51 protein-coding genes and 1 pseudogene (1 of these 52 running past the window's edge) are annotated in these 56,823 nt (G+C 69.4%); 14 read left to right on the plus strand and 38 right to left on the minus strand.

Annotation, left to right across the window (positions count from 1 at the left end):
• The 12 genes from ACFWBQ_RS04020 to ACFWBQ_RS04075 form a co-directional block, all read right to left on the minus strand.
• On the minus strand, positions 1-1,296 hold the start of the coding sequence (locus tag ACFWBQ_RS04020; protein WP_385483614.1) for a DEAD/DEAH box helicase. The gene continues 1,533 nt to the left of window position 1, outside the view; the window shows 1,296 of its 2,829 coding nt (coding positions 1-1,296); the start codon lies at positions 1,294-1,296; its stop codon lies off the left edge, out of view.
• Positions 1,297-1,340: 44 nt separating this feature from the next.
• Positions 1,341-2,237, minus strand: a complete 897-nt coding sequence (locus ACFWBQ_RS04025; RefSeq protein ID WP_385483616.1) for a diacylglycerol kinase — start codon at positions 2,235-2,237, stop codon at positions 1,341-1,343.
• A 42-nt stretch (positions 2,238-2,279) separates the two neighbouring features.
• Positions 2,280-3,245: a twin-arginine translocase subunit TatC gene (gene tatC, locus ACFWBQ_RS04030; RefSeq protein ID WP_385483618.1), complete on the minus strand. Its 966-nt coding sequence runs from the start codon at positions 3,243-3,245 to the stop codon at positions 2,280-2,282.
• Positions 3,246-3,294: 49 nt separating this feature from the next.
• Entirely contained in the window at positions 3,295-3,591 is a 297-nt protein-coding gene (gene tatA / locus ACFWBQ_RS04035) for a Sec-independent protein translocase subunit TatA (RefSeq protein ID WP_385483620.1), read from the minus strand.
• A gap of 216 nt (positions 3,592-3,807) precedes the next feature.
• Positions 3,808-4,005, minus strand: coding sequence for a hypothetical protein (locus ACFWBQ_RS04040; RefSeq protein WP_385483622.1), 198 nt, complete (start codon positions 4,003-4,005; stop codon positions 3,808-3,810).
• A 37-nt stretch (positions 4,006-4,042) separates the two neighbouring features.
• On the minus strand, positions 4,043-4,318 hold the full coding sequence (locus ACFWBQ_RS04045) for a hypothetical protein (RefSeq protein WP_385483623.1): 276 nt from the start codon (positions 4,316-4,318) through the stop codon (positions 4,043-4,045).
• 37 nt (positions 4,319-4,355) lie between these two features.
• Positions 4,356-5,312, minus strand: a complete 957-nt coding sequence (locus tag ACFWBQ_RS04050) for a helix-turn-helix transcriptional regulator (RefSeq protein ID WP_385483625.1) — start codon at positions 5,310-5,312, stop codon at positions 4,356-4,358.
• A gap of 14 nt (positions 5,313-5,326) precedes the next feature.
• The gene (locus ACFWBQ_RS04055; RefSeq protein WP_385483627.1) at positions 5,327-6,280 is read right to left on the minus strand and encodes a helix-turn-helix transcriptional regulator; all 954 of its coding nucleotides are present in this window, start codon (positions 6,278-6,280) and stop codon (positions 5,327-5,329) included.
• A gap of 113 nt (positions 6,281-6,393) precedes the next feature.
• Positions 6,394-6,768, minus strand: coding sequence for an FKBP-type peptidyl-prolyl cis-trans isomerase (locus tag ACFWBQ_RS04060; protein ID WP_329212789.1), 375 nt, complete (start codon positions 6,766-6,768; stop codon positions 6,394-6,396).
• Positions 6,769-6,811: 43 nt separating this feature from the next.
• Positions 6,812-7,744 (minus strand): FKBP-type peptidyl-prolyl cis-trans isomerase, encoded by a 933-nt coding sequence (locus tag ACFWBQ_RS04065; RefSeq protein ID WP_385483629.1) that lies wholly within the window; start codon positions 7,742-7,744, stop codon positions 6,812-6,814.
• A 121-nt stretch (positions 7,745-7,865) separates the two neighbouring features.
• Complete coding sequence (gene pafA / locus ACFWBQ_RS04070) at positions 7,866-9,227, minus strand: Pup--protein ligase (protein WP_356415872.1); 1,362 nt, start codon at positions 9,225-9,227, stop codon at positions 7,866-7,868.
• 9 nt (positions 9,228-9,236) lie between these two features.
• On the minus strand, positions 9,237-10,496 hold the full coding sequence (locus tag ACFWBQ_RS04075; protein ID WP_385483994.1) for an MFS transporter: 1,260 nt from the start codon (positions 10,494-10,496) through the stop codon (positions 9,237-9,239).
• A gap of 132 nt (positions 10,497-10,628) precedes the next feature.
• On the opposite strand from ACFWBQ_RS04075, the gene ACFWBQ_RS04080 reads away from it, so the two are divergent.
• Entirely contained in the window at positions 10,629-11,669 is a 1,041-nt protein-coding gene (locus tag ACFWBQ_RS04080; protein WP_385483631.1) for a LacI family DNA-binding transcriptional regulator, read from the plus strand.
• A gap of 63 nt (positions 11,670-11,732) precedes the next feature.
• On the opposite strand, the gene prcA is transcribed toward ACFWBQ_RS04080, so the two are convergent.
• The 6 genes from prcA to arc all read right to left on the minus strand — a co-directional run bounded on the left by prcA (position 11,733) and on the right by arc (position 17,709).
• On the minus strand, positions 11,733-12,524 hold the full coding sequence (gene prcA / locus ACFWBQ_RS04085; RefSeq protein WP_385483633.1) for a proteasome subunit alpha: 792 nt from the start codon (positions 12,522-12,524) through the stop codon (positions 11,733-11,735).
• Between the two features lie 57 nt (positions 12,525-12,581).
• Entirely contained in the window at positions 12,582-13,427 is an 846-nt protein-coding gene (prcB, locus tag ACFWBQ_RS04090) for a proteasome subunit beta (protein ID WP_385483635.1), read from the minus strand.
• Positions 13,379-13,636: an endonuclease VII domain-containing protein gene (locus ACFWBQ_RS04095; RefSeq protein ID WP_385483636.1), complete on the minus strand. Its 258-nt coding sequence runs from the start codon at positions 13,634-13,636 to the stop codon at positions 13,379-13,381. The genes prcB and ACFWBQ_RS04095 overlap by 49 nt, the downstream gene beginning before the upstream one ends.
• A 219-nt stretch (positions 13,637-13,855) precedes the next feature.
• On the minus strand, positions 13,856-14,074 hold the full coding sequence (locus tag ACFWBQ_RS04100) for a ubiquitin-like protein Pup (RefSeq protein ID WP_385483638.1): 219 nt from the start codon (positions 14,072-14,074) through the stop codon (positions 13,856-13,858).
• Between the two features lie 120 nt (positions 14,075-14,194).
• Complete coding sequence (gene dop, locus ACFWBQ_RS04105; RefSeq protein ID WP_385483640.1) at positions 14,195-15,706, minus strand: depupylase/deamidase Dop; 1,512 nt, start codon at positions 15,704-15,706, stop codon at positions 14,195-14,197.
• Between the two features lie 236 nt (positions 15,707-15,942).
• Positions 15,943-17,709 carry a proteasome ATPase gene (arc, locus tag ACFWBQ_RS04110; RefSeq protein ID WP_385483643.1) on the minus strand — a complete coding sequence of 589 codons (1,767 nt, stop codon included), beginning with the start codon at positions 17,707-17,709 and terminating at the stop codon, positions 15,943-15,945.
• A 241-nt stretch (positions 17,710-17,950) separates the two neighbouring features.
• On the opposite strand from arc, the gene ACFWBQ_RS04115 reads away from it, so the two are divergent.
• Positions 17,951-18,262 (plus strand): ferredoxin, encoded by a 312-nt coding sequence (locus tag ACFWBQ_RS04115; RefSeq protein WP_385483645.1) that lies wholly within the window; start codon positions 17,951-17,953, stop codon positions 18,260-18,262.
• A gap of 4 nt (positions 18,263-18,266) precedes the next feature.
• Here ACFWBQ_RS04115 and ACFWBQ_RS04120 read toward each other — a convergent pair whose 3' ends face one another.
• The 3 genes from ACFWBQ_RS04120 to ACFWBQ_RS04130 form a co-directional block, all read right to left on the minus strand.
• Positions 18,267-18,860 carry a hypothetical protein gene (locus tag ACFWBQ_RS04120; protein WP_385483647.1) on the minus strand — a complete coding sequence of 198 codons (594 nt, stop codon included), beginning with the start codon at positions 18,858-18,860 and terminating at the stop codon, positions 18,267-18,269.
• A gap of 226 nt (positions 18,861-19,086) precedes the next feature.
• Positions 19,087-19,995, minus strand: a complete 909-nt coding sequence (locus ACFWBQ_RS04125) for a tRNA (adenine-N1)-methyltransferase (protein WP_329212777.1) — start codon at positions 19,993-19,995, stop codon at positions 19,087-19,089.
• Positions 19,996-20,082: 87 nt separating this feature from the next.
• A complete protein-coding gene (locus ACFWBQ_RS04130) occupies positions 20,083-21,333 on the minus strand; it encodes a site-2 protease family protein (RefSeq protein WP_385483649.1) in 1,251 nt (416 codons plus the stop codon).
• Between the two features lie 171 nt (positions 21,334-21,504).
• On the opposite strand from ACFWBQ_RS04130, the gene ACFWBQ_RS04135 reads away from it, so the two are divergent.
• Both ACFWBQ_RS04135 and ACFWBQ_RS04140 read left to right on the plus strand, forming a co-directional pair.
• Positions 21,505-22,350: a RecB family exonuclease gene (locus ACFWBQ_RS04135; RefSeq protein ID WP_385483996.1), complete on the plus strand. Its 846-nt coding sequence runs from the start codon at positions 21,505-21,507 to the stop codon at positions 22,348-22,350.
• Between the two features lie 9 nt (positions 22,351-22,359).
• Positions 22,360-23,031, plus strand: a complete 672-nt coding sequence (locus tag ACFWBQ_RS04140) for a response regulator transcription factor (RefSeq protein WP_329212774.1) — start codon at positions 22,360-22,362, stop codon at positions 23,029-23,031.
• Between the two features lie 75 nt (positions 23,032-23,106).
• On the opposite strand, the gene ACFWBQ_RS04145 is transcribed toward ACFWBQ_RS04140, so the two are convergent.
• From ACFWBQ_RS04145 to metH, 3 genes are all read right to left on the minus strand, one after another.
• A complete protein-coding gene (locus tag ACFWBQ_RS04145; protein WP_385483998.1) occupies positions 23,107-24,693 on the minus strand; it encodes an ABC transporter substrate-binding protein in 1,587 nt (528 codons plus the stop codon).
• Positions 24,694-25,101: 408 nt separating this feature from the next.
• Positions 25,102-25,803: an HAD family hydrolase gene (locus ACFWBQ_RS04150; protein ID WP_385483652.1), complete on the minus strand. Its 702-nt coding sequence runs from the start codon at positions 25,801-25,803 to the stop codon at positions 25,102-25,104.
• A 140-nt stretch (positions 25,804-25,943) separates the two neighbouring features.
• A complete protein-coding gene (gene metH / locus ACFWBQ_RS04155) occupies positions 25,944-29,456 on the minus strand; it encodes a methionine synthase (RefSeq protein WP_385483654.1) in 3,513 nt (1,170 codons plus the stop codon).
• A gap of 239 nt (positions 29,457-29,695) precedes the next feature.
• On the opposite strand from metH, the gene ACFWBQ_RS04160 reads away from it, so the two are divergent.
• The 6 genes from ACFWBQ_RS04160 to ACFWBQ_RS04185 all read left to right on the plus strand — a co-directional run bounded on the left by ACFWBQ_RS04160 (position 29,696) and on the right by ACFWBQ_RS04185 (position 36,897).
• Positions 29,696-30,460 (plus strand): IclR family transcriptional regulator, encoded by a 765-nt coding sequence (locus ACFWBQ_RS04160; protein ID WP_385483655.1) that lies wholly within the window; start codon positions 29,696-29,698, stop codon positions 30,458-30,460.
• A 274-nt stretch (positions 30,461-30,734) separates the two neighbouring features.
• Positions 30,735-31,526 (plus strand): MIP/aquaporin family protein, encoded by a 792-nt coding sequence (locus ACFWBQ_RS04165; protein WP_385483657.1) that lies wholly within the window; start codon positions 30,735-30,737, stop codon positions 31,524-31,526.
• Between the two features lie 39 nt (positions 31,527-31,565).
• A complete protein-coding gene (gene glpK, locus ACFWBQ_RS04170; protein WP_385483659.1) occupies positions 31,566-33,101 on the plus strand; it encodes a glycerol kinase GlpK in 1,536 nt (511 codons plus the stop codon).
• 6 nt (positions 33,102-33,107) lie between these two features.
• Complete coding sequence (locus tag ACFWBQ_RS04175; protein ID WP_385483661.1) at positions 33,108-34,718, plus strand: FAD-dependent oxidoreductase; 1,611 nt, start codon at positions 33,108-33,110, stop codon at positions 34,716-34,718.
• Positions 34,719-34,834: 116 nt separating this feature from the next.
• Positions 34,835-35,842 (plus strand): LLM class flavin-dependent oxidoreductase, encoded by a 1,008-nt coding sequence (locus ACFWBQ_RS04180; protein ID WP_385483662.1) that lies wholly within the window; start codon positions 34,835-34,837, stop codon positions 35,840-35,842.
• A complete protein-coding gene (locus ACFWBQ_RS04185; RefSeq protein ID WP_385483664.1) occupies positions 35,839-36,897 on the plus strand; it encodes an LLM class flavin-dependent oxidoreductase in 1,059 nt (352 codons plus the stop codon). The genes ACFWBQ_RS04180 and ACFWBQ_RS04185 overlap by 4 nt, the downstream gene beginning before the upstream one ends.
• A 44-nt stretch (positions 36,898-36,941) precedes the next feature.
• Here ACFWBQ_RS04185 and ACFWBQ_RS04190 read toward each other — a convergent pair whose 3' ends face one another.
• The 5 genes from ACFWBQ_RS04190 to ACFWBQ_RS04210 all read right to left on the minus strand — a co-directional run bounded on the left by ACFWBQ_RS04190 (position 36,942) and on the right by ACFWBQ_RS04210 (position 41,374).
• Entirely contained in the window at positions 36,942-38,099 is a 1,158-nt protein-coding gene (locus ACFWBQ_RS04190) for an LLM class flavin-dependent oxidoreductase (RefSeq protein ID WP_385483666.1), read from the minus strand.
• A 22-nt stretch (positions 38,100-38,121) separates the two neighbouring features.
• Positions 38,122-39,303 carry an SfnB family sulfur acquisition oxidoreductase gene (locus ACFWBQ_RS04195; protein ID WP_385483668.1) on the minus strand — a complete coding sequence of 394 codons (1,182 nt, stop codon included), beginning with the start codon at positions 39,301-39,303 and terminating at the stop codon, positions 38,122-38,124.
• Positions 39,296-39,850 carry an NADPH-dependent FMN reductase gene (gene ssuE / locus ACFWBQ_RS04200; RefSeq protein ID WP_385483670.1) on the minus strand — a complete coding sequence of 185 codons (555 nt, stop codon included), beginning with the start codon at positions 39,848-39,850 and terminating at the stop codon, positions 39,296-39,298. Before ssuE ends, ACFWBQ_RS04195 begins: the two co-directional genes overlap by 8 nt.
• Before the next feature lie 41 nt (positions 39,851-39,891).
• A complete protein-coding gene (gene sfnG, locus ACFWBQ_RS04205) occupies positions 39,892-41,016 on the minus strand; it encodes a dimethylsulfone monooxygenase SfnG (RefSeq protein WP_385483672.1) in 1,125 nt (374 codons plus the stop codon).
• Between the two features lie 229 nt (positions 41,017-41,245).
• Entirely contained in the window at positions 41,246-41,374 is a 129-nt protein-coding gene (locus tag ACFWBQ_RS04210; protein ID WP_385483673.1) for a putative leader peptide, read from the minus strand.
• A gap of 75 nt (positions 41,375-41,449) precedes the next feature.
• Between ACFWBQ_RS04210 and ACFWBQ_RS04215 the strand changes: the two are divergent.
• Positions 41,450-42,344, plus strand: a pseudogene (locus ACFWBQ_RS04215) (LysR family transcriptional regulator).
• A gap of 83 nt (positions 42,345-42,427) precedes the next feature.
• Entirely contained in the window at positions 42,428-43,099 is a 672-nt protein-coding gene (locus ACFWBQ_RS04220; protein ID WP_385483675.1) for a FadR/GntR family transcriptional regulator, read from the plus strand.
• 86 nt (positions 43,100-43,185) lie between these two features.
• Here ACFWBQ_RS04220 and ACFWBQ_RS04225 read toward each other — a convergent pair whose 3' ends face one another.
• Both ACFWBQ_RS04225 and ACFWBQ_RS04230 read right to left on the minus strand, forming a co-directional pair.
• Positions 43,186-43,965, minus strand: coding sequence for an SDR family NAD(P)-dependent oxidoreductase (locus ACFWBQ_RS04225; protein ID WP_385483677.1), 780 nt, complete (start codon positions 43,963-43,965; stop codon positions 43,186-43,188).
• The gene (locus tag ACFWBQ_RS04230; RefSeq protein ID WP_385483679.1) at positions 43,965-45,284 is read right to left on the minus strand and encodes an L-fuconate dehydratase; all 1,320 of its coding nucleotides are present in this window, start codon (positions 45,282-45,284) and stop codon (positions 43,965-43,967) included. Before ACFWBQ_RS04230 ends, ACFWBQ_RS04225 begins: the two co-directional genes overlap by 1 nt.
• 232 nt (positions 45,285-45,516) lie before the next feature.
• Here ACFWBQ_RS04230 and ACFWBQ_RS04235 point away from each other — a divergent pair, with 232 nt between their 5' ends.
• Positions 45,517-46,623 (plus strand): PAC2 family protein, encoded by a 1,107-nt coding sequence (locus ACFWBQ_RS04235; RefSeq protein WP_385483680.1) that lies wholly within the window; start codon positions 45,517-45,519, stop codon positions 46,621-46,623.
• Between the two features lie 108 nt (positions 46,624-46,731).
• On the opposite strand, the gene ACFWBQ_RS04240 is transcribed toward ACFWBQ_RS04235, so the two are convergent.
• From ACFWBQ_RS04240 to ACFWBQ_RS04260, 5 genes are all read right to left on the minus strand, one after another.
• Positions 46,732-49,773, minus strand: coding sequence for an NPCBM/NEW2 domain-containing protein (locus tag ACFWBQ_RS04240; protein ID WP_385483682.1), 3,042 nt, complete (start codon positions 49,771-49,773; stop codon positions 46,732-46,734).
• 128 nt (positions 49,774-49,901) lie between these two features.
• Positions 49,902-51,131 (minus strand): cysteine--1-D-myo-inosityl 2-amino-2-deoxy-alpha-D-glucopyranoside ligase, encoded by a 1,230-nt coding sequence (mshC, locus tag ACFWBQ_RS04245; protein ID WP_385483684.1) that lies wholly within the window; start codon positions 51,129-51,131, stop codon positions 49,902-49,904.
• A gap of 275 nt (positions 51,132-51,406) precedes the next feature.
• Positions 51,407-52,276 carry an SCO1664 family protein gene (locus tag ACFWBQ_RS04250; RefSeq protein WP_385483686.1) on the minus strand — a complete coding sequence of 290 codons (870 nt, stop codon included), beginning with the start codon at positions 52,274-52,276 and terminating at the stop codon, positions 51,407-51,409.
• Complete coding sequence (locus ACFWBQ_RS04255) at positions 52,240-52,830, minus strand: DUF3090 domain-containing protein (protein WP_329212756.1); 591 nt, start codon at positions 52,828-52,830, stop codon at positions 52,240-52,242. The genes ACFWBQ_RS04250 and ACFWBQ_RS04255 overlap by 37 nt, the downstream gene beginning before the upstream one ends.
• Before the next feature lie 106 nt (positions 52,831-52,936).
• Positions 52,937-53,647, minus strand: coding sequence for a histidine phosphatase family protein (locus ACFWBQ_RS04260; RefSeq protein ID WP_385483688.1), 711 nt, complete (start codon positions 53,645-53,647; stop codon positions 52,937-52,939).
• A 63-nt stretch (positions 53,648-53,710) separates the two neighbouring features.
• On the opposite strand from ACFWBQ_RS04260, the gene corA reads away from it, so the two are divergent.
• A complete protein-coding gene (corA, locus tag ACFWBQ_RS04265) occupies positions 53,711-54,697 on the plus strand; it encodes a magnesium/cobalt transporter CorA (RefSeq protein WP_385483690.1) in 987 nt (328 codons plus the stop codon).
• A 15-nt stretch (positions 54,698-54,712) separates the two neighbouring features.
• Here corA and ACFWBQ_RS04270 read toward each other — a convergent pair whose 3' ends face one another.
• Entirely contained in the window at positions 54,713-55,501 is a 789-nt protein-coding gene (locus tag ACFWBQ_RS04270; protein WP_385483692.1) for a ferritin-like domain-containing protein, read from the minus strand.
• Positions 55,502-55,749: 248 nt separating this feature from the next.
• A complete protein-coding gene (locus ACFWBQ_RS04275; RefSeq protein ID WP_385483694.1) occupies positions 55,750-56,802 on the minus strand; it encodes an LLM class F420-dependent oxidoreductase in 1,053 nt (350 codons plus the stop codon).
• Positions 56,803-56,823 lie beyond the last annotated feature (21 nt).

Consider the following 56,823-nt stretch of genomic DNA (forward strand, 5'->3'; position numbering starts at 1 on the left):
GGGCGTGATGTCGGCGTGCTGCTCGCCGTTCCACTTGACGAGCTTCTCCAGCACCACGGAGCGTGCCGGCATGTTGATGCCGAGCGCCAGAGTCTCCGTCGCGAAGACCGCCTTGACCAGGCCACGGACGAAGAGCTCCTCGACGACCTCCTTGAAGGTCGGCAGCATGCCGGCGTGGTGCGCGGCGATGCCCCGCTCCAGGCCCTCGAGCCACTCGTAGTACCCGAGGACATGGAGGTCCTCGGGTGGAATGGACGCGGTCCGCTCCTCGACGATCTCCCGCACCAGACGGCGCTTGTCCTCGTCGTTGAGCCGCAGCCCCGCCTGCAGGCACTGCTGGACGGCCGCCTCGCAGCCGGCCCTGCTGAAGATGAAGGTGATGGCGGGCAGCAGCCCCTCGGCGTCGAGCCGGTCGATGACCTCCGGCCTGGCCGGGGTCCAGATCCGGCTGCGCTGACGCCGCTCGCGCTCGCGGTCCGCCTCGCGCACCATCTTTCCGCGGCGGCGCTCGCGCGGGTTGTAACCGCGCTGGTTCTCCATGCGGGCGAGCCTGACGAGGTCGGGGTTGACCTCGCGCCGGCCGGTGCCCCGGCCGCCGTGGTCGGTCTCCTCCTCGAAGAGGTCGTACATCCGCCGTCCGGCCATGACGTGCTGCCACAGCGGCACCGGCCGGTGCTCGGAGACGATCACCTGGGTGTCGCCCCGGACGGTGTCCAGCCAGTCGCCGAACTCCTCAGCATTGGACACGGTCGCCGACAGCGACACCAGAGTCACCGACTCCGGCAGGTGGATGATCACTTCCTCCCACACGGCACCGCGGAAGCGGTCGGAGAGGTAGTGCACCTCGTCCATCACCACGTAGCCGAGGCCGATGAGCGACTGGGAGCCCGCGTACAGCATGTTGCGCAGCACCTCGGTGGTCATGACGACCACGGGTGCGCCCGCGTTGACGCTGTTGTCCCCGGTGAGCAGTCCGACCTTGTCCGCACCGTAGCGCCTGACCAGGTCGGTGAACTTCTGGTTGGACAGGGCCTTGATCGGCGTGGTGTAGAAGCACTTGCGGCCCTGCTCGAGGGCCAGGTGTACGGCGAACTCGCCGACGATCGTCTTGCCCGACCCCGTGGGGGCCGCGACCAGCACTCCCTTGCCCTCCTCCAGGGCCTGGCAGGCCTCGATCTGGAACGGGTCCAGTCCGAACCCGTACATCTCGCGGAAGGGCCCGAGGGCGGTGGCCTGCTCGGCCGCACGGACCCGAGAAGCCTGGTATCGCTCAGCTGGTGAGAGGTCCTCTGTCATCTTGATACGAGCCTACCCGCCACCTGTGGCAGTCAGCCCGATCTTTAAATTCCCTGTGCAAGGACCCGGACGGCACCGGATACACAGGTGGCCGTGAGGGGAAGCGCCCCCAGCGGCTCGCCGTCGACGTACGCGGTGACTCCGGCCGCGGCCAGCTCGATCGAGGCGACCTTGTGCACGGTGACCTTGGGGTGGTCGAGATGTGTCCCCTTGTACACCTTCGGGAACACCTTGAGCAGGGTGGACCGGCTGCAGTCCCCGACCACGGTGACGTCGAAGAGCCCGTCGTCCATGACCGCCTCCGCACAGATCCGCATGCCACCGCCGTACGTGGACCCGTTGCCCACGGCGATCAGTGTCGCCTCGATCTCGCGCACGGGGCCTCCGTCCAGCCGGATCCGGTACGGGATCGGCCGGAAGGCCGCCAGTTCGGCGAGGATCGCCAGGTCGTACTTGAACCGTCCGCCGACCCAGCGCATCCGGTTGCCGCGGTCGTTGACCCTGGAGTCGAACCCGGAGGCGAGCACGGAGCCGAACCAGCGCTCGCCGACCCGGCCGAGGTCGATCTCGCGCACCGTCCCCGCCTTGAGCGCTTCGGCTGCCAGCCGTCCCGCCGCGGCCGGATCACGGATCGGCAGCCCGAGCGCGCGGGCGAAGTCGTTGCCGGTGCCGACGGCGACGACGCCCAGCGGCGTCCCGGTCCCGGCAACGGCCTGCAGGGCGAGGGACATCAACCCGTCCCCGCCCACGGCTATCAGTGCACCGGTTCCGCCGGCCACGGCCTCGCGGGCCCGCCTCAGGGCGTCGTCGGCGTCCTCGCCGAGCACGGTCCGCACGGAGAATCCGGCGTTCCGCAACGCGGAAGCGGCCGGCTGCGCGGCACGCGCGCCCCGGCCGCGTCCTGCGGTGGGATTGACGAAGAGGGTGATCTCGCTGGTCACTGGGGTCCCTTTGGACGGAGTCTGGGGGAGGACCCTACAAGATCAGGTGATGTCGTCGTAACCGTTGAGGCGGTGAGATCGGGCACCGTCCGAATCGCCACTGGCCTGCTCGGGCAGGGCTGCCCTCGAGGCGGAGACACTTTCGACCGCGCCGACGTCCTCGGGCGTGAGGTCCAGTTGCGAGGCCTCGTCGTCGTCGAGCTCGGCATCGGGGTTGCGGCGCCGCCTGCGCTTGTCGTTGAGGAGGGAGAAACCGACCGCGATGAAGTAGAGCACCGCGAGCGGGCCCGCCAGCAGAAGCATCGAGATGGGCTCGCCGCCCGGCGTCGCGATGGCCGCGAACGCCGTGAGTCCGACGAGCATCCCACGCCACCAGCGCAGCATGCGGGCCCCGGAAAGGACCCCGGTCATGTTGAGCAGGACGAGCAGCAGCGGCAGCTCGAAGGCCAGCCCGAAGACGAGCACCATCCGCGTGATCAGGTCGAGGAAGTCGTCGAGGGGCAGCAGGTTCTTCACGTTGTCCGGCGTGAAGCCGAGCATGATCTGCGCGGTCTGCGGCAGGATCATGTACGCCAGGTAGGCGCCGGCGAGGAAGAGCGGAACCCCGGCCGCCACGAAGGCCATCGAGTAGCGCTTCTCCTGCTTGTGCAGGCCCGGGGCGACGAACGCCCACAGCTGGTAGAGCCAGACAGGCGTGGCCACCAGCACGCCCGCCATCAGGGACACCTTCAGCGCGATGGTGAAGGGCGACAGCAGACCGTTGGTGGTCATCTCTGCACAGGGCCGACCATTGATCATGGTCACGGCGCCGTTCCTGCAGCCGACCGAGTCCAGGATCGGCTTCATCAGGAACTCGAAGATTTCCTTCTGGAAGAACGCTGCCGCGATCACGGCGATCACGATGGCCAGTACCGACTTCAGCAGTCGGTTGCGCAGCTCACGCAGGTGATCGAGGAGGGGCATCCGCCCCTCGTCGTCCTTCTCCTGCTTGCGGGCAGACTTGAGCAACCCACTTCCCTCGTCTCGTGCGGCAGCTGTCGGTGGAGCGTGTCAGCTGTCAGCTCTGGGTGGTGGGCTTGGCCTCGCTGACCGGGCGGGAGCTGGTGACATCTCCCGGGGCGGCCTGGATCGTCTTGGCGGGGGCCGGCTGCGGGGTGGTGTCCGCGACGGTCTCCGTGGTGGGCGCCGCGGTGTCCGCGTCGTCCTTCTTCATGGCCTTGGCCTCGCTCTTGAGGATGCGGGCCGACTTGCCGAGCGAACGCGCCATGTCAGGAAGCTTCTTGGCACCGAAGAGCAGCAGGATGACAGCGATGATCAGAATGATCTCGAGGGGCTTCAGATTGCCGAGCGGCATGTGCGCTTCCTTCTCACTGAGGCGACTGGAGGGTGGGCTGGCTACCCGTTCGACCGGACGTACGTCCGACCTTCGCGCTGGCAGCGATCGTAACCCGCAGGGGTAAACGTGAGGCAATGCCCGCGCATACTCCCGCTTGCGGCCCGCACCTCCCTGCCTGGGCCGACTCCAGCAGCGTACCCCCCGAACCAGTGAATCCTTAAGGCCGATCCCCTGCTATCGCAGGGCCTCACCGGTATCGGCGAGACCGGTGGCCGCTCGTTCGAGATCCTCCGCCGCTCGATTGATCCGCTGCGCGGTGGCCGAAACCTGTCGGCCGAGCCGTTGTGCCTCGATAAAGACCTTGATGGCCAGGATTCCGAGCACGGCCAGGCCGATGAATCCCAGAGCGATGGCGAGCATGGGCCAGAACATGGACGGATCCTCGATGTTTCTCATTGCTGCGGGGCGGTCACCGCAGAGCGGTGTGGAGGCGAAGGGTCCGCACTCCGCCGCCGGTGAGGAGTTCGATGATGCGCTCCCCGGCGGGCTTGCGCACCGCCGAACCGCACTCGGGGCAGGCGAAGGAGTAGAAGGTCGTGCGTCGGCTCGCGCCTATGGCGAGACGCAGGGCACCCGCCGCGAGCTCGAACCTCTCGCCGCAGTCCGGGCAGGCGGCCCTGAACCGTACGGTGGCGGGCACCGGCACCGGCACCGGCCCGGTCTGCCCACTCGGTATCGCAGTCATACGGCCTCTGTCTCCTCCGTGTTCCGGTAGCCGCCGCTCAGAGGGCGCCGTCATAGGCGGCGAGTGCCTCCCGGGCCGCCAGCCGCGCACTCTGCGCCAGGTCCTCGGGTGAGGTGATGCGCCCTTCTCCGCCCAGCCGCAGGGCGAGCCTGCGCAGCGAGGCAGGGTCGGGGGTACGCAGCGTGATCCGCATGCCTCCGTCAGGCAGTTCCTCCGCACTGTCGTGCGGGTAGTACTCGGCGACCCACCGGCCCCCGGGCCCCACCTCGACGACGACCTCCGGATCCTCGGCCGCCGGCTGCACCAGGCCCTCCGACAGATCACGCAGCTCGAGCTCCGGCGGTGCGGCCGGGGCGTCGAGCAGCCGGATCTCGGCAACCCTGTCGAGCCGGAACGTACGCCTCGCCTCGGAGAGCCGGCACCAGCCCTCCATGTAGGTGTGGCCGACGGCGAACAGGCGGATCGGGTCCACCTCGCGCTCGGTGAGTTCGTCGCGCGCGGGAGAGTAGTACCGCAGCCAGAGGCGGCGGCGCTCGGAGATCGCCCGGTCGACTTCGGCGAAGACCCCGCCCTCGGACTCGAAGGTGACCGAGAGCCGCGAACTCGCGGCCCCCACCTCTCCGGCCGCCGTCTCCAGCTTGGCGGTCGCGCGCACCAGCGCCTGCCGGTCGCTCTCGCGCAGCCCCGGCAGCGTGGCCACCGCACGGGCCGCGACGAGCAGCGCCGTGGCCTCGTCCGCGGCCAGCCGGAGCGGCTCCGCCACGTCGTCCGGGTTGTGCCACCAGATCCGGTCACCGTCGGTGTCGATGTCGAGGAGGTCCCCGCCGCGGAAGCTGGTCCCGCACATGGGGAGCACGTCGAGGTCGGAGATCAGCTCGTCCTCGGTGATCCCGAAGGCCCGGGCGACGTCCTGGACGTGGGCGCCGGGGCGCTCGCGCAGATACGTCACCAGGGAGAGCATCCGCCGGGTCTGGTCGATCGCGTTCGTGGCCACGAGTACGGGTCCCCTCAGTCCTTGGCCACGGCGCGCAGCCGGTCCATCACATCGGCCCGCAGATCGGCGGGTTCCTTCACGACGACGTCCGGTCCGAACTCGACGAGCCAGGCGTCCAGTCCGTGTCCGTACGGAATCTCCAACTCGTCCCAGCCGTCTCCGAGTTCCCGTACGGATATCGCCCGGGAGCGCAGCGGGTAGCCGGACCCGGCGCGCAGCCTGATCCGGGCGGTCCTCGTCGCGGTCTCACCCGCCCAGCTCTCCACGGTCTCGCGGACGGTCACCACGTCGGGCACCTGGGCCGTGTACGCCCCGGCGCGGGAGCGGACCCGCCCGGCGATCCGGGACAGCCGGAAGACCCGCTCGGCGCCCCGGTCACGGTCCCAGCCGGCCAGGTACCAGTGGCCGCGCCAGCATTCGAGCGTCCAGGGCTCCACCTGGCGCTGCTCGGGGCGGGCCGCGTTGGCCTTGCGGTAGTCGAAGGTGACCGGGCGGCGGTCCCTGCAGGCGAGCATCAGCGGCTCGAAGGCGGCCTCGTGGACCGGAATACGGGGTTCGAGGGCGCTGTGCACCTCGTACGCGTCCTCGGCCTCCGGCATGCCCGCCGCCCGCAGCTTCTGCAGGGCGCCGCTGGCGGCCCCGGCCAGCCGGGCCTGCTGCCAGACCTTGGCGGCGAGCCCGAGAGCCGCGGCCTCCTCGGCGTCCAGCGTGATGGGGGGCAGCCGGTTGCTGTCGCGGCGCGCGAGGTAGCCGGTGTCGCCGTCCAGGTTCTCCACGGTCTCGATGATCAGACCGAGTTCGCGCAGATCGTCCTTGTCGCGCTCGAACATCCGGTTGAAGGACTCGTCGGAGCCCGCTTCCAGATAGGCCTCGATGGACCCGCGGAGCTCACGTTTGCTGAGCGGGCGCCGGGTACCCAGCAGACACAGTGCCAGGTTCATCAGCCGTTCGGCCTTGGCAATCGCCATCGACGCCCTTTCTCTACGTGCTACGACCGTCGACCGTACCGCTCCGGGGTGTCCGGACCAAAGCGAGGGCCCGCGCCTTGCGGCACGGGCCCTCGCTCCTGAGTCCGGACGGATCAGACGCCGACCAGGTCACAGACGAAGATCAGCGTCTCGCCGGGCGCGATGGCGCCGCCACCCGCGCCGCGGTCGCCGTAGGCGAGGTTCGCGGGGATGGTCAGCTGGCGACGGCCGCCGACCTTCATGCCCTGCACGCCCTGGTCCCAGCCGGCGATGACCTGACCGGCACCGAGCTGGAACTGCAGCGGGGTACCGCGGTTCCACGAAGCGTCGAATTCCTCGCCGGTGGAGAACGCCACACCCACGTAGTGCACGGAGACGGTCTGGCCCGCCTGGGCCACCTGTCCGTCGCCCTCCCAGATGTCCTTGATCTCCAGGTCGGCCGGCGGCTCGCCACCCGGGAAGTCGATCTCGGGCTTCTCGATGCTCACTGAACTGCTCCTCTAAATGATGAACTGGGCAACCGGGACAGTCTTACATCTTTGTCAGGATGTCCACGGACCACACGAGCGTCGACTTGGCAGGAATGGTCTGCTGCGCCTCGTCGCCGAAGGCCTGGTCCGGCGGGATGACGAGCAGCACACGGCTGCCGACCTTCTTGCCGACCAGGCCGTTCTTCAGGCCCTTGACGGTGATCTGGGCCAGCGGAAAGGTCGCGGTCTTGCCCGTGTCGTAGGTGCTGTCGAACTTCTTGCCGCCCTTCCACAGGAAGGCCTCGTAGTTCACGACGATGCTGTCGGTCTCCTTGATGACGTCCCCGTCGGACTCCAGGATGTAATTGGAGACGAGCTTCTTGGGCGGGTTGCCCTTGGGGAACGTGACCGTCGGTGCCTTGCCGTCGGTGTTCGTGCCGACCTTCGGCAGGTCGATGTTGTCCTGGGCGACCGCTGTGCCCTTGGCGGACTTCGGAACCTGCGTGGCCGTCACCACGTCGACGACGAAGACGAGGGTCGAGTTGGGCTTGATGTCTCCCTGGCCCTGCTCGCCGTAAGCGAGGTCCGGCGGGATGACCAGCTGGACGCGGCTGCCGACCTTCTGGCCGACCAGGCCCTTGTCCCAGCCCTGGATGACCATGCCCGCACCGAGCGTCAGAGCGAAGGGCTGGCCCTTGTCGAAGCTGTTGTCGAACGGCTTGGTGGAGTTCCACGCCTGTCCGAGGTAGTTGACCTGGATCGCGTCGCCGTTCTTGAGCTTCGCGCCGTCACCCTCACTGATGACTTCGGTCTTCAGCTCCTTGGGCGGATCACCCTCACCCTTCGCCAGGGTGGGCTTCTCGCCGAATTTCGCTCCCGCGGTGATCTCGGGATTGCCTTTGGACGAGGCGGAGTCGGAGGCCTTGTCGTCGCCGCATGCCGCCATGGACAGCAGCAGGAGGGGGACGACGAGAAGGCCGGCAAGTCGGCGCACTGGTTCCTCAGATCTCAGACGGCACGTGAATGGTTCCCGACACTCTAGGCCGAGCGAAGGGCCCCGCACGAGGAACGTACGGGGCCCGGTCGCTTGCGGGCCGGGAGACATCCCGTCCGGATCACATACCCGCGATCAGTTTCTCCACCCGTTCGTCGACGGAGCGGAACGGGTCCTTGCACAACACGGTGCGCTGTGCCTGGTCGTTGAGCTTGAGGTGGACCCAGTCGACGGTGAAGTCCCGCCGCTGCTCCTGAGCCCTGCGGATGAAGTCGCCGCGCAGCCGTGCCCTGGTCGTCTGCGGGGGCACCGACTTGCCCTCGAAGATCTTCAGGTCGTTGCAGATGCGGGCGGTCTGGCCCTTGCGCTCCAGAAGGTAGTAGAGCCCGCGCCGCCGGTGGATGTCGTGGTAGGCGAGGTCTATCTGCGCGACTCTCGGGTTCGACATGGTCATGTTGTGCTTGGCCCGGTACCGCTCGATGAGCTTGTACTTCATGACCCAGTCGATCTCGGTGCCGATCCGGTCGAGGTCCTCGGCCTCGATGGCGTCCAGGGTGCGGCCCCACAGCTCGAGGACCTGGTCGACGGTGCCGGTGCGGATGCCACGGCGTTCGACGAAGTCGACGGCCTTCTCGTAGTACTCGCGCTGGACCTCGATGGCCGATGCCTCTCGGCCGCTGGCCAGGCGCACCTTGCGCTGCCCGGTGATGTCGTGGCTGACCTCGCGGATGGCCCGGATCGGGTTCTCCAGGGTCAGATCGCGCATCACCGTGCCCGCCTCGATCATGCGGAGCACCAGGTCGGTCGCGCCGACCTTGAGCAGCATGGTCGTCTCGGACATGTTGGAGTCACCGACGATGACGTGGAGGCGGCGGTACCGCTCCGCGTCGGCGTGCGGTTCGTCCCTGGTGTTGATGATCGGCCGGGAACGCGTCGTGGCGGAACTGACGCCCTCCCAGATGTGCTCGGCACGCTGGCTGACGCAGTAGACCGCGCCACGCGGGGTCTGCAGCACCTTGCCGGCACCACAGATCAGTTGCCGGGTGACGAGAAACGGAATGAGGATGTCCGCGAGCCGGGAGAATTCTCCGTGCCGGGCCACGAGGTAGTTCTCGTGGCACCCGTAGGAGTTTCCCGCCGAGTCGGTGTTGTTCTTGAAGAGATAGACGTCGCCCGCGATTCCCTCCTCGTGCAGGCGGCGTTCGGCGTCGACGAGCAGGCCTTCGAGAATGCGTTCGCCTGCCTTGTCGTGCGTGACCAGTTCGGTCAGGTTGTCGCATTCGGGTGTCGCGTATTCCGGATGCGATCCCACGTCGAGGTACAGGCGGGCGCCGTTCCGCAGAAAGACATTGCTGCTGCGGCCCCATGACACAACACGGCGGAAGAGGTAGCGCGCCACTTCGTCAGGTGACAGTCGGCGCTGTCCCCTGAACGTGCACGTGACGCCGTACTCGTTCTCCAGCCCGAAAATGCGGCGGTCCATGACTGAACATTACGCCTTACGGCCTGAGCTGAAACCGGGTTGGGCAGCACCGTTTCGATCATTTTCCGATCTCGCCACAACAGCGGGCGTACGCCCGGGAACTGCGAGGACCCTTCCGGTGGCCAGCAGAACCAGCAGCGCCGCCACTCCCCCGGCCCCCGCGACGGCGAAACCCTGCGCCGTTCCGCCGAACTCGACCGCCGGGCCCGCCACGGCCGTTCCGGCCGCGGCACCCACACCGAACGTCGTCACGAGCCAGGAGAACGCCTCGGTCACCGTGCCCTGCGGGGCGTGCCGGTCGACGACGATGAACGAGCAGGCGATGGCCGGCGCGAGGAACACTCCCGCCAGCGCGGCGAGCGCCGTCATGGCGGGCACCCCGGGGGTCAGCATCAGCGGCAGGTAGCACAGGGCCAGCAGCGCGACGATGCCCCGCAGTCGCCGCTCGGGCTCCCCGGCCCACCGGCGCGCCCCGTACGCCACGCCGCCGATCAGCGCGCCCAGTCCGAGCGCGGCCATCAGCCAGCCGTACACGGACTCCCGGCCGTGGTCGTCGGCGTACGCGACACCCGCCACCGTGATCGAGCCGAGCGCGAGCCCGACGAAGAAGAACGACCCCAGCAGGGCCAGCAGCCCACGCGAGCGCAGCGCCCCCAGCCAGTGCGCCTCGCGGGGAGCGGAGCGCCAGGTACGGGACGGCTCGGACAGCACCACGGACAACGCGCCGAGGACACCTATGGCGTTGATGACCAGCAGCGCGGCGGCCGGCGACCGGAGCGACACCAGGACCGTGACGAGGAGCGGCCCCAGGGTGAACATCACTTCCTGGGCCACCGCGTCCATGGCGTACGCCCGGTGAACCCGGTCCTCACGGCCCAGCACCGTCGGCCACAGGGCCCGCAGGCCGCCCTCCAGCGGCGGTGTGAAGACTCCGGCCACGATCACCGCCGCACAGGCCAGGGGGAGCGAGCCGAGGCCCACCAGGGCCAGCGCGGCCATGCCGAGTGCGGAGAGCACGGCGGCGGGGAGCTGGACGCGCGGCTGGCCGTAGAGGTCCACGGCTCTGCCCAGCAGGGGCTGCCCCACGGCCGTGGCCAGGCCGTACGCGGCGGCGAGCCCGCCGGCCAGGGTGTAGCTGCCGCCCTCGGCCCGGGTGAACAGGACGATCGCGACAGGGGCGGTGCCGTTCGGCAGCCGCCCCACCAGGGTTCCTGCCAGCAGCCGGGCGGCATGCCGCGCCCGGAGGATGTCCAGATATCCCGCGGCCATGTCCGCCTCTCTCACCCGGTGGGCTTCGCGCTCCACCGAAGTTTTACGTATAACGTCGAGGTTCATACGTACCATGTGCGCAGTCCACGAGTCCATCCCACGGCATCTGGCCGGTCCAGCACGGAGGCACGAGTGAGCAGCGCGCAGCGGCCCGCCCCACCCCGGCCCACCAGCCGCGACGTGGCACGGGCCGCCGGTGTCTCCCAGGCCACCGTCTCGCTCGTGCTCGGCGGCAAATGGCAGGGCAGGGTGTCCGAGGCGACTGCCGGGCGCGTACGCGACAGCGCCCGGGACCTCGGCTACCGGCCGAACCTCGCCGCTCGTAATCTCCGCCTCGGCCGCACCCGCACCGCGCTCCTGGTCGTGCCCGCGCTGACCAACGAGTTCTTCGCCCGCGTCTACACGGGCGCCGCCGCCGTCGCGGCCGAGCACGACTTCGGCGTCGTGCTCTACCCCTCGCCCGACGGCACCGGCCCTGCCAAGGACCCGTTCGCATCGGCCCGCGCGGCACTCGACGGTGTCATCGCCTCTTCCATGGCCGCCGACGCCCTGGGGGCCCTGCGCGGCGCGGATCTGCCCCTGGTGATGCTGGACAGCGACCCCGACGAGCACGGCGCGGCGGCACAGGTGAACCTCGACATCGCGGACGGCATGCGCCAGGTGGCGGAGCACCTGCTGGCTCTCGGCCACCGCCGCTTCGTCCACCTCGCCTCCGCCGTGGACACCTGGACCTTCGCGGTGCGCGCCCGGGCACTGGCGGACGCCGTGCGGGGCGTCCCCGGTGCCGCTGTCCGTCGCGTGACGGCCCCGCTCGACGTACGGGCCGGGCGCGAGGCCACCGAAGCGGTCCTGGCCGCCCCCGGGCCGCTGCCGACGGCGATCGTCTGCGACGACGACATCCTGGCCGCCGGTGCCTGTAAGGCGGTACGCAGAAGTGGGCTGCGGGTACCCGACGACATCTCCGTGACCGGCTTCGACGACCTCGCCCTCGCCACAGCGGTCGAACCGGAGCTCACCACGGTGCAGCTCCCGGCCGAACAGGTGGGCGAGCGCGGTATGACGGCCCTGCTCACCGTCCTGGACGGCCGCCCCGTGGAGCGGGGCAGCCTCCCCGTGCACCTCGTGGTCCGCGGCTCCACGGCAGCGCCTCACACAGGCGGCGTGGGGACGTGACGGTGCCCCCGGCAGCCGATACGGCTGCCGGGGGCACCGGCCACGGACACGTTCCGAAGGGGACTACTCCTGCGTGGACCCGCCCGTGCTCTCGCCGGGTGCGTCGTCGGCTTCCTCGGTGTCGGACGGAGCGTCCGTCGGTGTCGCTCCCGCACCGTCCGCGTCCAGCAGCCGCGTCAGCTGCCGTCCCACGATCCGCTTGAACTTGCGCTGCTGCGGCCTCGTACGGTCCAGGACCGCGACCTCGAGCCGCTCGGCGGGAATCTCCCGCTCATTGCCGTTGGCCTCGCGGGACAGCGCCTGCACGGCCAGCTTGAGCGCCTCCGCGAGCGACATCCCGTCGCGATGGCGCTGATCGAGGAAGGTGCTGATCTGCTCCGCGTTGCCGCCGACCGCGACCGAGCCGTGCTCGTCCACGATCGAACCGTCGTGCGGAAGCCGATAGATCTGGTCGCCCTCGGGCCCGGCACCGACCTCGGCGACGACCAGCTCCACCTCGTACGGCTTCTCGGCGGCGCTGGAGAAGATGGTGCCCAGAGTCTGCGCGTAGACGTTGGCCAGCCCACGGGCCGTCACATCGTCGCGGTCGTAGGTGTATCCGCGCAGATCCGCATAGCGCACACCGCCGATGCGGAGATTCTCGTACTCGTTGTACTTGCCGGCGGCGGCGAAGCCGATCCGGTCGTAGATCTCGCTGAACTTGTGCAGCGCACGGGACGGGTTCTCGCCGACGAACACAATGCCGTCGGCGTACTGCAGCACAACCAGGCTGCGACCACGGGCGATGCCCTTCCGGGCGTATTCCGCCCGGTCGGCCATGGCCTGCTGGGGTGAGACATAGAACGGCGTCGACACCGGCTATCCGTCCCTTTCTGTCAGTGACGAGTGCATCTCAGAAGCATCGGGGACCGCTCAGAGCAGCGCGGCACGCGGGCCGTCGGGCTGCTCGAGCCGGCGCTCCAGGATCGAGCGCGCGATCTCGGAGGATTCCGTGTCGTTCAGCTTCCGGAAGCCCTCGTCGGTGATGACGGTGACGATCGGGTAGATCCGGCGGGCCACGTCGGGGCCACCGGTCGCCGAGTCGTCGTCTGCCGCGTCGTACAGCGCCTGCACGACCAGGGTGAGCGTCTGCTCCTCCGTCAGGTCCTCGCGGTACAGCTTCTTCATCGAGCCGCGGGCGAAGATCGAGCCGGAGCCGGTGGAGGCGTAGCCGTGTTCCTCGGAACGCCCGCCGGTGACGTCGTAGGAGAAGATCCGGCCCTTCTCACGGTCGACGTCGAAGCCGGCGAACAGCGGGACGACCGCCAGGCCCTGCATGGCCATCGCCAGATTGCTGCGGATCATCGTGGACAGCCGGTTCGCCTTGCCCTCCAGGGAGAGTGTGGCGCCCTCGACCTTCTCGAAGTGCTCCAGCTCCAGCTGGAACAGCTTGACCATCTCCACGGCGAGACCGGCCGTGCCGGCGATCCCCACCGCCGAGTACTCGTCGGCCGGGAACACCTTCTCGATGTCGCGCTGCGCGATCATGTTCCCCATGGTCGCCCGCCGGTCACCGGCGAGCACCACGCCACCCGGGAACGAGGCCGCGACGATCGTCGTGCCGTGCGGTGCCTCGATGGCTCCCTTCAGCGGCGGCAGGGTGCGGTTGCCCGGAAGCATCGAGGGCGACTGGTCGGACAGGAAGTCCATGAACGAGGACGAACCCGGCGTCAGGAAGGCAGCTGGTAGACGCCCGGTGCTACGAGTGTTGGCTTCCACGCGTTTCCCTCCAGGTATGCGATGGCCCTGCGCAAGGAGTCAGGATCATCCCCCAACTTGCCGATGGCCGAATTGCAGTTGAAGCACAGTACGCCTCGGACCCTACCCGTCTCGTGGCAGTGATCCACATGTACGGCGGGAGCAGATAGACAGATCGCGCAGACGCCCGCCTGCGACGAGATCATGTCGTCGCGCTGAGCCTCGGTCATGCCGTACTGACGCTTCAGGTGACCTGCTCGTCCCTGAATTGCCTTGCACGCTTTGCTCCCGGCGGCGCCGGTAGTGCGCGGCACCGTAGGCGGCCACGCACTCCCGACACCGCGGCTGAAGTCCGTCGCGCCGGTGCCTGTCCGATGCGAAGGCGGGGAGTGGCAATTCCCTCTTGCAGCCGGAGCACCACTTCTCCTCGCTCATTCGGACATCTACCCCTACTGCCCGCCTTTTTGTACGAAACTTCGCACGAAATCCTCGGCATTGGCCTCGAGCACGTCGTCGATCTCGTCGAGGACGTCGTCGACGTCGTCGCTCAGCTTCTCCTGCCGCTCCTTGAGGTCCTCGGATGCCTGCGCTTCCTGCGCCTGCTCCTCGGCCTCCTCGGTGGAACGTGTCGCCTTCTGCTGTCCGCCGCCGGTGTCCTTGGTCGCCATGTAGCTCACCCCGCTCGGTTCGAAGCACTTGATCAGACCCTACCTACGGGGTCCGACATTGGCCCGGTACTTGTCTCAACGTCCACAGGTCATCTGATTGATTCCCAGCCGACGGGCCTTTCAGCCGCCCGACAGCGTCCGGACCAGCTCTTCCGCCGTGCGACAGCGGTCCAGGAGCTCCTTCACGTGGTCACGTGTACCGCGCAGCGGCTCCATCGTGGGCACCCGTTGCAGTGAGTCACGGTCGGGCAGATCGAAGATGACCGAGTCCCAGGAGGCTGCGGCCACGTCGTCCGCGTACTGCTCCAGGCAGCGGCCCCGGAAATAGGCCCTGGTGTCCTCGGGCGGCTTCGTACGGGCCCGCTCGACGTCGTTCTCGTCGAGCAGGCGCTTCATCTTCCCGCGGGCTGCCAGGCGGTTGTACAGGCCCTTGTCGGCCCGTACGTCGGCGTACTGCAGGTCCACCAGGTGCAGGCGGGGAGCGTCCCAGTCCAGGCTGTCGCGCCGCCGGTAGGCCTCCATGAGCTCCCGCTTGGCGATCCAGTCCAGCTCGCCCGCCAGGCTCATCGGATCGGTCTCCAGGCGGTTCAGGGTGTCCTCCCAGCGGACCAGGATGTCCTTGGTCTGCTCGTCGGCGTCCGCCCCGTAGCGCTCCTCGACATACTTGCGGCCCAGTTCGAAGTACTCCATCTGAAGTTGTACCGCGGTGAGTGTCCGGCCGCTACGGAGCGTGATGAGCTGCTGCAGGGTCGGGTCGTGCGAGACCTGGTGCAGGGTGCGCACCGGCTGGTCGACGGCCAGGTCGACATTGATGAAGCCGTCCTCGATCATGGAAAGCACCAGTGCCGTGGTGCCGAGCTTCAGATAGGTCGAGATCTCGGAAAGGTTGGCGTCGCCGATGATCACGTGCAGCCTGCGGTACTTCTCGGCGTCGGAGTGCGGTTCGTCCCGGGTGTTGATGATGGGGCGCTTGAGCGTGGTCTCGAGGCCGACCTCGACCTCGAAGTAGTCGGCGCGCTGGCTGATCTGGAACCCGTGCTCGTGGCCGTCCTGGCCGATGCCGACCCGGCCCGCCCCGGTGACGACCTGGCGGGAGACGAAGAACGGGGTCAGATGGCGCACGATGTCGGAGAAGGGGGTTTCCCGCTTCATCAGGTAGTTCTCGTGCGTGCCGTAGGACGCGCCCTTGTTGTCGGTGTTGTTCTTGTAGAGGAGGATCGGCTGGGCACCGGGGATGGCGGCGGCCCGCTCGGCGGCTTCGGCCATGACGCGCTCACCGGCCTTGTCCCAGAGCACCGCGTCGAGCGGATTGGTGATCTCCGGTGAGCTGTATTCGGGGTGCGCGTGGTCGACGTACAGCCGGGCACCATTGGTGAGGATGACATTGGCGAGGCCGATGTCCTCGTCGGTGAGCTGGCTGGAGTCGGCGGTCTCGCGGGCGAGGTCGAAGCCTCGCGCGTCGCGCAGCGGATTCTCCTCCTCGAAGTCCCAGCGGGCGCGGCGCGCCCGGTGCATCGCCGCCGCGTAGGCGTTGACGATCTGGGACGAGGTGAGCATGGCATTGGCGTTGGGGTGACCGGGGACGGAGATCCCGTACTCCGTCTCGATGCCCATTACTCGCCGTACGGTCATGCGGCCCTCCTTGCCCGGCGGTGCTCCCCTCCGGGAGCGCCGCTCAAGTACCGCTGCTGGTCCGGTACGCGTGCGGTGCCCGTCCCCGCACTGCGCGACTCGGCGGTACAGCAGAGCCTAGAGCGCCTCTGCTCCGGTGGGGAGATCAATTACGTCATTGTTCGGGTATGGCCGGAGCTGCCGGGAAAACGGCCGGCTGCGGATGCCCTGCCGGGCATCCGCAGCCGGTCTGCGTTTTACAGGTACTGTCCGGTATTTGCCACCGTGTCGATGGAGCGACCGGTGTCCGCGCCCTGCTTTCCGGTGACGAGTGTGCGGATGAAGACGATCCGCTCGCCCTTCTTTCCGGAAATCCTGGCCCAGTCGTCCGGGTTCGTGGTGTTGGGCAGGTCCTCGTTCTCCTTGAACTCGTCCACGCATGCCTGGAGGAGGTGGGAGACACGCAGGCCCTTTTGGCGCTGCTCGAGGAATGCCTTGATGGCCATTTTCTTTGCCCGGTCCACGATGTTCTGAATCATCGCTCCGGAGTTGAAGTCCTTGAAGTACAGGACTTCCTTGTCGCCGTTGGCGTAGGTGACCTCGAGGAAGCGGTTCTCCTCGGACTCCGTGTACATCCGCTCCACGACCGACTGGATCATGGCGTGGGCGGCGGCCTCCTTCGAGCCGGTGTGCTCGGCGAGGTCGTCCGCGTGCAGCGGCAGCGAGGGAGTGAGGTACTTCGCGAAGATGTCCTTCGCGGCCTCGGCGTCCGGGCGCTCGATCTTGATCTTCACATCGAGACGGCCGGGCCGCAGGATGGCGGGGTCGATCATGTCCTCGCGGTTGGAGGCACCGATGACGATGACGTTCTCCAGGCCCTCCACACCGTCGATCTCGGCGAGCAGCTGGGGGACGATGGTGTTCTCCACGTCCGAGCTGACACCGGAACCACGGGTGCGGAAGAGGGATTCCATCTCGTCGAAGAAGACGATGACGGGGGTGCCCTCGCTCGCCTTCTCCCGGGCACGCTGGAAGACCAGACGGATGTGCCGCTCGGTCTCACCGACGTACTTGTTGAGGAGCTCGGGGCCCTTGATATTGAGGAAGTAACTCTTCCCCGTGGGCTGTCCGGTGACCTCGGCGACCTTCTTGGCCAGCGAGTTGGCTACGGCCTTGGCAATGAGTGTCTTGCCGCAGCCGGGGGGACCGTAGAGCAGGATGCCCTTCGGCGGGCGCAGTTCGTGTTCCTTGAAGAGGTCCGGGTGGAGGTAGGGGAGCTCGACTGCGTCGCGGATCAGCTCGATCTGGTCGCCCAGGCCGCCGATCTTCTCGTAGTCGATGTCCGGGACCTCTTCGAGGACGAGCTCCTCGACCTCGCTCTTGGGGACCACTTCGTAGACGTAGCCGGACCTGGGTTCGAGCAGGAGGGCGTCGCCGGGGCGGATGGTGATGTCCAGCAGAGGCTCGGCGAGCCTCACCACCCGTTCCTCGTCGGTGTGCCCGACGACCAGGGCACGTTCGCCGTCCTCAAGGATCTCCTTGAGGGTGACGATGTCCCCGGCCCGCTCGAATTCCATGGCCTCGACCACGTTGAGCGCCTCGTTGAGCATGACTTCCTGGCCTCGCCGGAGGCCGTCGAGCTCGACACTGGGGCTCACGTTCACCCGGAGCTTGCGGCCCCCGGTAAAGATGTCGCAGGTGCCGTCCTCGTTGACCTGCAGGAAGACACCGAAGCCGGCCGGTGGCTGGGCAAGCCGGTCGACCTCCTCCTTGAGGGCCACGATCTGGTCGCGGGCCTCGCGGAGCGTGTTGGCGAGCCGCTCGTTCTGTGCGGACACGCCTGCCAGGTTGGTCTGCAACTCGACGATCCGCTCTTCGAGAATCCTCGTATGACGCGGCGAGTCGGCGAGCTTACGTCGCAGGACGGCGATTTCCTGCTCGAGATAGGCAACCTGGCCGGCTGGGTCTTCTGACCCCCGCCCGGGCCGGATGCCGCGGTTGATGTCGTCGTCGTGGGCTGCCACGGTCCTCACCTCCTCCAAGGGGAGCTGGACGCTTCCTGACCCTACCTGGGTGGGTGATGATTGAAACCCCTAGATCACAAAGACCCGATGGTGTGTCCGATCTTCACCCTTGCGCTCTCCCTCACGCCAAGGGAATACCCACCCTTCGGCACCCGGAAGCCGCCGGTTGTATCGTCGAACTGTTCAACACCCGTCAGGGCTGGCTTCAATTGGTGCAGATACGCAGGGAACGGCAGGACACATGACCGTGCAGCAGGACGCTCCGGGCAACAGTGACACCCAGGACCTGGAGGTCTGGATCGACCAGGATCTCTGTACGGGCGACGGCATCTGCGTGCAGTACGCACCCGAGGTGTTCGAGCTGGACATCGACGGTCTGGCCTACGTCAAGAGCACCGAGGACGAGCTGCTCCAGGACAAGGGCGCCACCACCCCGGTGCCGCTGCCGCTGCTCCAGGACGTAGTGGATTCGGCCAAGGAATGCCCGGGCGACTGCATTCACGTACGTCGCGTTTCGGACAATGTGGAAGTCTTCGGCCCGGACGCGGAGTAACGGCTCAGGCGCTCAGCGCGGCGTCCCCGGCGGACTTGATGAACGCGTTGCCCTTCCACTGCCAGGTGGTGCTCTCCTGCTCGTCGGGGCAGCAGCGCGGCACATCGGCGGAGGAGTAGCCGAGCAGAGTCGCCGAGACCAGGCCGTCACGGACCGCGAAGTCCGTGACCGTGAGTTTCTGAGCGGGGTCCACCAGGGTTGCCACAACCCGTGGTGCGGCCCCGCTCACCTGTGTCAGGACGTAGACCCCGCTGGGCGGTGTGCCCGAACCTGCGGCACAGTGCACGACGGCGACGGTCTCGGGCCTGTTGTCGCCGTCGAGGTCTCCGTCGGCCTGTTCGGCCACGGTGTACCCGGCCGTACCGCAGTCCAGCGGGAAGGTGGCCTCGGCCGGGTCGGGTGCTCGGGCGGCGGGCGCGGCGCCGGGCTGAGCGTTGGTGCGGTGCTCGGACGCGGTGGCGGTCGCGGTCGCGGTGGCCGCGTCCGGCTGGAGCAGGCCCGCGACGGCGACGACGGCGGCCATCGCCGCGGCCGTGGCGAGCCAGTGCACCGGCTGGGCGTCGGTGTGCGCGAGATCCGGGAGCGCGGAGGACTGCACGCGGTTTGTCTCCTGTGGTTCTGGAGGCCTGGATAGGCGGCGGCCGACGGGAAATCGGCGGGTGGGGGTGGCCAGCATCGTGCCACACGTCACACCACAGGGGAACGGCGGGGTCGCCGCCCGGTGGCCGCGGACGACGAAAAGGCGCCGCCTGCCGGCTCCCCGGGGTCGGTCCGGGGAACTCGGCGGCGGCGCCTGTGCGTTGTGCGGGTCAGTCGCGCCGTGGTCAGTCGCGGGTGGCGGAGCCGCTCCGGCTGCCGGGACCGCTGTAGTCCTCGCCGTAGGCGCCCTTGGACGGGCGGCGTCGGCGCAGCGGCGCCTCGACGCCGTCCGCGAGACGGCGGGCGGTGACCAGGAAGCCGGTGTGGCCGATCATCCTGTGGTCGGGTCGGACGGCCAGGCCTTCGACGTGCCAGTTGCGGATCATCGACTCCCAGGGCTGCGGTTCGGCGAAGCAGCCGATCTCCCGGATGGATTCGACGGTCCTCGAGAGCTGCGTGGTGGTGGCGACGTACGCGCAGAGGATGCCCCCGGGCACGAGTGCCTTGGAGACGGCCTCGAGGCACTCCCACGGGGCGAGCATGTCCAGGACGACGCGGTCGACATCGGTGTCCGAGAGGTTGTCCTGGAGGTCGCCGACGGTGAGCTGCCAGGCGGGGTGCGGGGAGCCGAAGTAGCGCTCCACGTTCTGCTGGGCGATCTCGGCGAAGTCCTCGCGGCGCTCGTAGGAGTGCAGCATGCCCTGCTCACCGATGGCGCGCAGAAGGAAGGTGCTGAGCGCTCCGGAGCCGACACCGGCTTCCACGACGCGGGCGCCGGGGAAGATGTCGCCGAAGGCCAGGATCTGCCCCGCGTCCTTGGGATAGACCACGGCGGCGCCGCGGGGCATGGACAGGACGTAGTCGGGGAGCAGGGGGCGCAGCGCGAGGTAGGCGACGTTTCCCGTGGTACGGACAACACTGCCCTCGGGAGCACCGATCAGCTCGTCGTGCGGGAAAGAACCCTTGTGGGTGTGAAAGTTCTTTCCGGCCTCGAGCGTGAAGGTGTAGTGGCGTCCCTTGGGGTCGGTGAGCTGGACCTGGTCCCCGACTTTGAATGGGCCGCGACGGCGGGCGGCACCGGTCGGTTCGGACATGCGGCCAGCCTACCGGTATTTCGGGGGTCTCCATTTCGGGGCCCTTTTCGGGGGCCTTCGACCGCCTGCGGGCCCGGTGGCGGACGCTCAGGCAGCGGGCCGGGCCATCGCCGCGACGAAGGCCCGTTCGACATCGGCGGTGGAGAGGACCCCGTAGATCTCACCGGTGTCCTCGACGACCAGGTACTCGGTGGCCGGGGTCGCCTTGAGCCGGTCCAGCAGGGCCTCGCCCGCGAGTTCGGCGGGCACCTTCATGCCGTCGGTGAGGTCCTGGGCGAGACCGCTGACGGCCACCCAGGGGCGGCGGTGTTCGGGGACTCCGACGATGGCTGCCTCGCGGACGACGCCCTTGGGGTTGCCCTGTCCGTCGACGACCACGAGGGCGCGGGCACCCGCTTCGTTGGCGCGGCGGAGCGCCTCGGAGAGCGGGGTGGCGGACTCGACGGGGACTGCGCGCCGGGTCAGGGTGCGGGCGCGCAGGTCCGGGAGATGTTCGCGCAGCCTGGCCATGCGCAGGCTGTTGCCCGCGCCGGTCCAGATGATTCCGGCGAGGATCGCGGCGAGCAGGGCGTCGGTCACGGTCTCGAAGCCGCTGATCTCGCTGGTGGCGTTGCCGAGGGCGCCGGTGTGGGTGAGGAGTGGCAGGCCGATGAGGACGGCGACGGCCAGGCCCCGGCCGACCCATGCGGCGGCGATGGTGCCGCTCATCGGCTTGCCGGTGATTTTCCAGACGACGGCCCGGAGCATGCGTCCGCCGTCGAGAGGGAGGCCGGGCAGCAGGTTGAAGGCGGCGACGATGAGGTTGGAGACCATCAGTCCGGCGAGGAGTACCCCGGGGACGGTGCCGGCCTCGACGAACTGCAGGGGGATGTAGAAGACGCCGCCGAGCACCAGGGAGAGCAGGGGGCCCACGAAGGCGAGGACGAATTCGCGGCCGGGGGTCTCGGATTCCTTCTCGATCTCGGAGACGCCGCCGAAGAACTGGAGCTGGATACGGCGGACCGGCAGCTTGTAGCGCAGGGCGGCGACGGTGTGCGCGAGCTCGTGGACGAGCACGGAGGCGTAGAAGGCGATCGCGAAGAACAGTGCGACCAGGTAGCGGGCAGCGCCGAGCTCGGGCAGGACCCGGTCGAGCTGGCCGCCGAAGACCCACGTGATCAGTGCGGCGACGACGAACCAGCTGGGTGCCACGTATACGGGCACTCCGAAGGGACGGCCCATCAGGAGGCCGCCGCCCGGATCTGCGGGGCGGCGCGGTTTGCCGTTCTCCGGCCCGGTGCCGGGGTCGGTTCCCCCTGCGCCGGGCTTCGGGCGCCCGCTGTCGCCGCTCTCGTCCACGGGGTCCCTTCGGTCGGTGGCGTCCTGCCACGATCATGCAGTCCGCGAGCTCTCTGGTCGATGGTATGCCGCTCGGTGTCGGTGGCGGGTCGTAGGGTCTGCGACATGACCTCCGTACCGCGCCCGCCTCGGCCACCCTCGTCCCTGTCGCCGTCGCGCGCGAGCGATTTCATGCAATGCCCCTTGTTGTACCGCTTCCGGGTCATCGACAAGCTGCCCGAGAAGCCCAGTGAGGCAGCTACCCGGGGCACGCTGGTGCATGCGGTGCTCGAGCGACTGTTCGACTCCCCGGCGGGGGACCGTACGGCGCCGAGGGCCAAGGCGTTGATTCCTGGTCAGTGGGACCGGCTGCTCGAGTCGAAGCCCGAGCTGACCGAGCTGTTCGAGGGGGACGCCGAGGGAGAACGCCTCGCCGGGTGGCTGAGCGAGGCGGAGCAACTGGTGGAGCGGTGGTTCTCGCTGGAGGACCCGACCCGTCTGGAGCCGGCCGAGCGTGAGCTGTTCGTCGAGACGGAGCTGGACTCGGGGCTGCGGCTGCGCGGTGTGATCGACCGGATCGACGTGGCCCCCACGGGCGAGGTCCGGATCGTGGACTACAAGACGGGCAAGGCCCCGCGGCCGGAGTACGCCGAGGGCGCGCTGTTCCAGATGAAGTTCTACGCACTGGTGATCTGGCGTCTGAAGAACGTGGTGCCGAGGCGGCTTCAGCTCGTCTATCTGGGCAGCGGTGACGTGCTGACGTACGACCCCGTTCCGGCCGACCTGGAGCGGGTGGAGCGCAAGCTGCTGGCCCTGTGGGATGCGATCCGGCTGGCCACGGAGACGGGTGAGTGGCGGCCGCGGCCGACGAAGCTGTGCGGCTGGTGCGATCACCGAGCGGTCTGCCCGGAGTTCGGCGGGACTCCCCCGGTATATCCCCTGTCGGTTCGCCCTGCGGAGTCGGAGGAAGGTGTCCAGGGCAGAATGGAGCCGGTCCGGGCAGAGGCCGGCCAACCGGCGGCCCTCGAAGGCCCTTAAGGAGATTCCGTGGCTATCCGCGTCCTGCTGGTCGATGATCAACCACTGCTGCGCACAGGTTTCCGGATGATCCTGGAGGCGGAGGGCGATCTCGCGGTGGTCGGCGAGGCCGGTGACGGTCTGCAGGCCATCGACCAGGTGCGGGCCCTGCAGCCCGATGTCGTGCTGATGGACATCCGGATGCCGCGGATGGACGGGGTCGAGGCAACGCGTCAGATCACCGGCCCCGGCCGGGACGGTCCGGCGAAGGTCCTGGTGCTGACGACGTTCGACCTCGACGAGTACGTGGTGGAGGCGCTGCGCGCCGGAGCCAGCGGATTCCTGCTGAAGGACGCTCCGGCCAATGAGCTGGTGCAGGCCATCCGCGTGGTGGCAGCGGGCGAGGCGATGCTGGCGCCGAGCATCACGCGCCGGCTGCTCGACAAGTACGCGGACCATCTGCCGTCGGGCGAGGAGACTGTCCCGGACGCGCTGCACACGCTCACGGAGCGTGAGGTGGAAGTGCTGAAGCTGGTGGCGCGCGGGCTGTCCAACGCGGAGATCGCCGCAGACCTGTTCGTGAGCGAGACGACGGTCAAGACACATGTGGGACACGTGCTGACCAAGCTGGGCCTGCGCGACCGGGTGCAGGCGGCTGTCTACGCCTACGAGAGCGGGCTGGTGCGTCCCGGCGCCCAGTGAGTCGGGGCGGTACACGCAGCGATGCGGTCCGGGGCAGTGGCCCCGGACCGCATCGCTTTTTCGCAAGGTGCCGCGTCAGCCGCGTGCGAGCTCCCAGAGCTGCAGGTCGGCCGAGGAGTTGACGGCCCACTCCACACCGTTCAGGCCGTCACGCGAGGCGACGTACTGCTTGCCCTGCCAGACCGGGAGGACGGGGACGTCGTTGGCAACGATGTCCTGCAGCTTCGCGAAGGTCGTGGACGCGGCGCTGCGTTCGGCCTCGCGGCGGGACTGCGGAATGAGCGTGTTCTGGGCGAGCGCCGACTCGTAGGGCGAGTTCAGGAAGTTGTTCTTGTCGAGGAACGGCGCCGTGTAGTTGTCCGGGTCCGGGAAGTCCGGGAACCATCCCATGCCGTAGACGGCGTAGTCGCCCTTCTTCTGCGCGGGGCGGTACTCCGCCCACGGACTGCCCTCCACAGTGACGTCGAACAGCTTCGAGTCATTGAGCTGCTTCGCCAGCGCCTCGAACTCGGAAGCGGTGGCGGGGCCGTAGTGGTCCGTCGTGTAGTGCAGGGTGAATGTCACCGGAGTCTTGATTCCGGCCTTCCGAAGGGTGTCGGCGGCTCCGGTGACGCTCGGCTCACCGTACTTGTTGAAGAACGAGTTGGTGTGTCCGGTGATGCCGGAAGGGATCAGCGAGTAGAGCGGCTCGGCCGTGCTGCCGTACACCTTGCTCGCGATGGCCCCCCGGTCGATGACCTGGGCCATGGCCTGGCGTACGGCCTTGTCCCTCACCACAGGGTCCTCGGTGTTGAACGCCAGGTAGCTGATGGCCAGGCTGGGCATCTCGGTGAGCTCGATGCCTTCCTCCGGCTCCGCGATCATCTTCCGCACCTGCTCCGGCGACATGTTGCGCGTCATCATGTCGATCTTGTTGTCGTCGAGCGCCTTGCCCATCGCTGCCCCGTCGGGGAAGAGTTCCAGCTCGACCTTGTCGTTGAGGACCTTCAGATCGCCCTTGTACTTGGGGTTCTTGGTGAAGACGACCTTGACGACGTGGTCACCCTCGACCTCCGGCTTCATGGTGTACGGACCCGAGCCGTCGACCTGGAAGCCGTCGCGTGGAGTCCTCGCCGGGTACTTGTCCTTCTGGACGATCCCGGCGGACGGAGTGGCGAGCTTGTAGGGGAAGGTCGCGTCCGAGGTCCTCAGGTGGAAGACGATCTCCTTCTGGCCCTTGGTCTCGATCGTGTCGATGTTCGCGAGCAGACCTACCGGGCCGCTCTCGTCCTTGATGTCGAGGACGCGCTGGATCGAGTACTTCACGTCCTCCGGCGTGACGGGCGTGCCGTCGGAGAAGGTGAGACCGTCACGCAGTGTGCAGCGGTAGCTCTCGTTCTCCGTGTCGGTGAACTCGCAGCTCCGGGCCGCCTCGGGCACGGGCTCGCCGCCGCCGCGCGGGATGTGGGTCAGGGTCTGCACCGTCTGGCGCAGGACGTTCCAGACACCTGCTTCGTAGCCGATGGCCGGGTCGAACGGTGCGGTGTTGTCCTTGGAGGCGACGAACTGGTCCGTTGTCCCGACAACGATGGCGTCGCCCCCGCCGTCCGACCCGCCACAGGCGGCGAGCACGGGCGCGAGCAGGCCGACCACGGCCGGCAGCACCAGCGTCTTGCGGTTCATCTGGACGTTCTCCCTCATTCCGGCATGTGAGAAAACCGAGGTTAGTGGGAGCCGCAGGGGGGCTTGACCGAGGCGGTCCCGGCACGTACGCACTCGGTGATGGCCGATGACCGCGCGTTTATGCCACGCTCGGGAATGATTGGTGCACCACTCCATGAAACGGGACACTTGGGCTGCCGAAACGGACACCCGGGGCGATCTCGAAAGGGTCCGGCCGTCACATCGAGTGACCAAGCTCACGCACGCGTCGTTGACGGGATCTTGACATGAACCTGCATCCGGGCACACCCGGAAGGCCGGGATCGCGCGTCCGGCCGACCGGAATTCGGTTTCCGCCCAGCTTCACGAAGACTCACGGAGATTCGCCGAGATTCACCGAGACCCACGGCGAGGCTCCCGGCGCGCGCATCACCGCTGTTCTGTGATCAGCCGGCGCAGAAACGCGAGATCCACCTGTTCGAGCGAGGGCACGACCACGCGCCCCGGCGCGGGGGCGATCGGCGCGACGGACGGTACGGCGACGACACGGCAGCCCGCGGCCTCCGCCGCGGCGACGCCCGTCGCGGTGTCCTCGATGACCGCACAGCGCCAGGGGGCGGCCCCGAACCCGGCGGCCGCCGCGAGGTACGGCTCCGGGTGGGGCTTCGTGCGGGTGACCTCGTCACCGGCGACCGTGAGGGCGAAATGGTGGTGCCCGACCGAGTCCAGCACCCGGTCGATGATGCGCCGGTGCGAGGCGGACACCAGGGCGGTCGGCACCTCGTGCACGGCAAGTTCCGCGAGCAGCCGGGCGGCGCCCGGCATCAGCGGCACACCACGTCCGATGCGCTTCTCGAAGCGGTCGTTGAGCAGCACGGTGAGCTCTTCGATGGCGATATCGGCACCGGTGACGTCGATGAGGTACCCGGCGCTGCGGGTCATCGGCCCGCCGACGACCACGTCGCGCCAGGCTTCGTCGAGCCGGTGTCCCAGATCGGCGAAGACCTCGACCTCCACGTCCCACCAGAAGCCTTCGGTATCGACCAGGGTGCCGTCCATGTCGAGAAGGACGGCCTGCAGGGCCGACCCTTCGGCCGTACGGGTCAAGGACGCGGGGACCGTACTGGTCATCCGGTACACCTCCATGAGGGACGAGAAGGCCGACCGCCTTCCCGGGGGGAACGGCGACCGGCCTGCACTGGACCGACCAGTGTACGACTCGTCCGGATACGACGCATGGAGCGGCGCCCTACCGCGCGTTGAACACCTGACTACCGAGCGTTGAAGTACTTGGCCTCGGGGTGGTGGATGACGATCGCATCGGTGGACTGCTCCGGGTGCAGCTGGAACTCCTCGGAGAGCTTCACCCCGATGCGCTCGGGCTCCAGGAGTGCTGCGATCTTGGCCCGGTCCTCCAGGTCCGGGCAGGCCCCGTAGCCGAGGGAGAAGCGCGCTCCGCGGTACTTCAGCGCGAACATGTCCTCGACGTCGGACGGGTCCTCCCTGGCGAAGCCCAGCTCGCTGCGCACGCGCGCGTGCCAGTACTCGGCGAGCGCCTCGGCCAGCTGCACGGACAGGCCGTGCAGCTCCAGGTAGTCGCGGTAGGAGTTCGCCTCGAAGAGCTCGGCGGTGGCCCCGCCGATCTTCGAGCCGACCGTGACGACCTGGAGGCCGATCACGTCGGTCTCGCCCGACTCCTCGGGGCGGAAGAAGTCCGCGAGGCACAGGCGTCGGCCGCGGCGCTGGCGCGGGAAGGTGAAGCGGGTGCGCTCCGAGCCGTCCTCGTGCAGCAGGATCAGGTCGTCGCCCTTGGACACGCACGGGAAGTAGCCGTAGACGACGGCCGCCTCCAGCATGTTCTCGGTGTGGAGCTTGTCGAGCCAGCCGCGCAGGTGCGGGCGGCCCTCGGTCTCCACCAGCTCCTCGTACGTCGGCCCGTCGCCCGCACGGGCCTGCTTGAGGCCCCACTGGCCCTTGAAGAGGGCACCCTCGTCCAGCCAGGAGGCGTACTCCTTGAGCTGGATGCCCTTGACGACCCGGGTGCCCCAGAAGGGCGGCTCGGGGACCGGATTGGTGACGGAGACGTCGGAGCGCACGCCCTCCTCCGGCTCCTCGGCCTCCAGCACGGCGACATCACGCTTGGGCACCCTGCGCTGCTTCAGCTCGGGGAGGGTGGCACCCGGGACGCCGCGCTTGATACCGATGAGGGAGTCCATCAGGCGCAGGCCCTCGAACGCGTCCCGGGCGTAGCGGACCTCGCCCTCGTAGATCTCGTGGAGGTCCTGTTCGACGTAGGCGCGGGTAAGGGCGGCGCCGCCGAGGATGACCGGGTAGTCGGCGGCCATCTTGCGCTGGTTGAGCTCCTCCAGGTTCTCCTTCATGATCACGGTGGACTTCACCAGGAGACCGGACATGCCGATGACGTCGGCCTTGTGCTCCTCGGCGGCGTCCAGGATCGCGGAGACGGGCTGCTTGATGCCGAGGTTGACGACGTTGTAGCCGTTGTTGGACAGGATGATGTCGACGAGGTTCTTGCCGATGTCATGGACGTCGCCGCGGACGGTGGCGAGCACGATGGTGCCCTTGCCGTCGGCGTCGGACTTCTCCATGTGCGGCTCGAGGTGGGCCACCGCTGTCTTCATGACCTCGGCGGACTGCAGCACGAACGGCAGCTGCATCTGCCCGGACCCGAAGAGCTCACCGACGACCTTCATCCCCGCGAGCAGGGTGTCGTTGACGATTTCGAGTGCGGGCCGGGTCTGCAGGGCCTCATCGAGGTCCTTCTCCAGACCGTTCTTCTCACCGTCGATGATGCGGCGCTGCAGGCGCTCGTCGAGCGGCAGGGCCAGGAGCTCCTCGGCCTTGCCCGCCTTCATCGACTTCATGTTGACGCCGTCGAACAGCTCCATGAGCCTCTGCAGGGGGTCGTAGCCCTCGGCGCGCCGGTCGTAGACGAGGTCGAGGGCGACCTTGACCTGCTCCTCCTCCAGCCGTGCGATCGGCAGGATCTTGGAGGCGTGCACGATCGCGGAGTCCAGGCCGGCCTTGACGCACTCGTCGAGGAACACGGAGTTCAGGACGACCCGGGCGGCCGGGTTGAGGCCGAAGGAGATGTTGGACAGGCCCAGCGTGGTCTGGACGTCGGGGTGGCGCTTCTTCAGCTCCCGGATCGCTCCGATCGTGGCGATGCCGTCCTTGCGGGACTCCTCCTGGCCGGTACAGATCGTGAAGGTCAGGGTGTCGATGAGGATGTCGGACTCGTGGATGCCCCAGTTGCCCGTCAGGTCCTCGATGAGGCGCTCGGCGATGGCGACCTTGTGCTCGACGGTGCGGGCCTGGCCCTCCTCGTCGATGGTCAGCGCGATCAGCGCGGCGCCGTGCTCGGAGGCCAGCGCGCTGACCTTGGCGAAGCGGGACTCGGGCCCGTCGCCGTCCTCGTAGTTGACGGAGTTGAGCACCGCTCGTCCGCCGAGCTTCTCCAGACCGGCGCGCAGGACGGGCAGCTCCGTGGAGTCCAGGACGATGGGCAGCGTCGAGGCCGTGGCGAAGCGTCCCGCCAGCTCCTCCATGTCGGCCACGCCGTCGCGGCCGACGTAGTCGACGCAGAGGTCGAGCATGTGCGCGCCCTCGCGGATCTGGTCGCGGGCCATCTCCACGCAGTCGTCCCAGCGTGCCTCGAGCATGGCCTCGCGGAACTTCTTCGATCCGTTGGCGTTCGTACGCTCACCGATCGCCAGGTAGGAGGTGTCCTGGCGGAACGGGACGGTCTGGTAGAGCGAGGCGGCGCCCGGCTCGGGGCGTGGCTCGCGGACGGTGGGCGCCATACCGCGCACGCGCTCCACGACCTGCCGCAGATGCTCCGGCGTCGTACCGCAGCAGCCGCCGATCAGGGACAGGCCGTACTCCCGCACGAACGTCTCCTGGGCGTCGGCGAGCTCGCCCGGGGACAGCGGGTAGTGCGCGCCGTTCCTGCCGAGCACCGGCAGGCCCGCGTTCGGCATGCAGGAGAGCGGGATACGGGAGTGCCGGGCGAGGTAGCGCAGGTGCTCGCTCATCTCGGCGGGGCCGGTCGCGCAGTTCAGGCCGATCATGTCGATGCCGAGCGGCTCCAGCGCGGTCAGCGCCGCTCCGATCTCCGAGCCCAGCAGCATCGTGCCGGTCGTCTCGACCGTGACGGAACAGATGACCGGCAGGTCGGCGCCGGTGGCTTCGAGGGCCCGCCGGGCGCCGATGACGGAGGCCTTGGTCTGCAGCAGGTCCTGGGTGGTCTCGATCAGGAGCGCGTCGGCTCCGCCGGCGATCATGCCTTCGGCGTTCTGCTGGTAGGCGTCGCGGAGCTTGCCGTACGGGGCGTGGCCGAGGGTCGGCAGTTTGGTACCCGGTCCCATCGAGCCGAGCACCCAGCGCTGCTGCCCGGTGGACGCGGTGAACTCGTCGGCGACCTCGCGGGCGATACGCGCTCCCGACTCGGACAGCTCGAAGACCCGCTCGGGGATGTCGTACTCACCCAGAGCCGCCAGGTTTGCGCCGAACGTGTTCGTCTCGACACAGTCCACGCCGACCGCGAAGTACTCCTCGTGCACCGAGCGGACGATGTCGGGCCGGGTCACGTTGAGGATCTCGTTGCAGCCCTCGAGGTCCTGGAAGTCCTCGAGCGTGGGGTCCTGGGCCTGCAGCATCGTGCCCATGGCACCGTCCGCCACCACCACACGGGTGGCGAGCGCCTCACGGAGGGCTGCGGCTCGGGTCCGGCTGTCAGCGGCGGGGGTCGGCAACGAGGCCATGGGTGTTCTCCCTGGGATGCGACGGCTGTCGGCTTTGCGCCCTTCTGCTAAGGGGGCACGCCGCCAGCCTAGCCGGGCGGGCCCCGGCCCGGTCATTGCGTCCCACGGGGCGGACTGCATGCTGTGCGGGGAACGGGACCGGTCGCGCGCAGGCGCAGAATCTTCGACCGACCGGACAGAGGTCGACATCGACCGATAGTGTTCAGCATTGTCGAACCGAGGTGGAGGAGTACGGCGCGATGGCCAAGAACATCCAGTCGCTCGAGCGGGCGGCAGCGATGCTGCGTCTGCTGGCGGGCGGCGAGCGTCGGCTCGGACTGTCCGACATCTCCTCCTCGCTGGGGCTGGCCAAGGGCACCGCACACGGCATTCTGCGCACCCTGCAGCACGAGGGCTTCGTCGAGCAGGACGCCGCCTCCGGCCGCTATCAGCTCGGCGCCGAGCTGCTGCGCCTGGGCAACAGCTATCTGGACGTGCACGAGCTGCGGGCCCGCGCCCTGGTCTGGACCGACGACCTGGCCCGTTCCAGCGGGGAGAGCGTCCACCTGGGCGTACTGCACCAGCACGGCGTCCTGATCGTCCACCACGTCTTCCGGCCCGACGACAGCCGCCAGGTGCTGGAGGTCGGCGCCATGCAGCCGCTGCACTCCACCGCCCTGGGCAAGGTGCTCTCCGCCTACGACCCCGTGGCGCACAGCGAGGTCGCAGAGGTGGAACGGCGGCCCTTCACGCCGCGCACGGTCACCGGCGAGCAGGAGTTCGAGTCGCTGCTCGACCTGATCCGGGCGCAGGGCTGGGCCTCCGACGTGGAGGAGACCTGGGAGGGGGTGGCCGCAGTGGCCGCCCCCATCCACGACCGGCGGCGGATGCCCGTCGGCGCCGTGGCCGTGACGGGTGCCGTGGAGCGGGTCAGCCCCGGAGGCGACCTGCGTCCCGAGCTCGTCGCCGCGGTACGGGACTGCGCCCGCGCCGTCTCCCGGGATCTGGGCGCCGGGCGTTTCTGAGCCCCCGCCGCGCCGTCGGTAACGATCGAGTCCCGCACCGGGTCCCGAGCCACAGAACTCTTGACGCGTCGTTCATTGGGGAGAAACATTGCCGTTCACCGGTCGGCATTGCCGAACACCTAACGGCAATACACGTTAGGGTGTGACAGTGCCGAGGGCCGGTCAAGCCCTTACAGGTGACGTGCCCTTACTTACGGGTACCCATCTGGGGCGCGATCCACCGGAGTAAACCGGTGTTTCGCCTTCCCCTGGACGAAGGACAAAGGAGTCGCGGGTGTCCAGCTCCGACATCTTCATCGGCGAGACCATCGGTACCGCCATACTCATCCTGCTCGGCGGCGGTGTCTGTGCCGCCGTCACGCTCAAGCGCTCGAAGGCGCAGAACGCCGGCTGGCTGGCCATCACCTTCGGGTGGGGCTTCGCCGTACTGACCGGCGCCTATCTCTCGGCCGGCGTGTCCGGTGCCCACCTCAATCCGGCCGTCACGATCGGCCTCGCGATTCAGGGCGGCACCCCGTGGAGCGAGGTACCCCTGTACCTCGCTTCCCAGCTGCTCGGCGCGATGATCGGCGCGGTGCTGGTCTGGGCCGTGTACTACGGGCAGTTCCACGCGCACCTCAACGACCCGGAGATCATGAAGGGACAGCCCGCCGAGGAGGGCATGGTCGACCAGTCGGCCGCTCCGAAGGCAGGGCCCGTCCTCGGAATCTTCTCCACGGGTCCGGAGATCCGCAACGCCGTACAGAACGTGGTCACAGAGGTCATCGCCACCGCCGTACTGGTCCTGGCAATTCTCACCCAGGGCCTCAACGACGAGGGCAAGGGCCTCGGGACGCTCGGCGTCCTGATCACCTCTCTGGTGGTCGTCGGAATCGGTCTCTCACTCGGTGGCCCGACCGGCTACGCGATCAACCCGGTCCGCGACCTCGGTCCGCGCATCGTGCACGCGCTGCTGCCACTGCCGAACAAGGGCGGTTCGGACTGGGGCTACGCATGGGTACCGGTCATAGGACCCCTCGTCGGCGCCGCCCTCGCAGGCGGTCTCTACAACCTCGCCTTCGCCTGAGCCGTAACCCTCGACACCACAGACCTCCGGGAGCACACCGTGACCGACGCACACACCACCGGGCCGTTCATCGCGGCCATCGACCAGGGCACCACGTCCAGTCGCTGCATCGTCTTCGACAAGGACGGCCGGATCGTCTCCGTCGACCAGAAGGAACACGAGCAGATCTTCCCGAAGCCGGGCTGGGTCGAACACAACGCGACAGAGATCTGGGAGAACGTCCAGGAGGTCGTCGCCGGGGCGGTCGTCAAGGCGGGCATCACCTCCGCCGACGTCAAGGCGATCGGCATCACCAACCAGCGCGAGACCACCCTGCTCTGGGACAAGAACACCGGTGAACCCGTCCACAACGCCCTCGTCTGGCAGGACACCCGCACCGACGCGCTCTGCAAGGAGCTCGGCCGCAACGTCGGCCAGGACCGCTTCCGCCGCGAGACGGGGCTGCCGCTCGCGTCGTACTTCGCCGGACCGAAGGTCCGCTGGCTGCTCGACAACGTCGAGGGGCTGCGCGAGCGCGCCGAGCGGGGCGACATCCTCTTCGGCACCATGGACTCCTGGGTCATCTGGAACCTGACCGGCGGCACCGACGGCGGCGTACACGTCACCGATGTCACCAATGCCTCGCGCACCCTCCTGATGAACCTGCACACCATGCAGTGGGACGACAAGATCGTCCAGTCGATGGACATCCCGACCGCCGTGCTGCCGGAGATCCGGTCCTCCGCCGAGGTCTACGGCACCGCCAAGGGCGGCGTCCTCGACGGGATCCCGGTGGCCTCCGCGCTCGGCGACCAGCAGGCCGCGCTGTTCGGCCAGACGTGTTTCGCCCAGGGCGAGGCAAAGTCCACGTACGGCACCGGCACCTTCATGCTGATGAACACCGGCCACACCCCGGTGAACTCGTACAACGGACTGCTGACGACCGTCGGTTACCAGATCGGCGACCAGAAGCCGGTCTACGCCCTTGAGGGGTCCATCGCCGTCACCGGTTCGCTGGTGCAGTGGATGCGCGACCAGATGGGCCTGATCAAGTCCGCGGCCGAGATCGAGACGCTCGCGTCCTCGGTCGAGGACAACGGCGGCGCGTACTTCGTGCCCGCGTTCTCCGGTCTGTTCGCCCCGTACTGGCGTCCCGACGCCCGCGGTGTCATCGCCGGTCTCACCCGGTACGTCACCAAGGCGCACATCGCCCGTGCCGTGCTCGAGGCCACTGCCTGGCAGACCCGCGAGATCAGCGACGCCATGACCAAGGACTCCGGCGTCGAGCTGACCGCTCTCAAGGTCGACGGCGGCATGACCTCCAACAACCTGCTGATGCAGACGCTCTCCGACTTCCTGGACGCGCCCGTGGTGCGCCCCATGGTCGCCGAGACCACCTGCCTCGGCGCCGCCTATGCCGCCGGCCTCGCCGTCGGCTTCTGGCCGGACACCGACGCGCTGCGCGCCAACTGGCGCCGGGCCGCCGAGTGGACACCCCGTATGGACGCGGACACCCGCGACCGTGAGTACAAGAGCTGGCTCAAGGCCGTGGAGCGTTCCATGGGCTGGCTCGACGACGACACCGCCGAGGAGTAGATCGATATGACCACCCTGCAGAGCGTCCCCGCCCTCGGGACGCATCCGGCCTCCGGCTCACTTCCGAGCCGCGCCGAAACCCGGGAGCAGCTTTCCAAGGCGACGTACGACCTCCTGGTGATCGGCGGCGGCATCCTGGGCATCTCCACCGCCTGGCACGCCGCGCAGTCCGGACTGCGGGTGGCCCTGGTGGACGCCGGCGACTTCGCCGGCGCCACCTCCTCGGCCTCCTCCAAGCTGCTCCACGGCGGTCTGCGCTACCTGCAGACCGGCGCGGTGAAGCTGGTCGCGGAGAACCACTTCGAGCGGCGCGCGGTGTCCCGTCAGGTCGCCCCGCACCTGGCCAATCCGCTCACCTTCTACCTGCCGGTCTACAAGGGCGGGCCGCACGGTGCGGCCAAGCTCGGTGCGGGTGTCTTCGCCTACTCGGCGCTGTCCGGGTTCGGTGACGGCGTCGGCCATGTGATCAGCCCGGCGCGGGCACAGCGCGATGTGCCCGAACTGCGTACGGACAACCTCAAGGCCGTCGCTGTCTACGGCGACGACCAGATGAACGACGCCCGGATGGCACTGATGACGGTCCGTGCGGCCGTCGAAGCCGGCGCCGTCGTGCTCAACCACGCCGCGGTCACCGGGCTGCGCTTCACCCGGGGCCGGGTAACCGGGGCCGAGCTGGAGGACCGTCAGGACGGTACGGAGTTCGGCGTGAACGCCCGCCTCGTGCTGAACGCCACCGGCCCGTGGGTCGATCACCTGCGGAAGATGGAGAACCCGGACGCGGCTCCTTCCATACGCCTGTCCAAGGGTGCGCACCTGGTCCTCAAGCGCACCCGCCCCTGGAAGGCGGCACTGGCCACCCCGATCGACAAGTACCGGATCACGTTCGCGCTGCCGTGGGAGGACATGCTGCTGCTCGGTACGACCGACGAGGAGTACGAGGGCGATCCGGCCGATGTCGCCGTCACCGAGAAGGACACCGCGCAGATCCTGGACGAGGCGGCATTCTCCGTCCGGGACCAGCAGCTGTCACGCGATCTGATCACGTACTCCTTCGCGGGGCTGCGCGTGCTGCCCGGTGGTCCCGGCAGCACGTCCAAGGCGAAGCGGGAGACGGTCGTGACGGAGGGCCGTGGCGGCATGCTGTCGGTCGCGGGCGGCAAGTGGACGACGTTCCGCCACATCGGCCGTACGGTGATGAACAAGCTCGCCGCCCTCCCCGGGCACCCCCTCACCGAGGACATGGAGCCGATGGCACGGCTGCCGCGGAAGCTGCCGCTGCCCGGTATCGCGAACCCGAACGCGGTCGCGCACCGGCTGCTGGTCGACGGCGGCACGCCGGGGCCGCGGATGTCGGCCGACACGGCGCGGCACCTCGCCACCCACTACGGCTCGCTCTCCTTCGACATCGCGCGGCTGGCGAACGAGAACCCGGCGCTCGCGGCCCGCATCCACCCGGACGCACCGGAGATCTGGGCGCAGGTGGCGTACGCGCGTGACCGCGAGTGGGCCGAGACGGCGGACGATGTGCTGCGCCGCCGGACGACGCTGACGATCCGGGGGCTGGCGACGGACGAGATCCGGGCCGAGGTCGAGGACGTGCTGGCCGACAGGCACTGACGGTCGGTAGGGAACACAGGGGCGGCTCCGGGGGGAGCCGCCCCTGTTGTGCGTGCCCGTGGGACGTGCCACACAGCCGCCATACGGGTGCAACGTGACGCGGGGACAGTGGACGGATGACCGCACACGAGGGGTTCCATCTGTCGGCGGCTCTGAATGGTGCGGGGTCCCATCCTGCCGCGCCCGCAAGGCCGTTCACGCCCGAGGCGTATGCCTCCCTGGCACGCGCCGCCGAGGCGGGGCTGCTGGACTTCATCACCGTGGAGGACGGTCCCGGGCGGCTCGACTCCGCTCTGCTGCTCGCGCTGGCGGCTACCGTCACCGATCGGATCGGGCTCGTCCCGCTGGGGCCGACGACGGGTGACCCCGAGGCGTGGGCGACGCGGATCGCGACGCTCGACCACCTGAGCGCGGGACGGGCGGGGGTACGGCCGCGCGCGGCGACGAGCACCCTCGAGCAGGCGCGGCTGGTGGCGCTGTTCGGGACCCCCGAGGGGGACCGGCAGGTGGCCGAACTGTTCGCGCGTGCCGACGAGTTCCTGGGCGCCGCGACCGGGGCGTGGGGCACCGCCGTACGTCCCGTGCAGGGCAGGCCGCCGCTGGCCGTGCTCGCACACGCCACGGTCCCCTACCGGCTGGCAGCCGCCCATGCCGATGTCGTGTTCGTGACGCCGCGGGACACCGCCGGTCTCGTCGCCATCCGCAAGGAGGTCGAAACCCTGCGGGAGGAAGCAGGTCGACCTGTGGGAGCGCTGCGTGTCTTCGCCGATCTCAATGTAGTGCTGGACGTCGGCCAGGAGGCGGCCGAGGCGCGCGGGGCCCGGCTCGACGAGGCCGCGGGCGCGCCTTTCGTCTCGGACGCGGCGGTCTTCACCGGCACTCCGGAGAGTCTGGCCGACCTCCTCGAGGAGTGGTTCCGCGAAGGGGGCGCCGACGGATTCCGGCTGAGGCCCGCCGTACTCCCCGACGATCTCGACGCGATCGCCGAAGACCTGGTGCCCGTCCTGCAACGGCGCGGGCTCTTCCGCACCCGGTACACCGCCCGGACCCTGCGCGGCCACCTCGGTCTGGCCGGGGTCCGACGCCCCGTCTCTCCACCCGCAACGGAAGGAACCTCCTCTTGAAGTTCTCCGTACTGTCCCTCATCGGGCACGCCCCGCACCCGCTGACGGGCGAACTCCCCTCGGCCGCCGACCGGTTCCACGAGGTGATCGGGACCGCGGTGGCGGCGGAGCGCCTCGGCTTCGACGCGTACGCCGTCGGGGAGCGGCACGCCGGGCCGTTCCTCTCCTCCAGCCCCGGCGTGGTGCTGGGCGCGCTGGCCGCCCGTACGAGCACCATCAGGCTGCTGACCGGGGTCACCGTCGTGGCGATCCTCGATCCGGTGCGGGTGGCGGAGGACTTCGCGACGCTGGACCAGATATCGCGCGGCCGGATCGAGCTCGTCGTGGGCAAGGGCGCGGAGGCCGGTCACTTCGATCTGTTCGGGCTCGACGAGGAGCGGCAGTGGGATCTGCAGAAGGAGAAGTACGAGCTGTTGCGGCGGCTGTGGGGCGAGGAAGGGGTGGACTGGGAGGGCGAGTTCCGTCCGCCCCTGAAGAACGTGAGGACCGTGCCGCGTCCGTACGCCGGGCTGCCGCGCATCTGGCACGGCTCGGCGACCAGCCTCAACTCCCCCGAACTCGCGGCGAAGCACGGCGATCCGCTCTTCACGGCCAATGCGATCCAGCCCCGTGAGGCTTACGCCCGGCTGATCACCCACTACCGGGAGCGTTTCGAGGCGTACGGACACGACCCGGCCGATGCGCGGGTGGCGGCGGGGTCGGGCGGGCTGCTGATCGCGGACAGCTCGCAGCGGGCCGTCGAACGCTACAAGGGGCTCTACGAGGCCAGGGTCGCCCAGTCGTTCAAACCGCACCTCGAAGGCAAGGCCGGCTACAACACCCCGTTCCGCACGATCGAGGACGCGATCGCGAACGGACCGCAGCTCATCGGCTCCCCCCAGCAGATCATCGACAAGATCCTCGGCTACCACGCGGTGTACCGGCACGACCTGCAGTCGATCACCGTGGACGGTTTCGGCCTGCCGCACGGCGAACAGCTGGAGACCCTGCAGCGGTTCGCCGAGGAGGTCGCCCCGGTCCTGCGACGCGAGGCGCCCTCCACACTCTGGGAGTGACCCGGGCCCGGACGAAGGCCCGGGCCCTCACGAAGGCCCGGGGTTCAGGCCCCGGCCGGGGCCTCGGCGAAGGGGACCTGGGCGGGACCGGGGTCGGCCGGGCCGTCCGGGTGGGCCCACAGGCCCCGGGCCGCGAGCCGGGGCAGGACGCCTTCGCCGAACCAGTACGCCTCCTCCAGGTGCGGGTAGCCGGACAGGATGAACTCGTCGATGCCGAGCCGGTGGTACTCCTCGATGCGCTCGGCGATCTCCTCGTGGCTGCCGACGAGCGCGGTGCCCGCGCCGCCGCGGACCAGCCCGATGCCGGCCCACAGGTTGGGGTGGATCTCCAGGCCGTCGCGACCGCCGCCGTGCAGGGCGAGCATCCGCTTCTGCCCGTCGGACTCGCTTCGGGCCAGGCCCTCCTGGACGCTTCGCACGGTGGCGGGGTCGAAGCCCGCGAGGAGGCGGTCCGCTTCGGCCCAGGCCCGTTCGGACGTGTCGCGTGCGATGACGTGGAGCCGGATACCGAAGCGCAGGGTGCGGCCCTCGCGCTCGGCGAGCCCCCGTATCCAGGCGATCTTCTCGGCGACCTGGGCGGGCGGTTCGCCCCAGGTGAGGTAGACGTCCGCGTGGCGGGCCGCGACCACGCCGGCGGCCGGTGAGGAGCCGCCGAAGTACACCTCCGGCACCGGATCGGGAACCCGGGTGAGCCGGGCGTCCTCGACGGTGAGGTGTTCGCCCTTCAGGTTCACGGTCCTGCCGTCCCACAGGTCCCGGACGATCTCCAGGAACTCGCCGGTACGGGCGTAGCGCGCGTCCTTGTCGAGGAAGTCCCCGTACGCGCGCTGCTCGTGGCTCTCCCCGCCCGTCACCACATTGAGCAGCAGCCGTCCCCCGGTCTGGCGCTGATAGGTGGAGGCCATCTGCGCGGCGAGGGTGGGCGAGACGAAGCCCGGCCTGAAGGCGACCAGGAACTTCAGGCGTTCGGTGTGCTGACTCACCATGGCCGTGGTCAGCCAGGCGTCCTCGCACCAGGCTCCGGTAGGGGTCAGCACCCCTTCGAAGCCGAGATCCTCGGCGGCGCGGGCGATCTGGGCGAGGTAGCGGACGGTGGGCGGACGGTCGCCGCCCGCCGCGGTGACGGGGGTGCCGTGGCCGCCCCCTACGACATGGCGGCTGTCGCCGTTGGTGGGCAGGAACCAATGGAAGGTGAGAGTCACCGGTGATCTCCGTTCGGGGGTGTCACAGCAGGCCGTGGCGGGGCGGTCGGGTGCCGCTCAGGGCGTGGCGGCCGAGGTGCTGGATCTTCCAGCGGGCCGGGTCGTGGAGGGTGTGGGTGCGGGCGTCGCGCCAGTGCCGGTGCAGATTGAGCGAGTCGAGGGCCGAGCGGGTGCCGGCCACCTCGAAGAGGGCTCCCGCGACCTCGACGGCGGCGCTCGCGGCGTACGCCTTGGCTGCGGCGACGGCGAGGGACGCCTCGGCTGCCGTCTCGTCGGTCAGGGTGGCCTGTGCGGTGTCCACAGCACGGGCAGCGGTGTCCAGGAGCGCGTCGGCGGCCCGTACCCGAAGGTCGAGCTCGCCGAACCGCTGGATGATCAGCGGGTCCTCGGCCGCGGTGTCGTATCCGCTCTCGAACCAGGGACGGCTCTTCGTCGTCACGAAGTCCGCCGCCTCGGCCAGCGCCCCGGACGCGATCCCTGCATCGATCGCGGCGTGCAACAACTGAGCTGCTGCGCCGTGCAGTTGGGGGCCCTCGAAGGTCAGATGGTGCGCGAACACCCGGTCGGCGGGCACCTGCACGCCCTCCAGGCGTACGGTGCCGCTCGCGGTGGTGCGCTGGCCCATGCCGTCCCAGTCGTCGATGACGGTGACGCCGGGTGCGCCGGCCGGGACGCAGGCGACGTACAGCTTGTCCTCGGCGCCGCGGGCCAGCACGGGGATCCAGTCGGCGAAGAGTGCACCGGTCGCGTAGTTCTTCACGCCGGTCAGCAGGTACGAGCCGTCGGGAGCGGGTTCCAGCCGGGTACGGATGTCCTGGACGTGCCTGGTCCCCGCCTCGGACTGGGCGTTGCCGAGACGCTTGCCGGCCAGCAGCTCGGCGTAGAAGAAGGCCTGCTGCTCGTCGGTGCCCTGCCTGCGGATCACGTTGACGTACGCGAAGTGGCTCTGCGGGATCTGGGCGAGGCTCGCGTCGGCCGAGGCGAGCAGCCGGAAGACGTGGGCGAGGGTGAGGGCGCTGACGTCCGCGCCGCCGTGGTCCGCGGGGACGGTCAGGGCCAGCAGGCCGGACGCCGAGAGCTTCTCCAGTTCGGCGCGGGGCAGCAGACGTTCGGCGTCGCGCCGCGAGGCTCCCGCGCGAAATTCCGCGGCCAGTTCGGCAGCCTTCTTCAGGGCCTGGGCGTCGTCGCGGATGATCTCAGCCATGGACGGCCACCGGCGAGGTGCGCTCCAGCGCGGCCGAGAAACCGTCGACGATCCGGTCCAGTGCCTCGGCATCCGCCGCGTCGACGGTGAGTGTTCCGTCGGCGGACACCGTGATGTGCCGGTCCAGGACGAACCAGCCCTGGGTGATGTGGGCCGCGCCCATCGAACTGAGCACCGGGCGCAGCGCGTAGTCGATGGCCAGGACGTGGGCGGTGCTGCCTCCGGTGGCCAGGGGCAGGACGGTCTTCCCGGCCAGGGCGTACTGCGGCAGCAGGTCGAGCAGGGACTTCAGCAGCCCCGAGTACGCGGCCTTGTAGATGGGCGTGCCGATGACGACGCCGTCGGCCCGCGCGAACAGTTCCAGGGCGCCCACCACGGCCGGATGACCGAAGTCGGCGCGGAGCAAGGCGGCTGCGGGCAGCGTGCGGACGTCGAGCGGTATGACCGTATGGCCCTGGTCGGAGAGCTGGGCATCGAGGTGGCGCAGCAGCCGGGCGGTGCGGGAGGTGGCGGAGGGGCTTCCCGAGACGGACAGGACGGTGGCCATGGGCTCTCTTCTCGTGGTGCGGTACGGCTACGGGCGGGGGTTCAGGAACGGGCGGGTGCGGAAACGGGCTGCTGCGCGGCCTCGAGCTCGCGGACGATCGGCAGCACCTTCTTGCCGAAGTACTCGACCTCTTCGAGGTAGTGCAGGAAGCCGAGGAGGAAGAGGTCGACGCCGAGCCGCTTGTACGCGACGATCCGCTCGGCGATCTGCTCCGGGGTGCCGATCAGGCCCGTACGGAACCCGTCGTTGTACTGGACGAGGTCCTCGAAGGAGGAGTCCTGCCACATGCCCTTGCCGTCGGCGGTGGACCGACCGGCCTGTTCGACGGCGGCGCCGAAGCCCTCGACGGCGTCGGAGTCGGCCTTGGCGACGATCTCGCGGAGTGTCTCGCGGGCCTCGGTCTCGGTGTCACGGGCGATGAGGAAGGCGTTGAGTCCGAACTTCGGCGCGGTGCGGCCCGCAGCGGCTGCGGACAGGGCCACGTCCTTGATCTGTTCGGTGACGCCGTCGAAGTCCTTGCCGTTGCTGAAGTACCAGTCGGAGACCCGGCCCGCCATGGCACGGGCGGCGCTGGAGTTACCGCCCTGAAAGATCTCCGGGTGGGGGCGTTCGGCGGTGTTCAGCGGCTTGGGCTTCAGGGAGAAGTCCCGGATCCGGTAGAAGTCCCCCGCCAGCTCGGCATGGTCCTCGGTCCAGACGGCGCGCAGGGCCCGGATGAACTCCTCGGACCGGCGGTAGCGTTCGTCGTGCTCGAGCCAGGGCTCGCCCAGCGCGGTGAACTCGTCCTTGAACCAGCCGCTGACGACGTTGACCGCGAACCGCCCCTTGGACAGGTGGTCGGCGGTCGCACCGAGCTTGGCGAGCACGCCGGGGTGCCACAGGCCGGGGTGGACGGCGGCGATGACCTTGAGCCGCTCGGTGGCCAGCAGCAGGGCGAGGCTGAAGGAGGTCGACTCGTGCTGGTTCTCGGCGCCGTAACTGGCCATGTAGCGGACCTGGCTGAGCGCGTAGTCGAATCCGTTGCTCTCCGCGAGGACGGCGAGCTCGCGGTTGTAGTCGTAGCCCCAGTCGGTGCGCTGCTCGATCCGGCTGGTGACCAGGCCGCCGCTGACATTGGGCACCCAGTAGGCGAAGCGCACGGGGTCGGCGGGCTGCGCAGTGGACATGAGAACTCCCGGAGGCGGGGAAGCGGGCGGAGGTGACGAGCGCGGCCGCTGCTCGGCACCGGGCGGCGCAGGACGGCGCGGGCCGGCACGAGGCAGCAGGGCAGCGGGGGACCGCGGAACGGGCGGGCGATGACGGTTGGATGCCCGCTACCGGCCGAAGAGAGGCCCGGCCGGGGCCAGGCGCGTCCTGCTCAGGACGGCGCGTGACCAGGTGCGAAGGAGGGGTACCTCAGACTTCGCGACAACAGAAGGCACTGGCAACACGTGCGAGGTCGATGTGACGTCGCTGCGTGAAATTCCGTCGGTCCTTCATGCCTGTCAGACTAGTCATCCACCGCGCCGGCGGTCGAGTAGGCATTCACGAGGCATTGATAGGGTTTCCCTTCAACCGGATGCGTACGTGAACCTGTCCCGGTCCCGGGGGTGCGTGGTCATGCGCGTGGAACAGCTCGAGTACATCGAGGCGGTGACACGGCTGGGCTCGCTGCGCCGGGCCGCCGAGGAACTCCACCTCTCCCAGCCCGCACTGAGCGAGACCGTACGCAACCTCGAGCGTGAGCTCGGGGTGGATCTCCTGGACCGCAGACGCTCCGGGGCGAAGATCAGCGACGAGGGGCGCGAACTGCTGCCGCACATCATCGGTGTGATCGAGGCGGTCGACCGGCTGCGGCAGGCGGCCGACCACCAGCACCGCACCAGCCGGATGATCCGCCTCGGGACGGTCAACGCGGCGACGGTCCCGCTCCTCGTGCCGGCGGTACGCGAGTTCCGCGAGACCCATCCCATGACGCAGGTGGAGGTCGTCGGGGCGCAGCAGACCGAGATCCATCGCTCCATCCTGGAGGGCAGCTTCGACCTGGGGCTCGTCAACTACCTCGAGGGCGACGACCTGCCGCCCGACTTCCTGACGACGGAACTGCTGCGCGGGCGGGCCGTGGTCTGCATGCGCCCCGACAGCCCCCTGGCGGCGCGGCGGACGGTCCGGGTGAGCGATCTGCTCGCCGAGCCACTGATCGTGATGCGGTCCGGCTATGTCATGCACCGGTTCATGCACCGGTTGCTCGCCGGCCGCGCCCCCGCATTCTCGTACTCCACGGACGGCGCGGAGATGGGCAAGCTGATGGTGGCGGAGGGGCTCGGAGCGACCGTGCTGCCCGACTACAGCGTCCTGGGCGACCCGTTGGAGCGCAGCGGCACGATCATCTGCCGGCCGCTCGAGGACGACGGCGCCGCCGTCCTCCTGGTGCTCCAGCGCCGCCTGTCGGGCTCTGCTTCGCGCGGCACGGGACCTCCACCGGCTCCTCGTGGAGCGCGCGCGAAGCCTTTAGGTTCCTCGGGTAGCCATGTCACCGGCCGAGGGCCACATAATGAGGACATACATCGGATGTCTTGTGCGCGAGGAGGCCCCGCAATGGCCGTCACCGACGAAGCGATCGAGAAGATCAAGGGAATGATCGTCTCGGGCGCCCTGCGGCCCGGCGACCGGCTCCCCAAGGAGAGCGAACTCGCGGCCGAGCTGGGGCTCTCACGCAACTCACTGCGCGAGGCGGTGCGCGCGCTGTCCCTGATCCGGATCCTCGACGTGCGTCAGGGCGACGGCACCTATGTCACCAGCCTCGATCCGCAGCTCCTGCTGGAGGCCCTGAGCTTCGTGGTGGACTTCCACCGCGACGACACCGTGCTGGAATTCCTCGCGGTCCGCAGGATTCTGGAGCCGGCGGCCACGGCGATGGCGGCTCTGCTGATCGAGGATTCCCAACTGGACGCGCTGGGCAGCCAGCTGGACGCACTGGGCGACGAGCCCTCGGTGGAGGAGCTGGTCGCCGGCGATCTGGAGTTCCACCGCGGGATCGTCCAGGCCTCCGGGAACTCCGTCCTCTGCTCGTTGCTGGACGGACTCTCCGGGCCGACCACCCGGGCCAGGGTCTGGCGCGGGCTGACCCAGGAGGACGCGGTCAGCCGCACCCTGCACGAGCACCGGGCGATTCTCGCGGCGCTGCGGGACCGGGACGCCGAGGCGGCCCGTTCCTGGGCGACGGTGCATGTGGCGAGCGTGGAGCAGTGGCTGCGCTCGACGCTGTGACGGGCAGCGGGCCGGTGGCTGCGCTCGACGGTGTGACGGGCAGCGGGCCGGCGGACGGCGTTCGGGCGTCCACCGGCCACTGCGGGTCAGCCGGCGGCGGGCCGCAGGCGCAGGCCCTGCATCCCGCCGTCGACGGCGAGAGCCGTGCCGGTGACGGACGCGGCTGCCGGGCTCGCCAGATAGACGACGGCAGCGGCGACCTCCTCGGCGGACACCAGACGTCCCAGCGGCTGGCGGGCGTCGAGGGCGGCTCGCTCCGCGGCCGGGTCCTCGGCCTGTCCGAGCAGCCGGCCGATCCACGGGGTGTCCGCGGTGCCGGGGTTGACGCAGTTGACGCGTATCCCTTCGCGTACGTGGTCGGCGGCCATGGCAAGGGTCAGCGACAGGACGGCGCCCTTGCTCGCGCTGTAGAGCGCGCGCTGCGGAATGCCCGCGGTGGCGGCGATGGAGCAGGTCTGGGTGATCGACACGGAGCCCGGGCGCATGCCCGCGGCCCGGCGCAGATGAGGCAGGGCGTGGCGGGCGGCGCGGACCATGCCGAGAACGTTGATGTCCAGGACGCGGGCCCACTCCTCGTCGTTGTTGTCCTCGACGGTCCCGATGGAACCGATTCCGGCGTTGGACACCAGGGTGTGCAAGCCACCCAGTTCACCGGTTGCCCTGTCGACGGCGTCGCGCACAGCGGCGTCGTCGCTCACGTCGGCCTCGAAGGCGAGCACCCCGTCGGGGGCGCCCTTCGTCTCCCGGTCGAGCACGGCGACGCGCGCCCCGCGGGCGAGCAGCAGGGTCGCCACGGCTGCCCCGATGCCCGAGGCGCCGCCCGTCACGAGAGCGGACATGCCGTCGAAGTCCTGTGTGCCGGTCATCAGTCGGTCTCCTCGGGGGTACGACGGGCCTGCCAGACAGGGCCCTGCGGGTAGCGGTGGTCTGCGATCGAGGTGGGAAGCATCCGGGCGGAGAAGCCCGGTGCGCGGGGGGTGACGTAACGTCCGGCCTCGATGACGGCGGGGTCGGCGAAGTGTTCGTGGAGATGGTCGACGTACTCGATGACCCGGTCCTCCCAGGTACCGGAGACCGCCACGTAGTCGAACATCGAGAGATGCTGGACCAGTTCGCACAGCCCGACTCCGCCGGCGTGGGGGCAGACCGGGATGCCGAACTTGGCGGCGAGCAGCAGGATCGCGACGTTCTCGTTGACGCCCGCGACCCGGGCGGCGTCGATCTGGACGAAGTCGACCGCCCCGGCCTGGAGCAGCTGCTTGAACACGACCCGGTTGGCGACGTGTTCGCCGGTGGCGACCTTGACCGGCTGCCCGGCGCGCACCGCGGCATGGCCGAGTATGTCGTCGGGACCGGTCGGTTCCTCGATCCAGTACGGGTCGTACGGCGCGAGCGCGCGCATCCACTCCACGGCGTCGGACACGTCCCAGCGCTGGTTGGCGTCGACGGCGATGCGGATGCCGGGGCCGACGGCGGCGCGGGCGAGCGAGAGTCTGCGGATGTCGTCGTCGAGGTCGGCGCCGACCTTCAGCTTGATCTGGGCGAAGCCGTCGGCGACGGCCTCCTTGGCCAGCCGTACGAGCTTGTCGTCCTCGTATCCCAGCCAGCCGGGCGAGGTCGTGTAGGCGGGATAGCCCTCGGCGAGCAGCTGCTCCGTGCGCTCGGCGCGGCCCGGTTCGGCGGACCGCAGGATGGCGAGGGCCTCCTGGGGGGTGAGCGCGTCGGTGAGGTACCGGAAGTCGACCAGGGAGACGATCTCCTCCGGGGTCATCCCCGCGAGGAACTGCCAGACCGGCTGTCCCGCCTGCTTCGCCGCCAGGTCCCAGGCGGCGTTGACCACCGCGCCGGCCGCCATGTGCATCACGCCCTTCTCGGGTCCCAGCCAGCGCAGCTGGGAGTCGTGCGTGAGTTCCCGGTGCAGGGCGGCGAGATCGGCGGCGGTACGCGGCGCGGGGCGTCCCGACACGTAGGGGCGCAGCGACTCGATCGCTGCGGCCATGACATCGTTGCCGCGGCCGATGGTGAAGCAGAAGCCGTGTCCTTCGATACCGGGATCGTCCGTACGCAGGACGACGTAGGCGGCGGAGTAGTCGGGATCGGGGTTCATGGCGTCCGAGCCGTCCAGCTGTTCCGAGGTGGGAAACCGGATGTCGTGAACCTCGAAATCCGTGACGGTCTGACTCATGTGCGCCCCCAGGGGAATAACATCGGATCTCTGCTCGGTCATCCGATGTATAGCGCTGCACACAGTGCACAGTCCAGGGCCGAGACGAAATTCGACCAGTTTCCGCCAGTACAGCTCGGATGAATCCAGGAGCCTGCACGGTTCGCCCGCCCGCGCAAACGGGCTGCAGCAGGAGGGGGCGGAAGCCGTAAGGTTGGTTCGTACGCAAGGAAAACTTCGGAAGGAGGCCTGGGTGATCGAGCTCGAGGGGGTACCCGAGCTGATCGACCCGGTCATGGTGGCCGCGTTCGAAGGCTGGAACGACGCCGGTGACGCCGCCTCCACAGCGGTCGGACATCTGGACCGGGAATGGAAGGGCGAGGTGTTCGCGGCGCTCGACGCCGAGGACTACTACGACTTCCAGGTCAACCGGCCCACGGTGTGGCTGGACGGTGGGGTACGCAAGATCACCTGGCCCACCACGCGGCTCTCCGTGGTCCGTATCGGCGGGGAGAAACCCCGTGATCTGGTGCTGGTCCGCGGCATCGAACCCTCGATGCGCTGGCGCTCGTTCTGCAACGAGATCCTGGGTTTCGCCCATGAGCTGGGTGTCGAGATGGTCGTCATCCTGGGGGCGCTGCTCGGTGACACCCCGCACACCCGGCCGGTGCCGGTCAGCGGGGTCACCTCGGACCCGGATCTCGCCAGGACGATGGATCTGGAGGAGACCAGGTACGAGGGCCCGACGGGCATCGTCGGCATCCTCCAGGAGGCATGTACGCACGCCGGAGTGCCTGCGGTGAGCCTGTGGGCGGCGGTGCCGCACTATGTGTCGCAGCCGCCGAACCCGAAGGCGACACTCGCGCTGCTGAACCGCCTGGAGGACCTGCTCGGGCTGCGGATCCCGCTGGGCGAACTGCCCGAGGACGCCCGCGCGTGGCAGCTCGGCGTCGATCAACTGGCCGCGGAGGACAGCGAGGTGGCCGAGTACGTGCAGACGCTGGAGGAGGCGCGGGACACCGCGGAGCTGCCCGAGGCGTCCGGCGAGGCCATCGCCCGGGAGTTCGAGCGGTATCTCAGGCGCCGTGACGTCGGAGGGCCGGGCCAGGGGCCTGGCGGCCATGCCACGGAGAGCGGCGACGTGTCGTATCTGCGGGACACCTCGAGCGGTCGCACGAGGCCGCCCAAGCCGCAGCGCCCGGAGGGCGGGCGGGAAAGCGATCCCGGGGCCGTACGTCCGCCGTCGCCCGGCGAGGGAGACAGCGGAGCGGCCGGCACCGGGAAGGCGTCCGAGGACTCCCCCGACGCCCCGGACACGTCCGGGGACGACAGGGACAACGGGGACACTGCGAAGGACTGACCGGCCGGGAGCCGGCGAGCAGCCGAGCACATGGGGCGCCGGGCGGAAACGAATCCAGCCCGGCGCCGCTGTGTTCGTACGGGACCGGTATCCGGTCCCGGCGTCCTGTCAGGCGCAGCTGAACCTCGCAGCCGCCCAGTCGCCGTGGTCACCGGTCTTGGAACCGTTGGTGTCCGTGACCTTCAGATGCACATGCCGCGCACCGTCGAGGCTCACGTCGACGGGCACCGTGGCCGAGGCGCCGGTCAGCTTCGGAGAGGTCCACAGCACCTTGCCGTCGGCCTCCACGGAGAACGCCACCTCGCCGTAGCCGTTGATCTCGTCGTCGATGCCCACGTCCGCGGTGAACGCGGTGCACCGGCCCCCGAGATAGACCTCGATGTCGGAGTCGGCGTGGGTGCCGATCCCCTTCTCGTACGTCTTCCCCGCCAGGGTCAGCGTGTGCCCGTCGGCCGCCCCGGACTCACCGTTGGAGCGGTCGCGCTCCGCGGGCCCGTAGCCGTTGGCCGACCTGAGCCAGACCAGGTCGCTCGCCCAGGCCTCCCCGGCCGGGGGCGGTGGCATCACTCCGACGGCGAGGCGCTGCACGGCCGTTCGGGCCTCGCCCGCCGACCGGTAGCGGGCGAGCGCCGTGATCCGCGCCTCGCCCGCCGTGGCGTCCCGCGCCGGGGTGACCGCCACCTCGACCCGCCGGGTGGTGCCCGCCGGTATCCGCACCCCGGACGCGGCCGGGGTGACCTGCCAGCCGTCCGGGACGTCGAGGGTGACGGTGGTGTCCGTCAGGTCCGCGGAGCCCGCGGTGACGTCGACGGACACGGTGCCCGCCACCCCTGCGCCCACCTCCTGTGCGTCCGGTGCGGAGACGACGGCCGTCGCGCCGGGCTTCCTCCCGCCGACGGCGCTGGCGTCCTTCAGTGTGAGCGTGAACGCCTGATCCGTGCTCAGCGGCAGGGTCTTGATCCTCACCACGCCGCCGCGGTCGTCCTGGTCGTACCACCAGCCCTGCTTCGCGGCCTCGAAGTCCGCCGCCGAACGCACCTGCGGCAGCTTGCCCGCGAGCTTCACCGCGGTGGGTGCGGACCCGGTGTGCACGGTGAACTCGTAGGGGCGGTTGCTCTGTTTGCCCGCGAAGCTCCCCCTGCTCTCCCCGATGCGTACGGTGACATCGCCCGCGCCGCTCTTCGGGGCATCCACGACGGCCCGCTGCGTGGCGTACCTGCCCTCGCGGTGCTGCCGGGTCACACCGTCGTCCTCGTACAGCGTGAACGACGAAGTCCCCTGCGGATACACGTCCCAGGCCAGCGGTGAGTCCGCCGTACGGTCCTTGTACGAGCGGATGCCGGGCCACATCGGCACGGCGGCACCCGCCTTCACGAAGAGCGGGAGGGTGTCGAGCGGGGCGCTGTAGTGGTCGACGGTGGTCGGCCCCTGGTACGTCCTGCCGCTCCAGTAGTCGGTCCAGGTGCCCTTCGGCAGGTAGATGGCACTACGCTCGGTGGCGTCCTGGTAGACGGGGGCGACCAGAAAGTGCTCACCGGACATGAATTCGTACTTCGCCGCGTCCGACGCCGCCTTCGGGTCGTCCGGGTACTCCAGGACGAGCGGGCGGACCATGCCTACGCCGGTCTTCGTCGCCTCGTTGGCGTACGAGTACTGGTAGGGCAGCAGCGACTCCTTCAGCTTCAGGTAGTCGCGGTTGACGGAGGTGTACGGCTCGCCGTACCGAAAGGGCTGCTTGTCGTTCGCGGCCCAGCCGTCCATGGTCATCGTCGTACCCAGGAACATCTTCCACTGGAGGTCCCGGGTGTACGTCTTGGCACTGCCGCCGAAGATGCCGTCGACGTCACCCGTCGTGTACGCGAGTCCGGACATCGTGGCGCCCGCGTAGGTCGGGATCTGCCAGCGGATGTACTCCCAGCTGCCCGACTGGTCGCCGGACCACTGGACTCCGCAGCGCTGGGCGCCCGACCAGCTCTCCGGCGCCCAGGTGAAGCCGCGGGCATCGCTGTTGTCCTCTATGCCCTTGTACGCGTCCTTGCAGCCGTCCAGGGCGAACTTGTAGCCCTCGCCGATCCAGGCGACATCGAGCTTGGCGACCCGCTGGCCCGCCTTCACCTGGTCGGCGAGCTTGTCGATGCCGTCCTCGGTCCACAGACCGAGCTCCATCTGCCGGTCCTGGAGGCCCTTGGCGGTCTCGGCGAGGTCCTCGTAGCCACAGCCGTAACCGTCGTTGACGAGCATCCAGCCGTTCGGCATGTCGTTCTCGACGTAGCCGTCGGCGACCTTCAGCGCGTCCAGGGTGCGCCGCTCGCCGCGGTTGGCGTTGTGCAGGTAGCAGTCGGCGTCGCCGATCTCCATGCCGTACACGGGCGGCAGGAAGGGCTTGCCGGTGAGCTTCGTGTACTGGCCGATGACGTTCTTGGCGTCACCGGCGAAGTAGTAGGCGTCGAAGCGCTGTTCCCGCGCGCTCGTCGTCACCGGGTCGGTGAAGGCGTAGGTGTTGGGCGCGTAGGTGTTGCGGTAGACGCCGTATCCGGCGGAAGAGAGGTAGAACGGGACCGAGTTGGGGTGGCCGCCGTCGTCCCAGTTGTAGTCGACGCCGACCTCGACGGTCTTGCCGCGGTGCGAGGTGTTGCCGCGGCCGTTCTGCATCCCGGCACCGTAGAACTGCTCGTCGGCACTGCGGGCGAGAGTCTGGGTGGTCTTCTCCCCGTCCCAGCTCAGCCCCCTGGCCTCGGACCAGACCTGGCTGCCGTCGGCCCGGTACAGCGCGAACCGCAGGGGCGACTTGTAGGCCCGCAGGGTGACACCACCCCCGCTAGCGGAGAGCTCGTAGCGGTCGCCGCGGTCCTTCCAGCTGGTTCGTGGCGGAGCGCCCTGGGGCAGGACGATGTCGTCACCGGTCGGGTCGGCGAACGTGCCGTCCGGGGCGAGTTCGATACGGAAGGTCTCGGCGGAGACGAAGCTGACGCGGGCCTCGGCCTTGCCGGCAGTCAGGTGGTAGACGGGTCCTTCGGCGGAGAACCCGGTGACGTCGCCGACGGTCGTGCCCACTGGTTCGGACGGCTCGGCCTGGGCGCTGCCCGGCCCCGCGAGTACCGCGAGCAGGCCGGCAACTGCCGCCGCTCTGATGCGCGTTGATGTTTGCATAGAGAGCTTTTAGCGCAACTTCGAGCAATTAACCATGGACAAAAGGGAACCGGCCCCGAACTTCGTGAAGAAGTCCGAGGCCGGTCCTTGGGGATCGGGTCACGCGGTGCGGCCTCACCGCCCGGCTGTTACAGGGCGACACCCAGCAGGGCGTCGACGGTGCGCGAGACGAGGCCGGGTGCGCCCTCGTCCGTACCGCCGCCGGAGTTCTGCAGGGCGGCCCAGCGGTCCACGGCGGCGAGTGCGGCCGGAGCGTCCAGGTCGTCGGCCAGAGCCTCCCGCACCTCCTCGACGAGGGCGTCCGCGGAGAGCCCGTCGGGCCGGGAGACCGCGGCACGCCACGTCGCGAGACGCGCGACGGCGTCGGCGAGCACCTGGTCCGTCCACTCCCAGTCGGACCGGTAGTGGTGCGAGAGCAGCGCCAGCCTGATCGCCGCGGGGTCCACGTCGTCTCGGCGCAGCGCCGAGACGAAGACGAGGTTGCCCTTGGACTTGGACATCTTCTCGCCGTTCAGGGCGACCATGCCGGCGTGCACATAGGCACGGGCGAACGGATGCTCGCCGGTCAGCGCCTGCGCGTGCGAGGCACCCATCTCGTGGTGCGGGAAGGCGAGGTCGGACCCGCCTCCCTGGATGTCGAAGCCCATGCCGAGGTGGTCCAGCGCGATGGCGACGCACTCGATGTGCCAGCCGGGCCGTCCGCGGCCGAGGGTGGCGCCGTCCCAGCTCGGCTCGCCCTCACGGGCGGCCATCCAGAGCATCGGGTCGAGCGGGTTCTTCTTGCCGGGTCGGTCCGGGTCACCGCCGCGTTCGGCGGAGAGCAGGCGCATGGCGTCGGCGTCGAGGCCGGAGACCTCGCCGAAGTGCGGGTCGCAGTCGACGGAGAAGTACACGTCGCCGTCGAGCTCGTAGGCGGCACCTGCGTCCCTGAGCCGTTCGACCAGCGGGACGATGCCGGGTATCGCCTCCACCGCCCCGATGTAGTGCTTCGGGGGAAGCATGCGCAGGGCGGTCATGTCCTCCCGGAAGAGTGCCGTCTCGCGCTCCGCGAGCTCGGTCCAGTCCTGACCGTCGCGCACGGCCCGCTCCAGCAGCGGATCGTCCACGTCGGTCACATTCTGGACGTAGTGAACCTGCCGCTTGGTGTCGAGCCACACGCGCTGAACGAGGTCGAACGCGTTGTAGGTCGCCGCATGACCCATGTGGGTCGCGTCGTACGGCGTGATGCCGCAGACATAGATGCGGGCGACGGGACCGGGGTCAAGGGTGATCCGTCCGCCGGTCGCGGTGTCGTGGATCCGAAGGTCGCGGCCCTTGCCAGGCAGGGCGGGGACCTCAGAAGCGGGCCAGGCATGCATGTCATGAGCGTAACCGGACGATGCTTCCGGATACGAACCGGACCGGGAATCCTGGCCGAAGAGGCGGTCTTGCGTGGGCGGGGGTTTTCCTCTACAGCCCCCTTCCGCACCGTGGGCTCCGCCCTCCGGGCCCGCTGTGCGGCCTTCGGCCGCTCGTCCTCGACCGCTCGTCCTCGACCGCCGGACGGGGTCCGATGGCCACCACCCGGCCGCATCGAGCTCGTCCGGCCCACCACCGGCCCGCCCGGGGCCGGTGGAAGCAGACGGTCCCGCTCTCACACCGGCGGCCACGGAATCGCCGGCCAATCGCCGCTCGGCTGGGGATGCCGCCCGGACTTCCGCAGCCCCGACACCCTCCCCCGCAACGCATCGAGCTCCACCGCGGTGATCAGTTCCGCCAACCGGGTGGCCAGTGCCGTACCCGGTTCCAGCTCGGCGGACAGCAGATCCAGCACCTCGACCGCCTCGGCCGTCAGCGGCTCGCCCGCCCAGCCCCACAGCAGCGTCCGCAGCTTGTCATCGGCGTTGAAGGTGACGCCGTGATCGATGCCGAACAGCCGGCCGCCGGGAGCCGGCAGCAGATGCCCGCCCTTGCGGTCACCGTTGTTGATCACCGCGTCCAGGACGGCGAGCCTGCGCAGACGAGGGTCGTCCGCATGCACCAGCAGCGCCGTCTTCCCGTCCCCCACCTCCGCGAAGCCCACGGCTTTCCAGCCGTCCCCCGGCTCCTTGTCCTCGACGAGCCCGAGCAGCGGCGGCAGTCCGTGGACACCCGCATCCTCGGCCGCGGAGTCCTCTGCGGTCTCGTCCGCCTCGATCCACAGCTGGCACATGCCCTCGCCGTAGGGACCCTCGCGCAGCACCGTCGGCGGCACCAGCCCCCACCCGGTGGCCTCGGAGAGCTCGTAGGCCGCCACCTCGCGCTGGGCGAGCGTGCCGTCCGGGAAGTCCCACAGCGGCTGCTCCCCGGCCACCGGCTTGTACACGCAGGGGCGTTCCTCGCCCTCGTGGGCGACCGTGCAGTAGAGCACGGCGTTCGACGCACCGCGGACCTGTCCGAGGACCGTGAGCTCACCCTCGGCGAGCAGGGTCTTCAGTCCGGCCTCCGTCAGGCCCCGCGACGGTATCCGTTCTGGCGCGGGCATACATGTCCTTCCGGGTCGAGCGGCAGACTGCACAGCGGGCACGGCGGGCGGCCTGCGTTCACCACGTCCAGGGCGCGCTTGGCGAACGCCCGGGCCTGGGCGCCGCTCAGCCGGACCCGGAGCATCGGCGGGCCGTTCTCCTCGTCCTGCAGGAGCCTTTCCTCCGCCTCCGCGAGATCGTCCTCGGAGTCTGCGTCCAGCTCGACGAGTGCCTGCGCCTCGACGATCATGCGCTGTTCCTCGCCGTCCCAGGCCAGCGCCATCGTGCCGACCCTGAACTCCTCCTCGACGGGGGCGTCGAGCGGGGCGGTGTCGGTGACGTCCATGGGCGCCACCGCCGGCACCGGTGAATTGCCGCCGGTCCGCCGGACGACCTCGTCGAGGAGTTCGTCGATCCGTTCGGCCAACGCGGCAACCTGGGTCTTCTCCAGAGCCACACTGGTGACCCGCCCCGTCGAGGATGCCTGCAGGAAAAACGTACGGCGGCCAGGCAGCCCGACCGTACCGGCCACGAAACGGTCCGGGGGGTCGTAGAGGAACACCTGACGGGACACGTCCTGTCTCCCTTGAAAAGTGAAGGCGAATGGGGGGCGCCCAGGGCCCCGGGGGGATGCCCCCCGCAAGGCCTCTACGGCGCGTCCACCCTACTGCGCGGAGAGATCACGGCGCCCCCGCGCCGCCCCCGACGGCCGCATCCGTTGCCTCCTCCCCCGCCGCACCGGCCCCCAGGGGCTGTTCTCGCGGCGCCAGGGATGCGAAGTCGCCGGTGTCGCCGAGGCGGAGAAGAAAGGGACGGAGCCGGGTGTAACGGATTACGGTGACCGAGCAGGGGTCGGCGTGAATGCGCTGGAAGAGGTCGAGATGCATGCCGAGCGCGTCGGCGACGAGGGCCTTGATGATGTCGCCGTGCGAGCACATCACGTACGTGGCGTCGTCACCGTGTTCCGCCTCGACGCGGCTGTTCCAGTCCCGTACGGCGTCCACGGCCCTGGCCTGCATGGCCCGCATGGACTCGCCGCCGGGGAACGCGGCGGCCGAGGGGTGTTGCTGCACGACGGACATCAGCGGTTCGTCGGAGAGTTCGGCGAGCTTGCGCCCCGACCAGTCCCCGTAGTCACATTCGCTGATCCGGTCCTCGGTCTCGAGGACAAGGCCGGGACGGGCGTCGAGCAGGGGCCGGAGTGTCTCGCGACAGCGCTGCAGGGGGCTGCTGACGGCCGCGACGAGGGTGAGTGCGGCCAGTCGTCCGGGCAGCGCGGCCGCCTGCTCGGCGCCGCGTTCGTCGAGGGAGACGCCGGGGGTCCGGCCCGCGAGCACTCCGGCGGTGTTGGCGGTCGAGCGTCCGTGGCGTACAAGGATGAGCGTGGGCATACGTGCCAGCGTAGAGGGCACTGCAAAGGTGCGGAGCGGCACGATGAAGGGAAGAATGCGCGCGTGATCGTGGACTGCGGCATTTACCGGGACGGGAGCCGGACCGATGGCCCCGCCGACTTCTCCGATGCCCTGGACGAGGCTCGGGCGGCCGGGGACGCGTTCGTGTGGATCGGACTGCACGAGCCGACGGAGAAGGAGTTCGATCTCGTCAGCAGCGAGTTCGGGCTGCATCCCCTGGCAGTGGAGGACGCCCTGCGCGCGCATCAGCGCCCCAAGCTCGAGATCTACGACGACTCCCTGTTCGCCGTCATCAAGCCGGTGGTCTACGAGCAGGAGAGCGACACGGTCAGCACCGATGAGCTGATGATCTTCGTAGGCGACTCCTTCGTGGTGACGGTGCGCCACGGCGAGGGCGCGCCCCTCGCAGCGGTACGCCGCCGGCTCGAGGCCGAGCCCGAGGTGCTCAGACACGGCCCCACGGCCGTGCTGTACGCGGTCAGCGACGCGGCGGTCGACCACTACATCGAGGTCGCCGCCGAGCTCCAGGCCGACCTGTCGGAGCTGGAGGCGCAGGTGTTCGCCCCGAGCGGCACCGGGGACGCCAAGAACACCGCTGCCCGCATCTACACCTTCAAACGGCAGGTACTGGAGTTCCGCCGCGCGACCGGCCCGTTGAGCACGCCGATGGCCCGGCTCGCGGGCGCGGGCGTGCCCTTCGTCGACAAGCACTCCCAGCCGTTCTTCCGGGACGTGAGCGACCACCTGACGCGTGCCAACGAACATGTGGAGGGGCTCGACCGGCTGCTCTCGGACATTCTGTCGGCCCATCTGGCACAGATGGGGGTGCGGCAGAACGACGACATGCGGAAGATCTCGGCGTGGGCCGCCATGGCCGCCGTACCGACCATGGTGGCCGGTATCTACGGCATGAACTTCGATCACATGCCCGAGTTGGACTGGGTGTGGACGTACCCGGCGGTGATCGCGCTGATGGGCTGCGCGGTCTTCGGCCTGTACCGCTTGTTCAAACGCCGCGGCTGGATGTAGCGCCGCGCCCGTCCGTCAGGCGTACTCGGCCTCCGGAGTCGGCGGGCTGCCCAGCGCGTTGCGCCGTGCGGGCAGCTCCAGGCTCACCATGCGCCGCCAGCCGGCCAGCCGCTCGTAGGCGTACATCCCGTGGATCCCCGCTGTCAGGACGGCCGCCTTGGCGCGGGGCCAGCGCAGCACGGTGCCCATGTGGCTCATCACGGCAAGGCTGACGTCCCGGTACACCCGGATCTCGGCGAGGGCGCACTCCCGCAGGACGGTCTGAATCGTCCGGCCGTGCCCGGCCCGGGCGAAGCGGAGCAGTTCCTCGTGGCAGTAGGCGAGATGGTTGTCCTCGTCCCGCGAGATCATCTTCACCGCGCGGCCGAGTGCGGGATGGTCTGCGAAGTACCTGCGCAGCAGCTGCATCTGTTCGGAGGCCCGCTGTTCGGTGACCCTGCTGTGGGCGAGGTAGACGATGATGTCCCGCTCCGACAGCGGTTCGTCACGGTTGAGCTGATCATGGGCGAGACCGATGCCGTGCCTCTCCAGGAGCAGCGTGTAGTCGGTCTCGTACGGCACCGCCACGGGTTCGAGCCCGCGCTGCTTCAGCAGTGCGTTGAAGATCCGGCCGTGCTTGTCCTCGTCGGCCCCGTGCCGGGTGATCTTGGGGGCGAGATCACGCAGGCTCCCCGGGACGAGTGCGGCGATGCGACCGTTCTCCCAGCCGCCCTGCGACTCCCCGCTGGCTGCGATCGAGCAGAACAGCCGGAAGGCGTCGTCGTCGTCGAGGATCTCCTGAAAAAGACTCTGTGCCGAGAGCATCACTGCCACCCTTCGCGCCGGTGTCCGCAGAGACAAAGTCAAATGCGGAACGGTGCGGTAGGCAACACGAGAGGGCTCGGACAGGGCCGAACGGGCCCGGACTCCCGGCGAACCCCCGTCCGGGCGGCCGGGCCGGGTCAGGCGCGTAACCGTCAGGCGCTGTGCGCGTTGTTCCCTGTGACGGCCGTGGCGGGGTGGACCCCCGAGCCCCCACCACGGCCGTAGTGCTGCCCCGGAGGGCGCGACAGCTATGCGGCGAGGCCGGAGCGCTCCAGGGCGTCCGTGCCCGCGCGCAGGGCCGCGAGCCGCTCGTCGAGCGTGAAGCCGGCCGGGGCGAGGGTCAGTGTGGTGACTCCGGCGGCGGCGTACGCCTGCATGCGCTCGGCGATCCGCTCCACCGAGCCGAGCAGCGTGGTCTGGTCGATGAGCTGATGCGGCACGGCGGCCGCCGCGCCGCTCTTGTCGCCGGCGAGGTACTTGTCCTGGATCTCGGCGGCTTCCTTCTCGTACCCCATGCGCTGGGCCAGCTGGTTGTAGAAGTTCTGCTTGCGGCTGCCCATACCGCCGACGTACAGCGCGGTGTACGGGCGGAACATGTCGGCGAGGCCGTTGATGTCGTCGCCGACGGCGAGCGGCAGCGTCGGGCAGACGTCGAAGCCGTCCATGGTCTTCCCGGCCTTCTCACGGCCTGCCCGCAGGTGCTTCACCGCGGTGTCCTCGAGGTGTTCGGCGGAGGGGAAGATCAGCAGGGCTCCGTCGGCGATCTCACCGGTCTGCTCGAGGTTCTTCGGGCCGATCGCGGCGATGTAGAGCGGGATGTGCTCGCGCTGGGGGTGGACGGTGAGCTTGATGGGCTTGCCCGGGCCGTCGGGGAGCGGCAGCGTCCAGTGCTCACCCTCGTAGGAGAGGCGCTCGCGGGACATCGCCTTGCGCACGATGTCGACGTACTCGCGGGTGCGGGCCAGCGGCTTGTCGAACTTGACGCCGTACCAGCCCTCGGAGACCTGCGGTCCCGACACACCGAGGCCGAGGCGGAAACGGCCTCCGGAGAGCGAGTCGAGGGTGGCCGCGGTCATCGCCGTCATGGCGGGCTGACGGGCCGGGATCTGCATGATGGCGGACCCGACGTCGATGGACTCGGTCTGGGCGGCGACCCAGGCAAGCACGGTCGGTACGTCGGAGCCGTAGGCCTCGGCCGCCCAGCAGACGTCGTAGCCGAGCCGGTCCGCCTCCTGGGCGACGGCGAGGTTGTCGCCGTCCATACCCGCACCCCAGTAACCGAGATTGATGCCGAGCCGCATGCCGCACTCCCTCTACTGATC

Source organism: Streptomyces sp. NPDC060035, assembly GCF_042736635.1.
Classification (GTDB): Bacteria; Actinomycetota; Actinomycetes; order Streptomycetales; family Streptomycetaceae; genus Streptomyces.

What these genes read in the sequence shown, in the direction of transcription:
- tatA (WP_385483620.1), bottom strand. Translation starts at nt 3,591, where the DNA reads ATGCCGCTCGGCAATCTGAAGCCCCTCGAGATCATTCTGATCATCGCT.
- ACFWBQ_RS04040 (WP_385483622.1), bottom strand. Translation starts at nt 4,005, where the DNA reads ATGTTCTGGCCCATGCTCGCCATCGCTCTGGGATTCATCGGCCTGGCC.
- ACFWBQ_RS04045 (WP_385483623.1), bottom strand. Translation starts at nt 4,318, where the DNA reads ATGACTGCGATACCGAGTGGGCAGACCGGGCCGGTGCCGGTGCCGGTG.
- ACFWBQ_RS04055 (WP_385483627.1), bottom strand. Translation starts at nt 6,280, where the DNA reads ATGGCGATTGCCAAGGCCGAACGGCTGATGAACCTGGCACTGTGTCTG.
- pafA (WP_356415872.1), bottom strand. Translation starts at nt 9,227, where the DNA reads ATGGACCGCCGCATTTTCGGGCTGGAGAACGAGTACGGCGTCACGTGC.
- ACFWBQ_RS04075 (WP_385483994.1), bottom strand. Translation starts at nt 10,496, where the DNA reads ATGGCCGCGGGATATCTGGACATCCTCCGGGCGCGGCATGCCGCCCGG.
- ACFWBQ_RS04095 (WP_385483636.1), bottom strand. Translation starts at nt 13,636, where the DNA reads ATGACCGAGGCTCAGCGCGACGACATGATCTCGTCGCAGGCGGGCGTC.
- ACFWBQ_RS04100 (WP_385483638.1), bottom strand. Translation starts at nt 14,074, where the DNA reads ATGGCGACCAAGGACACCGGCGGCGGACAGCAGAAGGCGACACGTTCC.
- dop (WP_385483640.1), bottom strand. Translation starts at nt 15,706, where the DNA reads ATGACCGTACGGCGAGTAATGGGCATCGAGACGGAGTACGGGATCTCC.
- ACFWBQ_RS04115 (WP_385483645.1), top strand. Translation starts at nt 17,951, where the DNA reads ATGACCGTGCAGCAGGACGCTCCGGGCAACAGTGACACCCAGGACCTG.
- ACFWBQ_RS04125 (WP_329212777.1), bottom strand. Translation starts at nt 19,995, where the DNA reads ATGTCCGAACCGACCGGTGCCGCCCGCCGTCGCGGCCCATTCAAAGTC.
- ACFWBQ_RS04135 (WP_385483996.1), top strand. Translation starts at nt 21,505, where the DNA reads ATGCAATGCCCCTTGTTGTACCGCTTCCGGGTCATCGACAAGCTGCCC.
- ACFWBQ_RS04145 (WP_385483998.1), bottom strand. Translation starts at nt 24,693, where the DNA reads ATGAACCGCAAGACGCTGGTGCTGCCGGCCGTGGTCGGCCTGCTCGCG.
- ACFWBQ_RS04150 (WP_385483652.1), bottom strand. Translation starts at nt 25,803, where the DNA reads ATGACCAGTACGGTCCCCGCGTCCTTGACCCGTACGGCCGAAGGGTCG.
- metH (WP_385483654.1), bottom strand. Translation starts at nt 29,456, where the DNA reads ATGGCCTCGTTGCCGACCCCCGCCGCTGACAGCCGGACCCGAGCCGCA.
- ACFWBQ_RS04160 (WP_385483655.1), top strand. Translation starts at nt 29,696, where the DNA reads ATGGCCAAGAACATCCAGTCGCTCGAGCGGGCGGCAGCGATGCTGCGT.
- ACFWBQ_RS04175 (WP_385483661.1), top strand. Translation starts at nt 33,108, where the DNA reads ATGACCACCCTGCAGAGCGTCCCCGCCCTCGGGACGCATCCGGCCTCC.
- ACFWBQ_RS04180 (WP_385483662.1), top strand. Translation starts at nt 34,835, where the DNA reads ATGACCGCACACGAGGGGTTCCATCTGTCGGCGGCTCTGAATGGTGCG.
- ACFWBQ_RS04195 (WP_385483668.1), bottom strand. Translation starts at nt 39,303, where the DNA reads ATGGCTGAGATCATCCGCGACGACGCCCAGGCCCTGAAGAAGGCTGCC.
- ssuE (WP_385483670.1), bottom strand. Translation starts at nt 39,850, where the DNA reads ATGGCCACCGTCCTGTCCGTCTCGGGAAGCCCCTCCGCCACCTCCCGC.
- sfnG (WP_385483672.1), bottom strand. Translation starts at nt 41,016, where the DNA reads ATGTCCACTGCGCAGCCCGCCGACCCCGTGCGCTTCGCCTACTGGGTG.
- ACFWBQ_RS04210 (WP_385483673.1), bottom strand. Translation starts at nt 41,374, where the DNA reads ATGCCTACTCGACCGCCGGCGCGGTGGATGACTAGTCTGACAGGCATG.
- ACFWBQ_RS04220 (WP_385483675.1), top strand. Translation starts at nt 42,428, where the DNA reads ATGGCCGTCACCGACGAAGCGATCGAGAAGATCAAGGGAATGATCGTC.
- ACFWBQ_RS04225 (WP_385483677.1), bottom strand. Translation starts at nt 43,965, where the DNA reads ATGACCGGCACACAGGACTTCGACGGCATGTCCGCTCTCGTGACGGGC.
- ACFWBQ_RS04230 (WP_385483679.1), bottom strand. Translation starts at nt 45,284, where the DNA reads ATGAGTCAGACCGTCACGGATTTCGAGGTTCACGACATCCGGTTTCCC.
- ACFWBQ_RS04240 (WP_385483682.1), bottom strand. Translation starts at nt 49,773, where the DNA reads ATGCAAACATCAACGCGCATCAGAGCGGCGGCAGTTGCCGGCCTGCTC.
- mshC (WP_385483684.1), bottom strand. Translation starts at nt 51,131, where the DNA reads ATGCATGCCTGGCCCGCTTCTGAGGTCCCCGCCCTGCCTGGCAAGGGC.
- ACFWBQ_RS04250 (WP_385483686.1), bottom strand. Translation starts at nt 52,276, where the DNA reads ATGCCCGCGCCAGAACGGATACCGTCGCGGGGCCTGACGGAGGCCGGA.
- ACFWBQ_RS04260 (WP_385483688.1), bottom strand. Translation starts at nt 53,647, where the DNA reads ATGCCCACGCTCATCCTTGTACGCCACGGACGCTCGACCGCCAACACC.
- ACFWBQ_RS04270 (WP_385483692.1), bottom strand. Translation starts at nt 55,501, where the DNA reads ATGCTCTCGGCACAGAGTCTTTTTCAGGAGATCCTCGACGACGACGAC.
- ACFWBQ_RS04275 (WP_385483694.1), bottom strand. Translation starts at nt 56,802, where the DNA reads ATGCGGCTCGGCATCAATCTCGGTTACTGGGGTGCGGGTATGGACGGC.